This is a genomic window from Thermomonas carbonis (assembly GCF_014396975.1).
GTDB classification, from domain to species: Bacteria; Pseudomonadota; Gammaproteobacteria; order Xanthomonadales; family Xanthomonadaceae; genus Thermomonas; species Thermomonas carbonis.
On record NZ_CP060719.1, the window covers coordinates 2,888,964 to 2,945,405 of the forward strand.

Below are 56,442 nucleotides of genomic sequence, written 5' to 3' on the forward strand. Positions count from 1 at the left end.
CCCGGATGGGCGAAACGCATCTTCGGCACATGCCCGCGCACCACCGGCGGCGGATTGGCTTCGTAGGCAGCCTCGATCGCGCGGGTGACATCGGCGGTGCTGAACACCTTGGTCGCCGACGCATGTGCGCGGTGGATCGCGCGGAACAGCTCGCGCAGGCCGGAGCCATGCAGCGCGGAGATGCGCACGTTCTCCGCCCATTCCACGAAGCTCAGCTTGCGCGAGACCAAGGTCTCGGTCTGCTGGCGTTCGTAATCGGTGCGGCCGTCCCATTTATTGATGGCGATGACCAGTGCCTTGCCCGCGTCGAGCACCGCGCCGAGCACGGTAGCGTCCTGATCGGTCACGCCTTCGCTGGCATCCAGCATCAGCACCGCGACCTGGCACTGCTCGATCGCCTGCAGGGTCTTGAACACCGAGAATTTCTCGACCGCTTCCTCGACCTTGGCCCGCCGGCGCAGGCCGGCGGTATCGACCAGCCGGTACTTGCGGCCGTCGCGTTCCAGGTCCACCGCGATCGAATCGCGGGTGGTACCCGGCACTTCCGAGGCGATCATCCGTTCCTCGCCGAGGATCCGGTTCACCAGCGTGGACTTGCCCACGTTCGGACGGCCGACGAAGGCGATGCGCACGCGCGTCGGATCGGTGTCCAGGGTTTCCGTGCTGCCTTCCTGCGGCAGCCGCTCCACCACCTTCGCCAGCACTTCGTCGATCCCGGTGCGGTGCGCCGACGACGTCGGCAACGCATCGCCCAGGCCGTAGCGGGAGAATTCCGACAGCGCCGCCTGCAGGTCGATGCCGTCGGACTTGTTGACGACCAGCAGGGTCGGCTTGGACAGTTTGCGCAGCCAGCGCAGGATGTCGTCGTCCAGCGCCGAGGCGCCTTCGCGGCCATCGACGATGAACAGGATCAGGTCGGCTTCTTCCGCGGCGGCGCGCGACTGGCGGGCGGTGGCACCGGCCAGGCCTTCGTCCTCGCCGGCGATGCCGCCGGTATCGACCAGCACGAACGGGCGCCCTTCGATCAGGCGGCAGACGCCGTAGTTGCGGTCTCGGGTCACGCCCGGCTGGTCGTGCACCAGCGCATCGCGGGTGCGCGTCAAGGCATTGAACAGCGTGGACTTGCCGACATTGGGGCGCCCGACGAGGGCGACGAGGGGGAGCATGGATCAACCTTTGCGCAGGGCGCGAATTGCAGTCACGTGGAACGTGCCGTCCAAGACGTACCGCCATGGGAAAAACGCGACGGCCCCGGCAGGGTAGCCGGGGCCGCAGGTGCATGCCAGCCCGCAGGCTGGCGGAGGCGCTTATTGCAGGCCGAACGCGGCGAGCTGGCCTTCGGTGGTCTGCACTACCACGATGCCGTCGGACACCACCGGCTTGCCGGTGATCGCGCCGCCCACGCTGGAGCGCGCGGCGAATGCACCATCGCTCAGACGCAGCCAGTGAACCACGCCTTCCAGGTCGCCGACCACCGCGAAATCGCCCTGGATCGTCGGCGCGCTCACGTTGCGATAGGCCAGACCCGGTTGCTTCCACAGGCTGCCGCCGCTGTTCTTGTCCAACCCATGCACGTTGCCAGTCGGGTCGGTCACCACTACCGCGGAATTGCTCACGCCGAGGCCACGCGTGCCGCCATTGGCGCTGTCCCACATGATCTGGCCGCTGGGGCCGTCGATCGCCACGGTGTGGTTCTTGTGGCTGGTGGCGTACAGCGTGGTGTTGTCCAGCACCGCCTCGCCATCGACATCGGCCATGCGGTCCAGCTCGCTGCGGCCTTCCGGCTCGGCCACCGGCGTGCGCCATACCGGCGTGCCATCGGTCGTCGACAGCGCCACCAGGGTGCCGTTGTCGTTGCCGACGAAGAGGATGCCCGGTCCCACGGTGATGCCGCCGTTGCCGCGCACGGTCAACGCCGGGATTTCCGCGCTGTAGAACCAGCGACGCTCGCCGGTGGCGGCGTCGAGTGCAGTGACCCGGCCATCGTTGGAATGGACGAAGACCATGCCGCCAGCGACCGCGGGCGCGGCGATGACTTCATTGGAAACCTTGGACTTCCACTTCTCGGCACCGGTGGCGGCATCCAGCGCGATGACATCCCCTTCCAGGCTGCCGATCGCCACCAGGCCTTCGCCGGCGCCGGGACCGCCACTCAACGGCAGTTCCGAGGCGTAGCGCCACAGCGACTGGCCGGTGCGCAGGTCGAACGCGGACACGCCACCTTCGAGCGCCGCCGCATACACGCGGCCGTCAACGATCGCCGGATGCTGGCCGATCCCGAGCTTGTCTTCGCCCTTGCCCAGCGAGGCACTCCAGAGCTTGCTGACATTGACGCTCGGGCTGATCTGCACCAGCGGGGTCGGGTCGGCGGACTTGTCCTTGCCGCGGCCGTCGAAGACATTCTTGATGGTGGTGCAACCGGACAGCACGGCCACCGCCAGCGCGGTGGCAGCGACGAGGCGCAGGGAACGATGCGACGCGTGGATCATCAGGTCTTGTCCTCGGTGTGCGGCGGCGTGCCGCCCGCTTCGATCAACTTCAAGGTGAGCAGGCGGTGTTCCGGGTCGGCGACATCGACCAGCGCCAGTGCCTTCAGGTAATCCTTCTGCGCCAGCGCACGTTCGCCCAGCGCGAACCGCGCGTCGCCGCGTACGTCCAGCATCGACGGGTTCTTGTCGTCGTCGAGCAGCGGCAGCGCGTCTTTGGGCTTGCCGGCGTCGATCAGCAGACGCGCCAGGCGCTGGCGCACGATCGGCCGCAGGTCGGCGTCCACCTCGCGCAGATTGCGCAGGGTGGCGATGGCGTCGTCGCGCTTTCCGGACTCGGCCTGCGCCTTGGCCAGTTGCAGCGCCGCCAGCGTGCCCAGGGTCGGGTTGCTTTTGCCGAGCGCGGCAATCGTGCCGCGGCCCTTGTCCGGCGGCAAAGCGCCGGATTCGAAAGCATCGATGGCTTGGGCGTAGCGCACGCTCGCACCCATCTGCGCCTGCGTGCGCTGCCCCTGCCACCACTGCCAACCGAAGATGGCACCCAGCCCCAAGCCGACGCCTCCGATCAGGCCGATGGCATTGCTGCGGACCCAGCCGCGGACACGCTCACTCTGTTCATGCTCGTTGAGCAGGTCGTCGATCGCCATGCTTTCTCTCGCCCGCCATGCTCGGGCGGGACATTTCTACTGATTGGGAAGTGCCCGCGAAGATCGACCGGACGGTCAATCGGCTGCCACGAGCGAACCGTCGGAGGATACCGCAAAGCGTGCAACGTTCGCGCGGGCAAACGGTGCCAGGTCCACGACGCGGCCGCGGTGTTCAAGCTGCGCCGCGGAAGCGTTGCCGATGGTCAGGCGTGCGACCTGAGCGGCGGCATAACGACGCTCGCTGCCTGCGGGCACGAGGCCCTTTTCGACCGAAGCACCGTCCGGCGCAACCACTTCGAGCCAGCTTTCCGCGCTGGTACGCAGCACGATGTCGATGACAGGAACGGGCTGCACAGCCGGTGCCGCCACTGGGGCCATCGAAGCGACCACGGTGCGAGGACTGGCGGGCGTCGATGTCGCGGGCAGGCTTGCCGCTGGATCTGCCGGCGCGTCCAGCGGGGTGGTGCCTTCGCTGGCACCCGACAGATGCTGGCGGGTCGCCACCCAAGCCGGTACCGCCAGCGACAGGGTCAGGATGATGTAGACCAGTCGGCGGCCGATCTGCTCCGCCCACCACTGCGCCTTCGGCGTGTGCGTGCGGCTGACCAGCCTGGAAGGTTCGATCGGCCCCACATCCAGCGCGGCCATCATCGGTGCCGTGGTCAGGCCCAGCAGACGCGAGTAACTGCGGACCTGGCCGCGCACGAACACCGGCGCGCCCAGTCGCGACCAGTCCTCGGCCTCAAGCGACTTCACCACGCGTGCCGGCATGTGCAGGCGCGCCGCCACGTCGTCCACGCTCAAGCCAGAGGCTTCGCGCGCCAGACGCAAACGCTCGCCGCAGCCGGCAAGGGTCTGGTGGGTATCGTCGGGATGGGCGTGTTTCGAGCTCATTGCGTGCGCGGAGCCGGGCCGGAACCGGAGGGGATCGCCTGCAAACGTGAAAGATAGCGTGAAGCGGCCGCGTTGTCGCCAAGTTTCTGTTCGACCTGGATCGCCAGACTCAGGCCATCCGCATCGACAGGTGCAGCGGTAAGCCAGCGCTCGGTGAAAGCCCGCGCCTCCAAATACTGGTGGCGGGAAAACTGCAGCGCCGCCATGCCGGACAAGGCCGGCACGTTGCCCGGCTCCAGCGTTAGCGCTTGTCGCCAGTTCGCTTCGGCGCGGTCAGGTTGGCCCGCTTGGCGCGCACACTTGCCTGCATTGGCCAAGGCCATGCCACGGGTCGGATAAGCAGGATCGGCGACGGCAGCGTCGAACCAGTCCAGCGACTCCGCTGCGCGACCGTTGCTGCACAACCAAGTGCCGTAGTTGTTGGCGTAGATGCCGGTCTTCGGCGCGATCTCGGCAGCCTTGCCGTAATGCTTGCCCGCAGCCACCCCATCACCGCGGGCATCGGCAATCGCACCGAGCAGGGTATGCGCATCGCCGGAGCGCGGATCTGACTTGAGCGCGCGCTGAGCCATTCCCTGGGATTGCGCGAGGTCGCCTGCCTGGTAGAAGTGGGAAGCCGACATCAACAACTGGGTGACGTCGGTGTCACGACCGCGTGTACTCGAGCCGCTGACATCGTAGGTTGAGGCGATCTTGGTGTATTCACCGCGCGCCGCAGACGGGCGAACGATGGTGAGTCGCTCCAACTGGCTGCAGCCTGAGGCGAACACGCAGGCCGCCACCAGCATCACCTTCGCTTCACGCCGCATCGGACACTCCGGACGCAGCCAGCCGCTTGCGATGCTCGGCCGAGCGACGGGTGCGATCCAGCACCTGCCCCTTCAACTGGCCGCAGGCGGCATCGATGTCGTCGCCTCGGGTACGCCGCACCGGCGCAATCATCCCGGCATTGTTGAGCTGCTTCTGGAACGCGCGGATGGCCTCGTCCGTCGGCCGGGCGAAACGCGTGCCGGGGAACGGATTGAACGGAATCAGGTTGACCTTCGCCGCGTCCTTCATCTGCACGCGGCGGTCGAACTCGCGCAGCAGCTTGACCAGGCCGCGCGCGTGCTCGGGCTGGTCGTTGACGTCCTTCATCAGCGTGTATTCGAAGGTCACCGAGGTGCCGCGCTTGCGCAGCGCATATCGCACGCACGCATCCATCAGGTCGGCGATCGGGTATTTCTTGTTGAGCGGCACCAGCTCGGTGCGCAGGTCGTCGAACGGCGCATGCAGCGAGACCGCCAGCGACACGTCGGACACTTCGCCCAGCTTGTCGATCATCGGCACCATGCCGGCGGTCGACAGCGTCACTCGCTTGTTGGCCAAGCCGTAGCCGAGGTCGTCGCGCATGATGCTCATCGCGCGCACCACGTTGTCGAAGTTCATGAGCGGTTCGCCCATGCCCATCATCACCACGTTGGTGAGCTTGCGTTGCTGGTGGGGCACATTGCCGAGGTGGCGAGCGGCCACCCAGACCTGACCAATGATCTCGGCGGTCGAAAGGTTCCGATTGAAGCCTTGAGTGGCCGTGGAACAGAACTGGCAGTTGAGCGCGCAACCGACCTGGCTGGACACGCACAGCGTGCCCCGACCCTTGTCCGGGATGAATACGCTCTCGATGGCGTTCTTCGCATCCATGCCGAGCAGCCACTTGTGGGTGCCGTCCTCGGATGCCTTGTCCAGCACGACATGCGGCGCATGCACGACCGCCCGCTCTTCCAGCTTGGCGCGCAGCACCTTGCCGAGGTCGGTCATTTCGCCGAAGTCGGTCATGTAGCGGTGATGGATCCACTTCATCACCTGCTGCGCACGGAATTTCTTTTCGCCGAGTTCTTCCTCGAAGAAGCGCTCGAGCGAAGCCCGGTCGAAGTCGAAGATATTGGTCTTCGAAACGGCGGCGGCCGGAGCCGCCGTCGCAGGGTCGCGCACGGCGACATCGCCGATCAGGGCGATGTCGATGTCCGGAGTGCGCGTGTCGCTCATCGGTCGATCAGCGCGCGTGGACGTCGGTCGACGGGAAGAAGTAGGCGATTTCGATCGCCGCGTTCTCCAGCGAATCCGAACCATGCACGGCATTGGCGTCGATGCTGTCGGCGAAGTCGGCGCGGATCGTGCCCGGCGCGGCGTCCTTCGGGTTGGTGGCACCCATCAGGTCGCGGTGCTTGAGCACGGCGTTGTCGCCCTCGAGCGCCTGGATCATCACCGGGCCGGAGATCATGAAGTTGACCAGCGCGCTGAAGAACGGGCGCTCGCGGTGCACGGCGTAGAAACCTTCCGCTTCCTGCTTGGACAGGTGCTTCATCTTCGCGGCCACGACCTTCAGGCCGGCCTTCTCGAAGCGGGAATAGATGTCGCCGATGACGTTCTTTGCAACGGCGTCGGGCTTGATGATCGAAAGGGTGCGCTCCAGCGCCATGGGATTCTCCAGTGAGGCGGGCCGCAAACCGACAGTTCGCAAGCCCGAAGATAACAGAAAAACCCGCGTACTGGCGCGGGTTTGGCCGATATGGCTACGGCGAATTCTAGCCGATGTTGCCGTCCTCCTCCACCCTTCGACTGGCTGGCGATTGACGCCTGCACCGTTCCAGCCTTAGCATCCAAACAAGCGTTTGATTCGACGAGGCGACCGATGACCCTGCCGCATTTCTCGACCAAGGACCGGATCCTGTACGCCGCGGAGGAACTGTTCGCCCAGCAAGGCTTCGCCTCGACCTCGCTGCGGCAGGTCACCAGCCGCGCCGACGTCAACATCGCGGCGGTGAATTACCACTTCGGCAGCAAGGAAAACCTGGTCAACGAGGTGTTCCGCCGGCGCATGGACGACATGAGCCGTGAACGCCTGGCTGCCCTGCAGCGCGCGGTCGAGGCCCACCCGGGCCAACTGGAGCCGATCCTCGCCGCCTTCGTGGAACCCGCGCTGGCAATGGCCCAGGACCGTCACGGCGGCGGCGCCTTCATCCGGGTGATCGCCCGCGCATACGCCGAGAGCAACGACAGCCTGCGCAAGTTCCTCTCCGACCAGTACGGGCACGTGCCGCGCGAGTTCGCCAAGGCCCTCGTCGGCTGCGTGCCGGGCCTGGGCAAGGAAGACCTGTACTGGCGATTGGACTTCCTGTCCGGCGCCCTGACCTATGCGATGGCCGACTTCGGCCTGATCAAGCGACCGGCCGGCGTCTCCGAGGCGAACCATCGCCAGCGCGCCGCCAAGGCACTCATCCGTTTCGCTGCAGCCGGCTTTCAAGCCGACGCCAGCTGACCAATTTCATCAGCTTCATCAAGGAGATACCCCACATGTCTCAGAAATTGCTTGTCCGCCGCGCCGCCGTCCTCGGTGCCGGCGTGATGGGTGCGCAGATCGCCGCGCACCTGGTCAACGCCGGCGTGGACACCGTCCTGTTCGACCTGCCGGCCAAGGACGGCGACCCGAATGGCGTGGTCACCAAGGCGATTGCCGGTCTCGCCAAGCTCAGCCCCGCTCCGCTGGCGAGCAAGTCGCTGGCCGAGACGATCACTCCCGCCAACTATGAGACTGGCCTGGAACAACTCCGCGACTGCGACCTGGTCATCGAGGCCATCGCCGAGCGGATGGACTGGAAGCAGGATCTCTACAAGAAGATCGCCCCGTTCATTCCCGCCCATACGGTACTGGCCAGCAACACATCTGGCTTGGGAATCAACAAGTTGGCGGAAGTTCTTCCTGAAGAACTTCGACACCGTTTCTGCGGCGTGCACTTCTTCAATCCGCCGCGCTACATGCATCTGGCCGAGCTGATCCCGGCCAAGTCCACCGATCCGGAAGTGCTGGAGGGGCTGGAAACCTTCCTGACCAGCGCCCTCGGCAAGGGGGTGGTCTACGCCAAGGATACCCCGAACTTCATCGGCAACCGGATCGGGGTGTTCTCGATCCTGGCCGCGATCCACCACACCGGCACGTTCAAGCTCGGCTTCGACGAAGTCGACGCGATCAGCGGCCCGCTGGTCGGCCGGCCCAAGTCGGCGACCTACCGCACTTCGGACGTGGTCGGCCTGGACACCATGGCCCACGTCATCAAGACCATGGCCGACACCCTGCCCGACGATCCATGGCACCAGTACTTCAAGTCGCCGGCCTGGCTGCAGGCACTGATCGGCAAGGGCGCGCTGGGCCAGAAGACCGGTGCAGGGATCTTCCGCAAGGCCGGCAAAGACATCGTGGTCGTCGACCTCGACACCCAGGATTACCGCCCGGCAGACCGCGGCGCGGCACCGGAAGTCGTCGAGATCCTCAAGCTGCGCAATCCGGCGGAGAAATTCCAGAAGCTGCGCGAGAGCCAGCATCCGCAGGCGCAGTTCCTGTGGGCAACGTTCCGCGACCTGTTCCACTACAGCGCCTATCACCTGGCAGACATCGCCGAAACCGCGCGCGACGTCGACCTGGCGATCCGCTGGGGCTACGGCTGGTCGCTGGGCCCGTTCGAAACCTGGCAGGCCGCCGGCTGGAAGCAGGTGGCGCAGTGGATCGCCGACGACATCGTGGCCGGCAAGGCGATGAGCAGCGCGCCGCTGCCGGACTGGGTGTTCGATGGTCGCGAGGGCGTGCACGCCGCCGAGGGCAGCTTCAGCCCGGCCAAGAACGCCAAGCTTCCACGTTCCACCCTGCCCGTCTACCAACGCCAGCGCTTCCCCGACCCGCTGCTGGGCGAGGTGTTCGCACCCGGTGAGACGGTCTACGAAAACGACGGCATCCGCTTGTGGACGGACGGCGACGACATCGCCGTGGCCAGCTTCAAGACCAAGATGCACACCGTCTCCGACGCGGTGCTGGACGGCCTGCAGGAGGCGATCGGCATCGCCGAGCAGAAGTTCAAGGGGATGGTGATCTGGCAGCCTAAGGAGCCTTTCTCAGCCGGTGCCGACCTGTCAGGGGCACTCGCCGCGCTCCAGGCCGGCAAGATCGCCGAGTTCGAGGCGATGGTCGCCAACTTCCAGGCCACCAGCCAGCGCATCAAGTATTCGCTGGTGCCGGTGGTCGCGGCGGTGCGCGGACTCGCGCTGGGCGGCGGCTGCGAGTTCCAGATGCACAGCGCCCGCAGCGTGGCCCACCTGGAAAGCTACATCGGCCTGGTCGAAGCCGGGGTCGGCCTGCTGCCGGCCGGTGGCGGCCTCAAGGAAATCGCAGTGCGCGCCTCGCAGGCGGCGGGACCGGGCGGCGACGTCTTCGCCGAACTGAAGAAGACCTTCGAGACCGTGGCGATGGCAAAGGTCTCGGCCTCGGCTTTTGAAGCCAAGGAATTGGGCCTGATGCGCGCGGCCGACAAGGTCGTGTTCAACGCCTATGAACTGCTGCACATCGCCAGGCAGGAAGCCGCCGCATTGGCCGACACCGGCTATCGCCCGCCGCTGCCGGCGCGTCGCATCCAGGTGGGCGGCGACGTCGGCATCGCCACCTTCAAGATGATGCTGGTGAACATGCTGGAAGGCCGCTTCATCAGTCCGTACGACTACGAGATCGCCGTGCGCATCGCCACCGTGCTGTGCGGCGGCGAGATCGACCGTGGGTCGCTGGTGGACGAGGAATGGCTGCTCAAGCTCGAGCGCCAGCACTTCGTGGAACTGGCGCAGCAGGAAAAAACCCAGGCCCGCATCGCCCACATGCTGAAGACCGGCAAGCCGCTGCGCAATTGAGCGACGACAAAGGACCCAACCCCATGAGCAAGCAAGTACAAGACGCCTATATCGTCGCCGCCACTCGCACACCGGTCGGCAAGGCACCCAAAGGCGTGTTCCGCAATACCCGTCCCGACGACATGCTGGCCCACGTGCTGAAGTCGGTGGTGGCGCAGGCACCGGGCATCGACCTCAACCGCATCGACGACGCCATCATCGGCTGCGCCATGCCCGAGGGCGAGCAAGGCATGAACGTGGCGCGCATCGGCCTGCTGCTTGCCGGCCTCCCGAATACCATCGCCGCGCAGACCATCAACCGCTTCTGTTCGTCCGGCCTGCAGGCCGTGGCAATGGCCGCGGACCAGATCCGCCTGGGCAACGCCGACCTGATGCTGGCCGGCGGCACCGAATCGATGTCGATGGTGCCGATGATGGGCAACAAGATCGCGATGGCACCCAGCGTGTTCGACAACGACCACGTGGCGATCGCCTACGGCATGGGCATCACCGCCGAAAAGGTCGCCGAGGAATGGAAGATCTCGCGCGAAGACCAGGACGCGTTCGCGGTGGCCTCGCACCAGAAAGCGCTGGCCGCGCAGGCCGCTGGCGAGTTCCGCGAGGAGATCAGCGCCTACGAAGTGATCTCGCGCCAGCCGGACCTGGCCGGCGACACGGTGCGCCTGAAGAAACTGCTGGTCGAACACGACGAAGGCCCGCGTGCGGATACATCGCTGGAAGGCTTGGCCAGGCTGCGCACGGTATTCCGCAATCAGCAGTTTGGTGGCACCGTGACCGCAGGTACCGCCTCGCAGATGAGCGATGGCGCCGCAGGCGTGCTGCTGGCGTCGGAGCAGGCGATCAAGGACTACGGCCTGACCCCGCTCGCCCGCTTCGTCAGCTTCTCGGTCGCCGGCGTGCGCCCGGAAGTGATGGGCATCGGCCCGATCGCGGCGATCCCGAAGGCGCTCAAGCAGGCCGGCCTGACCAAGGATCAACTGGACTGGATCGAACTCAACGAAGCATTCGCCGCGCAAGCGCTGGCGGTCATCCGCGACAGCGACCTCGATGCATCGAAGATCAATCCGCTGGGCGGTGCGATCGCATTGGGCCACCCGCTGGGCGCGACCGGCGCGATCCGCACCGCGACCATCGTCCACGGCATGCGCCGCCACCAGAAGAAGTACGGCATGGTGACCATGTGCATCGGCACCGGCATGGGCGCGGCCGGGATTTTCGAAGCGCTCTGAGCGAGTGATCGATGGATGCGAAAACGGCGCCTTGCGGCGCCGTTTTCGTAGCTGCGGACGGAGCCCGGATCAGGTCTCGACCACGCCCATTTCGTCGAGCGCGTTCTTCATCAGGTCGCGCGCGGCGTCGCTCAGCTTCTCGTGATCCAGCGCATAGCGGATGGTCGCTTCGATCAGGCCGATGTGGGTGCCGCAATCGAAACGCGTGCCCTGGAAGCGGTAGGCCTGTACCGGTTTTTCCGCGAGCAAGGCGGCGATGGCGTCGGTCAGCTGGATCTCGCCGCCAGCGCCAGGCGCGGTCTGTTCAAGCAGGTCGAAGATGCGCCCGTCGAGCACGTAGCGCCCGACCACGGCCAGCGTGCTCGGCGACGCCTCGGGATTGGGTTTCTCGACGATCGCATTGATCCGTCCCGACCGACCCTCGAACGACTCGGTGGCGACGATGCCGTAACTGCCGGTCTGCGCGCGCGGCACGTCCTGCACCGCAATCACGCTGCCACCGGAGGCTTCGGCCAGGTCGGCCATCTGCTTCAACGCGCCGGGGCCACGGTTCCAGATCAGGTCATCCGGCAACAGCACCGCGAACGGCTGGTCGCCGATGATCGGCTTGGCACACAACACGGCGTGACCCAGGCCCAACGCTTCGGACTGGGTGACGAAGACCGCACGTACATGCGATGGCAGCACGTTGCGGACCAGTTCCAGCTGTTCGAGTTTGCCGCTGCGTTCCAGCTTCTGCTCGAGCTCGTAGGCCTTGTCGAAATAGTCCGCGACCGCGTGCTTGTAGCGGTTGGTGACGAACACCAGGGTGTCGCAGCCGGCCTCGATCGCCTCGTCGACCGCGTATTGGATCAGCGGCTTGTCGATGATCGGCAGCATCTCCTTCGGCACGGTCTTGGTGGCCGGCAAGAACCGGGTACCGAGACCGGCGACCGGGAAGACCGCGACGCGGATGCGGGGATTCGTATTGGTTTTCATCATCATTGGGGTTGTCGGGCCCGGCGCGCCGGGAACGCCACGATCGTGGCGACATGCGCTACCTCGGTGTCGTCGCTCGGATTGAACTCGGGCACGGCATCACGCAAGGCATCCGCCAGGCGTTCCAGGTCATAGTCGCGCACTGCGGCGCGCAGCACCTCGAGCGCATGCTCGACGCGTTCCGGCACCACGCTGCGGGCGGCGGCCTGCAGGATGTTCGGGTAGGTCGTGGCGCTGTAGCGCTCGTCCGCGTGGAACAGCGTTTCGTGCAGTTTCTCGCCGGGGCGCAGGCCGGTGTATTCGATCGCGATATCGCGCTCCGGCTGTTTGCCCGCAAGCCGTATCATCTGTTCGGCCAGCATGGAGATCGACACCGGTTCGCCCATGTCGAGCGTGTACACGGCTTGCTGCGCACCGATCGAGGACGCCTGCAGGATCAGCTGGCAGGCCTCGGGAATGGTCATGAAAAAACGGGTCACGTCGCGGTCGGTGACGGTAACCGGGCCGCCGCGGCGGATCTGCTCGCGAAACAGCGGCACCACGCTGCCCGCCGAGTCCAGCACATTGCCGAAGCGGACCGTGACCATGCGGGTCGAACGCGGATCGACCAAGGCCTGGCAGACCATTTCGGCCAGCCGTTTGGTGGCACCCAGCACGTTGACCGGATCCACCGCCTTGTCGGTCGAGATCAGCACGAAGGTGGCGACCCGCGCATCGCGGCAGGCGCGCGCCACCACGTCGGTCGCCAGCACGTTGTTGCGCACGGCTTCGCGCAATTGCCCCTGCAGCAGCGGCACCTGTTTGTAGGCGGCGGCGTGGAAGACGGCTTCCGGCTCGGCCTTGCGCAAGGTGTATGCGATCACGGCCGGATCGCCACAATCGCCGAGCACGAGGATGCATTCGATGCCTGGAAAATCGCGCTTTAGCTCGGTTTCCGCGGTCAGCAGGGCGAGCTCGTCGATGTCGAGCAGGGTGATCCGGTGTGCGCCATGCCGCGCGCATTGCCGGCACAGTTCCAGGCCGATCGAGCCACCGGCGCCGGTCACCAGGACCGAACGCGCGCCCAACCAGCCACGGATCGCCTTCCAGTCCGGGGTGTGCGGTTGCCGGCCCAAGAGGTCTTCGATGGCGACTTCCTTGAGTTGGCCCGGCAAGGAGCGGCCTTCGAGGATGTCGGCCAGGCGTGGCACCGTGCGGAACGGCAAGCCACTCTGCTCGCACAGGCCGATGACCCGGCGCATCGCCGTGGCCGACACTGACGGCATTGCGATCACCAGCAACTGCGCCCCGGTTTCGCGGGCGATCCGTGGCAGATCCTCGACCTTGCCGAGCACCGGCAGGCCCTGCAGGCGCGTCCCGCGCAGGCCGACCGAATCATCCAGGAATCCGATCGGGTCGTAACGACCGGTGCGGCGCAAGTCGCGCACCAGTGCCTCGCCCGCCTGTCCAGCGCCCAGGATCAGCACGCGCTCGGCGCCATCGGCAGTCTGCAGCAGGCGGTGATCCTTCCAGGCACGGAAGATCAATCGTGGCGCACCCAGCAGGATCGTCAATGCGAACGGATACAGCAGCAGCGCCGCCCGCGAAACCAGATCCAGCCGGCTGTAGAAGAAGAGGCCCACGACCACCGCAAGCAGGCCGACCAGGCTGGCCTTGAAGATGTTCATCAGGTCGGGGACGCTGGCAAAGCGCCACAAGCCCCGGTACAGGCCGACGCGCCAGGACACCAATCCCTGCGCGACCAATACGATCAACACCGTGCTGGAGAACGGTGCCAGCGACAGCTGGCTGGGCTGCAGTGCATAGCGCATGTAGTGCAGGCCCTGCCAGCAGACCCAGACCATGAACAGGTCATGCAGGATCACCGCGAGGCGCGGCAAGCGATGCTTGAGACGATCCTTCCATGTGCTCATCTGCCGAATCCTTCGGTCGTGGTCGCGCTGCGCCGGTGCATCCAAGCCCAGGCCAGCAGCCAGATTGTCGCCATCATGGCGACCACCGGCGCAGCGGGCATCCGCGTGTCATGCGCACGAAGCATGATCCCAATGGCCACGCACGTCCATAGGGCATATGCCGTGGACACCTGCAGGTGTCCCCAGCGCCGGCTGCAGCGCTGGTAGAGGTGTTGGACATGCGCTTGCCACCAGCGCTGGCCGGTGGCGATGCGCCAGCCGAGGGTCAGCCCGCTGTCGCCAAGCATCGCCATCGGCGGCAAGGCCAGCAACAGCCAGCTCGAAGACGGCAACGTGGCCACGCCGCCGGCGAGCAATGCCGCGATCGCGTAACCCAATGCCCCACTGCCTACGTCGCCCAGGAAGATTCGCGCTGGCGGCCGGTTGAACGGCAGGAAGCCCAGGCAGGCAGCCGTCAGTGCGATCCCTGCGACCTGCCAGCCCACATCGAGCAGACAGGCCAGCCCTACTCCGCAAAGCAAGGCCTGACTGGCCGCCAGCCCATCGATGCCGTCCATGAAGTTCCAGGCATTGACCAGCACTGGCACCAGCACCAGGGCGGCCAGCAGCGCCGGTACGCCCGCGTCCTGCAGATGCAAGCCCCATGCCAACGCAAGGCCGGCAATGGCATGTACGCCCAGGCGCAGCGCACTTGGCAGCGGGTAATGATCATCGCCCCATCCGATCCCGGCGACGAGCAACAGGCCGGCTGCCACCGGCCACCAGCCGGCATCGACACCCCAGCCCAGCAGGATCATCGCCAGCAGCAAGACCAGGACGATGCCGACACCGCCACCACGTGGCGTCGCCGTTGCATGGCTGCGGCGCTCGCCCGGTTGGTCGAGCATTCCGCGACGGCGTGCGTACGTGATCGCCCACGCCGTGCCCGCCATCGAAATCACCAGCGCAGCAATGGCGCTGGCGGCCAGCAGGGCCGGTTCAGACCACGGCATAGTTCAGCAAAGGCTTCACCGTGCCCCATTCCTTGCAGCTCGGGCATTGCCAGTGGTGGCTGCGCGCACCGAAGCCGCAACGGGTGCAGCGATAACTGGGGTTGCGTACCAGCAACTGGTCGGTGATGTGCTTGAGGTCGTGCAAGGTCGCCCGCGCATCTGCCTGCTCCAGTTCTGGATGTTCGGCGATGGTCAGGTCGATCAACGCCGCCTCGCCACGCACCGACGGGCGATCCTTCAATTGCTGGCCCAGGTAGCGCCGCGCCGCACTGACGCCCTCCTCCGCCTCGATCATCCTGGTCAACGCAAGCACCGGCGAGATACCGCGATAGTGCTCGCTCATCTCGGCGAGGAAGGCGCGCGCACCGGTGCGCTCGCCGAGCTTCGCATAACTGTCCAGCAGCGCCGGCAGGATCACCGGCAGGTAGTCCGGATCGTGGCGGGCAGCGCGCTCGAAAGCACGCACCGCACCCGTGTGGTTGCCGGTCTCGGCCTCGATCCGGCCTTCGCTGATGCCGGCACGCACCGAGGTCGAATCGGCGGCGTAGGCCCGCTTGATCGCGGCACGCGCGGCGTCGATGTCACCCGCGGAGCGCTGGCGGTCGGCCAGTTCGCATTCGAACTGCGCCACCAGCTTGCCCATCGACTCGCCGGTGGCGGCCTCGAAGCGCTGCGCGTTCTCGATCGCCTTTTCCCAGTCGCGCTCGGCCTGGTAGATGCCGATCAAGTGCCGCAACGCCTGCGGCGCACGCTGGTCCAGCTGGGCGAGGTCGCTGAACACGGTTTCCGCCCGGTCCAGCAGGCCGGAGCGCATGTAGTCCTCGCCCAGCGCCGACAACGCCTGCACCTTCTGCGCATCGGTGAGGTCGCTGCGCTGGGCCAGCGCCTGGTGCAGGCGGATGGCGCGATCCACCTCGCCGCGCCGCCGGAACAGATGGCCCAGCGCGACCTGGGTCTCGAACGTGTCCTTGTCCAGCTCGGCGATGTGCAGGAACAGCTCGATCGCCTTGTCCGGCTGTTCGTTCAACAGATAGTTGAGGCCGCGAAAATAGGTGGTCGACAGCTTGCTCACCTGGCTGTCGCTGTGCCGTTCGCCGCCGCGGCGTCCGATCACCCAGCCTGCCAACGCCGCCAATGGCAGCAGGACGACGAACCAGAACCATTGGTCGAGGAATTCCATGCGTATCAGTCCTGGTGGCGCGGCAGGCGCGCAGCGGCTTCGGCGCGGCGAAGGCGGCGGCGTATCGGTGCGACAACGCCTACGGCGAGGATGGTGCCACCGACCAGCACGCCGAGCAGCAGAGCCAGCAGGATGCCGAGCCCGAGACTGGTAGGAAGTGTGATCAGCCCGAGGTCGAGCACAACACGCTGGGTATTGAGTGCGCCGACGATGGCACCGAGGACGATGCAGGCGAACGCGGCGATGAGGCGGAGCAGGCGCATCGGGAACTCCGGGATCGCTTGCTAGCTTAACGGACTGCGGCGCTTCAGTCGTCCTGGGGCAGCGGCACGACGGGGGTCACCCGTTCGCGCAGTTCCTTGCCGGGCTTGAAATGCGGCACGTGCTTGCCCGGCAACGCGACGGCATCGCCGGTCTTCGGATTGCGGCCGGTGCGCGGCGGCCGATAGTGCAGGGAAAAACTGCCGAACCCCCTCACCTCGATACGCTCGCCCACGGCAAGCGCACTGCCCATCATCTGCAGCAGCGACTTGACCGACAAGTCGACATCGTCTGTCTTGAGATGGGGCTGGCGTCGCGCCAGCAATTCGATGAGTTCGGACTTGGTCATGAAACCACAGGGTGTGCTGCCAAGAAAATGGCGGCCCGGCCTGGGCCGGACCGCCATGATCGTCAGGCCGTCAGGATCACTCGGACTTGCTGTTCAGCTGCTCGCGCAGCAGTGCGCCCAGCTTGGTGGTGCCGCTGGAGGCGTCGGACGAGGACTTGTTGTACTCGGCCATCGCTTCGGCGGTCTCGGCATCGTCCTTGCCCTTGATCGAAAGCTGCAGGCTGCGGCCCTTGCGGTCCATGCCCACGAACTTGGCTTCGACTTCCTGGCCGACCTTCAAGTACTGGCTGGCGTCCTCGACGCGCTCGTCGGCAACGTCGCGTGCCATCACGTAGCCTTCGACGCCATCGCCCAGGTCGATGGTCGCGCCCTTGGCGTCGACTTCCTTGACGGTGCCGGTGACCTTGGTGCCCTTCGCATTGGTCGCCATGAACTGGCCCAGCGGATCCTGTTCCATCTGCTTGACGCCAAGGCTGATGCGCTCGCGCTCCGGATCGACGGCCAGCACCACTGCCTCGAGCGTGTCGCCCTTCTTGTAGTTGCGGGCGATGTCTTCGCCGGTGGAGTTCCAGCTGATGTCGGACAGGTGGATCAGGCCGTCGATGCCGCCGTCCAGGCCGATGAAGATGCCGAAGTCGGTGATCGACTTGATCTGGCCGGACACCTTGTCGTTCTTCTTGTGGATCGCGGCGAAGGTTTCCCACGGATTGCTGGTGACCTGCTTGATGCCCAGCGAGATGCGGCGACGCTCTTCATCCACGTCCAGCACCATGACCTCGACCTCGTCGCCGACCTGCACGACCTTGGCCGGGTTGACGTTCTTGTTGGTCCAATCCATTTCGGACACGTGGACCAGGCCTTCCACGCCAGGCTCGATCTCGACGAACGCGCCGTAGTCGGTGACGTTGCTGACCTTGCCGAACACGCGGCTGTTGGACGGGTAGCGGCGGGCGATGTTGTCCCACGGATCCTCGCCCAGCTGCTTGAGCCCCAGCGAAACGCGGTTGCGCTCCTTGTCGTACTTGAGCACGCGCACGTCGAGCTCGGCGCCCACTTCAACGACTTCGGACGGATGGCGCACGCGCTTCCAGGCCATGTCGGTGATGTGCAGCAGGCCGTCGATGCCGCCGAGGTCCACGAACGCGCCGTAATCGGTCAGGTTCTTGACGACGCCCTTCAGCACCGCGCCCTCGACCAGCTTCTCGAGCAGCTGCTCGCGCTCTTCCGAATGCTCACTCTCGACCACCGCACGGCGGGAGACGACCACGTTGTTGCGCTTGCGGTCCAGCTTGATGAGCTTGAATTCCAGCTCCTTGCCTTCCAGGTACACCGGGTCGCGCACGGGGCGCACATCGACCAGCGAACCCGGCAGGAACGCGCGGACATCCTTGATGTCGACGGTGAAACCGCCCTTCACCTTGCCGCTGATGCGGCCGACGATGGTGGCGTTGGCTTCCAGCGCCTCTTCCAGTTCGTCCCACACCATGGCGCGCTTGGCCTTCTCGCGCGACAGCACGGTTTCGCCAAAGCCATTCTCGAGCGAATCGAGGGCAACCTTGACTTCATCGCCGATGCCGACGTCGATCTCGCCGGCGTCATTGCGGAACTGTTCGATCGGGACGATGCCCTCGGACTTCAGGCCGGCGTTGATCACGACCACATCGTTGCGGACGTCGACCACGATGCCCTTGACGATGGCACCGGGCTTGATCTTGGCCCAATTGGTCTGGCTCTGTTCGAACAGTTCGGCGAAGGATTCGGTAGCTACGGAATTCATGAAAAATCTCGGGTGGATACACAGGTCGCCCGCACGTACGGGGCGACCCACCTTGGGTCTGGCATCGCGCAGGACGCGCTCCGCCATGTGTGTTGGTGGGTTGGACGCCACGCACGCGGGATGCGGGCGTGGAAGGGTTCTGCCGTGCGGGCGCTCAGTTCGCGCGGGGGCCGGACACCACGTCCAGCACCAGTGCGACAACGCCATCGATGCCAAGCCCGGTGGTATCGATGCGGACGGCGTCGTCGGCCGGTCGCAACGGCGCCACCGCGCGACTGGCATCGCGGGCATCGCGGGCGAGAATCTCGCGCAGCAGACCATCAAGTGTGACGGAAACCCCTTTGTCTTTCAACTGCTTATAGCGTCTCTCGGCGCGCTCGTCGGCGCTCGCGGTCAGGAAGACCTTGTGGCCGGCGTCGGGAAAGATCACCGTGCCCATGTCGCGACCGTCGGCCACCAGCCCCGGCAATTGCCGGAACGCTCGCTGGCGGTCCTTCAGCGCGGCCCGTACTTCCGGGATCGCCGCGATAGCCGAGGCGGCCGCACCCGCGGTTTCGGTGCGCAACTCATCGGTGGCGTCGTGGCCGTTGACCAGCACCCGCAGATCGCCGGACTCGCCTTCGCGGAAACCGACAACGGTATCGAAGGTGCAGCGCACCAATGCCCCGGCATCGTCCAGATCCAGGTCGGCCCAGCCCGCCGCCACGCCCACAGCGCGGTAGAGTGCGCCGGAATCGAGGTAACGCCAGCCCAGGCGCTGGGCGACAATGCGACTGATCGTGCCCTTGCCGGAGCCGGAAGGGCCATCGATGGTGAGCACGGGGGCGGTGGGATCCATGCCGTGATTATGCCGGCCGGACCCTAGCTGCGGCCAATTCCGACCGATCCGGCAGGAAAACGCTTCAAGCTGTTGATCTGGAAACACAAACCCCGTTAGAATGCGCGGCTTCGTGTTGCGGCAGTCGGCTCAGGCTTTCGGCAACGCTTTCCTCCAACCGCTCCATCCATCATTTTTGCCGAGGTTCTGTCATGAAGGTCCTGTCCTCCCTCAAGTCGGCGAAGAACCGTCACCGCGACTGCAAGGTGGTTCGCCGTCGTGGCAAGGTCTTCGTGATCTGCAAGTCCAACCCGCGTTTCAAGGCGCGCCAGCGCTGAGTTGACTGCATGGGTTGCACTTTCGAAGGCCGCCGCAAGGCGGCCTTCTGCTATCCACGGTTTGCGCAGCCGTGCCATCGCAGTCCGTTCACGATTCGGGCATAGAATCCGTCGTCCCTACCCTGCAACCGGGAGCGTCGCCATGAACCGCCTCTGCCGCAGCATCCTCGCTGTCATCACCGCAACGCTCGTTGCCGCGCCGGGCATAGCCCTTGCCCGACAAGCACAAGTACAGGGCGATGTCCTGCTGATCGAACGCGTGCATGAAGAACCCGCGAACCTGCCCGGCCGCGGCATGAGCATGTCCCAGGTCGAGGCGCGTTTCGGCGCACCCACCGATCGCCTCGACCCGCGCGGCGGGCAGAAGCGTGACTGGCCGACGATCAATCGCTGGACCTATCCGGCCTTCACCGTGTATTTCGAGCGCAACAAGGTCATCGACGTGGTGATGACCAAGGCCGATCCGAACGAGATCGGGCCCAAGCCGCCAACCACTTAAGAGCCCGCATGCAAGACAACGTGCGTTTCCCCGCCGAGTGGGAACCCCAGGCGGCGATCCTGATCGCGTGGCCGAACGCCGACACCGATTGGGCCGAGCGCCTGGCCGGCGTCGAGGAGACCTACATCGCGCTGGTCGCGGCGATCACTCGCTTCCAGCGCGTGGTGATCTGCGTGGCCGACGACGATGTCGAGACTTACGCGGAGATGCGCCTGCGCAGCAACCGGGTGGACATGGATCGCGTGCGTTTCGTCACCGTGCCCTACGACGACACCTGGCTGCGCGATTCCGGCCCGATCACGTTGATTGAAAGCGGGTTGCGCGATGGCGACGACTTCCGCCTGCTTGATTTCCGCTTCACCGGCTGGGGCGGCAAATTCGACGCGAGCGATGACGACCAACTGGTACAGCGCCTGACCGACTCGCAGGTGTTCAGCACACAGGCGCGCGATACCATCGATTTCGCGCTGGAAGGCGGTGCCATCGACACCGATGGCGACGGCACCCTGCTGACCACCTGGCAGTGCCTGCACGAGCGCCATCCGGATGCGTCGCGCGAAGAACTGACCGGGAAGCTCGCCGGCTGGCTGCATCAGGATCGCGTGCTGTGGCTCGACCATGGCGCGCTCGAGGGCGACGACACCGACGCGCACATCGATACCCTCGCCCGCTTCGCCGCCCGTGATGCCATCGTGTTCCAGGCCTGCGACGATCCTGCGGATTCGCATTACGCCGACCTCAAGGCGATGGCCGACGAGATCGCTGCCCTGCGGACGAAGCAAGGCCAGCCCTATCGATTGTTCCCGTTGCCGTGGGCGAAGCCGGTCCTCGATGTGGCAGCGGACGGCAGCGAACGCCGACTCGCCGCCAGCTATGCCAATTTCCTGATCGTCAACGGTGCGGTGTTGATGCCGGCCTACGGCGACGAGGCGGATGATGTTGCCGCCGCGGTGTTGGCGGATGCGTTCCCGCATCGCGAAATCGTGCAGGTGCCCTGCCGCCCGCTGATCTGGCAGAACGGCAGCCTGCACTGCATCACCATGCAACTGCCCGAGGGTCTGGTTTGATGGCCAAGTACAACAAGCTTCCCGTCGCCCTGGTGCAGGAGAAGAACCACGGCGATGCCGAGGCCAACCTCACCATCATCGAACAGCGCGTGGCCGAGGCAGCCGCGTCGGGTGCCAAGCTCGTGCTGCTGCAGGAACTGCACAACGGCGCCTACTTCTGCCAGCACGAATCGGTGGACGAATTCGACTTGGCGGAAACCATCCCCGGCCCGTCGACCGAACGGCTCGGCAAACTCGCCAAGCAACACGGCGTGGTGCTGGTGACTTCGCTGTTCGAGAAGCGTGCGACCGGGCTGTACCACAACAGCGCAGTGGTCTTCGACACGGACGGCAGCACCGCCGGCAAGTACCGCAAGATGCACATCCCGGACGATCCGGGTTTCTACGAGAAGTTCTACTTCACCCCCGGCGACATCGGCTTCACTCCGATCGACACCAGCGTCGGCCGCCTCGGCGTGCTGGTGTGCTGGGACCAGTGGTATCCGGAAGGCGCGCGCCTGATGGCCTTGGCCGGCGCGGAACTGCTGCTGTATCCGACCGCCATTGGCTGGGATCCGTCCGACGAGCAGGCCGAGAAAACCCGCCAGCGCGATGCCTGGGTACTGAGCCATCGCGGCCATGCAGTCGCCAACGGGCTGCCGGTACTGAGCTGCAACCGGGTCGGCCACGAGCCGTCACCGATGGGGGCATCCGGCATCGACTTCTGGGGCAACAGCCATGTACTGGGGCCGCAAGGCGAGTTCATCGCCGAGGCCGGCACCGAGCCGACCCTGCTGCTGGCCGAAGTCGACATGCAGCGCAGCGAGCACGTGCGCCGCATCTGGCCGTTCCTGCGCGACCGCCGCATCGACGCCTACGGCGACCTGACCAAGCGCTACCGGGACTGATTCCCGCGCTTGCTCCTTGCCGACAAACGGTCGAATAAATCCGAACGGTCGTGCTAATTTGCCGACCGTGAACCCGTTGACCGCCACCAGCAAGGGCGCCGCCACCCGCGATGCCATCATCGACAAGGCCTACGAGATCGCCCGTTTCGCGGGCATCGAAGGCCTCTCGATCGGACCGCTGGCACAGGCGGTGGGCATGTCCAAGAGCGGCGTGTTCGCCCATTTCGGCTCGCGCGAAGACCTGCAGCTTGCGGTGCTGGAATCGGCGGGCATGCGCTTCGGCGAGTTCGTGCTGGGCGCGGCGTTGTCGCAACCACGCGGCCTGCCGCGCCTGCGCGCGCTCATGCACAACTGGTTCGAATGGGGCCGACTGGAAAGCGGAGGCTGCGTGCTGGTGGCCTCGGTCAGCGAGTTCGATCACCGTCCCGGCCCCTTGCGCGACCAGGTCTTCCGCAACGAGCGCCGCTGGCGGCAGGAACTGCAGCGCGCCGCCCAGCTGGCGATCGAATGCGGCCATCTGCGCGATGGCGACACCGACCAGTACGCCTTCGAACTGTATGCAATCCCGCTGGCCATGCTCCACGAGTCCGGCCTGTTCGGTTACGAACAGGCACGCAAACACGGCGACAGCGCGCTCGAACGCTGGTGCGCTGCCCACGCTCCTTCCCCCTGATCGACCACGAGGTGCCGTGATGTTCAAGCGTCTGTCCACAATTAGCACGACCGTTCGCGATAGTCTGAAGTTGCCGCTGGTGCGCCTGACCTTTTTCATGGGCGGCCATATCGCGCCGGAGGCCATCGCCGCCAAGGCCGCTCGGCTGTTCACCACGCCGTTCGCCTCCAGTCGCACGCGAGCACGCGCCATGCCCACGCTCGGCGCACGCGAGGAAGACCTCGGCATCAACGGCATTGCCATCCATACCTACGCGTGGGGCGATCCGGCCACCCAGCCCTATGTCCTGTTCGCGCATGGCTGGTCCAGCCACGGCACCCGCGTCGCACGCTGGGTCCAACCGCTGCGCGATGCGGGCTATGCGGTAGTGACCTTCGACCAGGCCGCGCATGGCCGCAGTGGCGGCACCCACACCACCCTGCCCGACTTCACCTGCCACCTGATGGCGGTCGCGAAGCACTATGGGCCGGCTGCGGCGGTGATTGGCCACTCGCTGGGCGGTGCGGCGACCGCGCTGGCCCTGGCGCGCGGCATGCAGGCAAATAGCGCCGTGCTGATCGCACCGGCCGCGGACCCGTTGGCGGCAGTCGAACGCTTCTCCAGTCTGTTGTGGCTGGCGAGCCACCTGGGCCGGCGCATGTTCGCCCGCTTCGAGGGCGCTATGCGCTTTTCCGCGAATGAATTGCAGGCGCAAAACAATGCGCCCCGCATCGGCCGTCCGGCATTGATCGTGCACGACATCGAGGATCGTGAAGTGCCGTGGTCGGAGGGCGAACGCTGGGCGCGCTACTGGCCGCAATCGCGGCTGCTGAGCACGCGCGGGCTGGGCCATAACCGGATCGCCGACGACGACAGCGTGATCGCCTCGGCCCTGCGTTTCCTGCGTGGAGAAGCAGTGGGCGAACGCGTGGTCTCCACCGCCGACCTGCCCTACGGGCTGGCCTGAAAGCACACGCTGCGCCAGCGCGAAACCGACTATCCTGCGCGGCCGCCATGCAGATGGCGGCTTTCCAGAGATGCGCAGGCCCGATGAGCACCGAATCCAGCACCGCCACTGACGCCTTCGCCGGGCAACCCATCGTCGAACTCGAACGCGATGGCGTGCGCTACACGTTGCTGGGCACCGCGCATGTCTCCAAGACCAGCATCGACGCGGTGATGGCGGCAATCGACAGCGGCCGCTTCGATGCCGTCGCGGTCGAACTGGACGAGCAGCGGCACAAGGCGCTGACCCACCCGGATGCGCTGGCGCAACTCGACCTTGTCAAGGTCATCCGCGAACGCAAGATCGCCCCATTCGCGGCGAATCTCGCATTGGCCGCCTACCAGCGCCGGCTGGCCGAACAACTCGGCATCGAGCCCGGCGCGGAGCTGAAGGCGGCCGCGGTCGAAGCCGCTGCGCGCGGTTTGCCGCTGCAGCTGATCGATCGCGATGTCGGCATCACCTTCCGCCGCATCCTGCATGGCCTGCGCTGGTGGGACCGCATGAAGCTGGTCGGCGGACTCGCCGGCGGCCTGTTCGCAAGCGACGAAGTCTCCGAGGACGACATCGAGCGGCTCAAGGAAGGCGACATGCTCGAATCGAGCTTCGGCGAATTCGCGCGCGATACGCCGTCGCTGTACGCCACTCTGATCGACGAGCGCGACCAGTACATGGCGGCGAAGCTGCGCGAGCGTGTAGACGGCGCAACGCATGTGCTTGCGGTGGTCGGTGCCGGCCACCTGAAGGGCATGGCGCGCTACTTGGCCGAAGACCAGCGGGAACCGGCCGAACTGACCGCGCAACTCGCGCACGTGGTGAAGAAACGCAACATCCCGTGGATCACCATCATCTTGATGCTGCTGATCTGCGGCGGCATCGCCTGGGGCTATTTCAATGGCGGTGGCGAGCTGGGACGCGAGCTGTTGCTGCAATGGGTCGTGTGGACCGGAGGCTTGGCCGGACTGGGCGCGCTGCTCGCACGCGGCCATCTGCTGAGCATCCTTGCCGCGGCGATTTCCGCGCCGCTTAAGCCGTTCCGCCCCGGCTTGCCGCCCGGCATGTTCAGTGCGCTGGTCGAAGTGCACCTGCGCAAGCCGGCCTATCCGGATTTCCTCGCCCTGCGCGACGACGCACAGACGCTGGGCGGCTGGTATCGCAACCGCGTGTGCCGGGTGGTGCTGGTGTTCCTGCTCACCAACATCGGCAGCATGATCGGCGTGTGGGTCTCAGGCGCGGCGATCCTCCGCAAGCTGGTGGGCTGAGCCCCGCGATCAGGCGTCTCGCGGTTTGCGGGCCCCGAATAACAGCAGCCAGAAACACGCACCGATCTCGCCGATCGATGCCGGCAGCATCGCGACGCTCGCGATCATCGAATCGGCATACGCGGGCGCAAGCAACCCGCCGAACACGTCGACCAGATACCCAAGGCAACCGAGCACCAGCATGATGCCGAGAGCTTTGGGCATGCGCTCTGACTTGAGCACCAGCCAGCCGAACGGCAGCAGCCACAGGCCCCAGAAAAGGCGCGTCGCGACCAGCGCATTGCCGTAGGCATCCAGCGCCTGCACCGCCATCGCCTGCAACTGCGCGGGTGCGATGGTGTTGGCCAGCACTGGATCGGTCAGCAGCGACAGCGCATCCAGCTTGTGGCCCAGTGCGACCAGTGCCAGCGGCACGCTGATCACCGCGAACGCCACCATCGCGATGGCGGCGATGCGGTCGGCATCGCCCAGCACGCGATACAGCAGAAGCGGCAGCAACAGGAACGCGACCTGCTTGATCAGGAACGCGGCGATGCCCCAACGGAACAGCGATTCATGGGCGACGATATTGCCCATTGTCGCCGGCCAGTCCTGCGCGGCATTGATCTGCGAGGGGACGTAGCCCAGGCTGAAAATCCCGGTGGCGACGACGATCAGGTACAGCAGGCCGGCGAACCGGGCCTGCCCCTTCAATCCGCCGGAATCGCCCGCGCCCGCGTTCATGCCACCGGTGCCGGGGACTTCCTCTTCCAGCTCCAGCCGCGACGTTGGGCCGCGCGGCGGATGATTCGCCCGCTGCCCGCGCTGAGGTCGTCGAGCATCGCGTAGATCGTCGGCAGGAACAGCAGACTGACGACAGTGGAGAAGGCGAGGCCGCCGGCGATCGCACGCGCCATCGGGTAATACGCCGGGCCCTCGCCGGCCACCTGGGTATCGGACAGCGCGATCGGCACCATCGCCAGGATCGCCGTGCCCATCGTCATCATGATCGGGCGCAGGCGTTCGCGGCTGCCCTCGATCAGTGCTTCGGTGCGCGCCATGCCGCGTCGGCGCAGGTTGTTGATGTGCTCGATCATGACGATGCCGTTGTTCACCACCACGCCCATCAGCACCAGGATGCCGATGAAGGCCATGATGTTGAACTCGGTGCCGGTGAGCCAGAACAGCCAGTAAACGCCGAAGATCGAGAACACCACGCCGCTCATGATCGCCAGCGGGAACAGCAGCGACTCGAACACCGCCGCCATCACGATGAACATCAGCAGCAGGGCGATGCCGATGTTGCCGACCATCTGCTGCTGCGCGTCCATGTTGAAGCCGAAGCCGCCGCCTTCGAAGGTGTGCGCGTAGCCGGGCGGCATCTGCATGCCCTTCAACGTGTCTTCGATTTCCTTCTGCGCTTCTTCCATCGTGGAACCGGGCGCGAGGCCGGCTTCGATCTTCAGCATGGTCTGTCGGTTCATGCGCTGGATCCCCCGCGCCGAGGGCAGCACGCCGACATCGACCATCGCCAGCAACGGGATGTCGCGGCCATCGGCGGAACGCACGGTGAAGGACTCGAGATCGGCCGGGCCGTAGTCCTGGGCACCTGCAAAACGCACGTTGACCGGGATCTCCACATCGCCGCGCTGGAACTCGCGCAACGACGAGCCACGCAGGGCCATCCCGATGAACTGGGCCACCTGTTGCGCGCTGAATCCGTACGCAGCCGCGCGCTCGCGGTTCACCCGCACCGACAGTTCGGTATTGGCATCGCCGGTGTCCACGCGTACGTCGCGCAGGTGCTTGCCGCGCGCAAGGATCGGCACGATGTCCTCGGACAGCTCGCGCAGGGTCTCGCTGGAATCGCCGATCAGGCTGAATTGGATGCTCTTGTCGTCGCCCCCCATGCCGCCTTGGCGGCCGATGCCGATGTTCGCGCGGGCCGATGCCGGCATGCCCTTGCGCAGTTCTTCCTCGATTTCCTTGGTCCGCCTGGAATCCTTCGCCGACACGTCGACCTCGGTCACCGCCCAACCCTGTTCGCTGTAGCGCGAGTACACCCGCTCCACGTCGAAGCGCTTGCGGTTCGCGTTGACGTAGGCCTCGACCATGTTCACGACCTTGCCCATCTCCTCCTTGGAGTAGGAGCCCTGCCACTGGTAGAAGATCGCGATCTCGCCGGGGTCGTCGTCGCCACCCTCGTCGCCCTTGCTCATGTTGATCGGGATCACGCTCAACGCGGCGATCAGGACAATGCCCAGCGCGCTCCAGCCACGATGTTCCAGGGTCCAGCGCAGCAACCGGGCGTAGCGCACCTGCAGGTTGTTGATGAAGGGCGACTTCACCGCCGGCGGCGTCTTCATCCGTGCCGACAGCATCGGGATCAGGCTCACCGCGACCAGCCACGAGGCCAGCAACGACACCGAAATCGTCGCCGCCAGCTGGGTCAGGAAGATGGTCAGCATGTTCTTCTCGCCGAACATCATCGGCAGGAACACGATGCAGTGGCACAAGGTACCGGCGGACAGCGCGATGGCGACATGGCGGGTGCCGATCACCGACGCCAGGCGCGGCTGGCCGGGGTATTTCTCGCGCTCCTGGTAGATGCTCTCGACCACCACTACGGCGTTGTCGACCAGCATGCCCACGGCGAGCAGCAGGCCCATCATCGACAGGATGTTGAGGGTGATCCCGGCGAAGTACATGAAGCCCAGGGTCATGATGAAACAGATCGGGATCGCCGTGCTCACCATCAGCACCGAGGGCCAGTGGCGCAGGAAGAACCACAGCACGATCACCGACAGCAGCAGGCCGATCAGGCCGGCCTCGGCCAGCGCCACCAGCGAGCTCACCACCTGGTCGCCCTGGTCGTCGGTGACGTCGATGGCGATGCCCTTCATCGCCGGGTCGGCCTTGAGCACGACTAGTTCGGCCTTGACCGAGCGCGACAGCTCGACCAGGTTGGCCGCGCGTTCCTTGTAGATGTCCACGCCCACGCTGGGACGGCCGTCGATCTGGCGCACGTAGTTCATGCGCTGCGCCTGCAGCTGCACGTCGGCGATGTCGCCCAGGCGTACGCCGCGCGCGTTCACCGGCATGTCGCGCAATTGCTGCAGGTCGCTCAACTCGCCTTTCGGCTGGATGCGCAGGCGCTGCGTGCCGTCGGTGATCTGTCCGGCCGAGATCGAGAAGTTCGCCGATTGCAGGCGCGATACCAGCTCGTTCAAGCCCACGCCATTCGCAGTCAGGCGATCGGGATCGATCGCCACCTGCACTTCCTGCACCGGCACGCCTTCCACTTCCACGCGAGCCACGCCAGGCAAGCGCTCGAGTCGCCGCTTGAGGCTGCGGTCGATCAGCTCGCCGCGTGCGGTGAGGTCGTCGGCGCTGGTCAGGCGCAGGCTGATCGCTTCCTGGTCGCCGGTGCTCCAGCGGCGCACGAAATAGCGCTGGAAATCGTCCGGCAACTGGTCGCGGATGGCGTCGATGCGCTCGCGCGCATCCGATGCAGCGATCGCGATGTCGCGGCTCCAGTCGCTGAACTGCACGAACACGCCGCCGCCATCGGCACCGGCATTCGCGTTCATCGACTTGATGCCGGACATGGTCGCGATGGCTTCTTCCACCGGCCGCACCAGGTTGCGTTCCACTTCCTCCGGCGTGGAGCCGGCGTACGGCAGTTGCACGAAGAAGAACGGCGCGGTGGCCTCCGGCTGCGATTCCAGCGGCAACCGGAACGCGGCGATCAGGCCGATCGCCACCATCGACACGAACAACATGATCGTGGTGACGGGGCGGCGGATGGAAAGCTCGGTGATGTTCATCGAGACCTCAGGCCTTGGTGCCGTCGAGGTTGTCGTGCTCGTGCGACAGCACCTGCGCCACCGCTTCGGCATCCTTGCGCGCGCGGCGACCGCGTTCGGCGTAGAACTCGTCCGGCTTGCGGTCCAGCAGGTCGTACACCACCGGGATCACCAGCAGGGTCAGCAGGGTCGACACCAGCAGGCCGCCGATCACCGTGATCGCCATCGGCGAGCGCACTTCGGCACCTTCGCCGAAGGCCAGCGCCAGAGGCAGGAAGCCGAATACCGCGCACAGCGTGGTCATCATGATCGGCCGCAGGCGCGAACGCGCGCCCTCGACCAGTGCGGTGCGCTTGGCCACGCCTTCCTCGCGCAACTGGTTGACCTTGTCGATCAGGATGATCGCGTTCTTCACCACCAGTCCGACCAGCAGGATCACCCCGATGAACACCACCACCGAGGCCGGCGATCGCGTCACCAGCAAGGCGGCCACCGCACCGACCAGCGCCAGCGGGATGGTGAACAGGATGACGAACGGGTGCAGCAGCGATTCGAACTGCGAGGCCATCACCAGGTAGACCAGGAAGATCGCCAGGGCGAACGCGAACAGCAGCGAGCGGATCGACTCGTCCAACTCCTGGCCCTGCCCACCGATGCGCATGGCGATATCGGTGCCCAGCGGCGTTTTCGCGACCATCGCTTCGACCTCGCGGATCGCGGTGCCCAGGTCGACGTCGCGCAGGTTGGCAGAAATGATCGCCACGCGGCGCTGGTCGGCACGATGGATCTCGCTGGGACCGGTGGTGGCCACGACCTCGGCCACCGACGCCAGCTCCACCGGCGCGCCACTGCCCGGATTGACGATCAATCGGCGGATATCCTCCACCGACGCACGATCGCTTTCCTGCGCACGCACCAGCACGTCGATCTTGCGGTCGCGGAAGCTGTAGCGGGTGGCCACTTCGCCACGCACCTTCTTGACCACCGCGTCGGCGATCTGGCGCGTGGTCAGGCCCAGTGCGGCCGCGCGGTCCTGGTCGAACAGGATCTGGATCTCGGGGAAGCCCTGCTCCACCGTCGATTTCACGTCGGCGTAGTGCGGGTTGGCGCGCAGCATCGCGGCCAGCTTGCCGCCTGCTTCGCGGATCCCGTCCAGGTCCTGGCCCTCGACCTCGATTTCCAGCGGCGGCGACAGGCTGAACAGTTCGGGGCGACTGAAATCCACCTGCGCCGACGGCTGCGATTGCATGCTCTTGCGCAGCGCCTCGGTCAGCGGCCCCTCGGCATCGTTGGTTTCCATCACCACGCTGAGCTTGCCGATGTTCTCGCCGCTCTCGGTCGGGCTGGCGTCCAGCCGGGTGCCGGTGCCGGACACGCCGTAGAGCACGCGCACGCCATCGTCCTTCGCGTGCTCGGCCTGGATCTTGCGGACCAGTGCGTCGGTCTGCGCCAGCGGCGTGCCGGGCGGCAGCTTCGCGGTCATCTCGAAACGATCCTGCGCGAGTTGCGGGATCAGGTCGGTGCCCAACATCGGGATGGCCGCCAAGGTCAATGCGAACGCGATACCGGCCACGGCCAGGATCGGCACCGGACGCGCCAGCGCCGAGGGCAGCATCTTCAGGTAACCACGTTCGGCGCGCGCATACGGCGCCATCGCGATGTCGCTGGCCTTGCGCATCACCGGCCCGACCACCGCAGCGATGCCGCGCCACACCCGCACCACCAGCCAGGCAATGCCGAAGAACGTCCAGCGGAACACGCCGCCGATGCCCTTGCCGGCATACGACGCCGGCTTCTGCCAGGTCTTCGTCGGCTGCCACTTCGCCTGCGCGGCTTCTTCCGGGAAGCCCATCGGCGGGCGGCCCTTCAATGCGCTCAGCATCGGGATCAGGGTCATCGCCACCACCAGCGACACCGCGATGGCGATCGCCACGGTCAGCGCCTGGTCGCGGAACAACTGGCCGGCGATGCCCTGCACGAACACCAGCGGCAGGAACACCGCGATCGTGGTCAGGGTGGACGCGATCACCGCCATACTCACCTCGCGGGTGCCGGCGATGGCCGCTTCTAGGATCCCCAACCCGCGTTCGCGCGCCTTGGCGATGCTTTCGAGCACCACGATCGAATCGTCCACCACCAGGCCGGTGGCCAACGCCAGTCCGCCCAGCGACATCACGTTGAGGCTCAAGCCCAACTGATCCATGAAGAAGAAGGTGGCGATGATCGAGACCGGCAGCGACAGGCTGATCACGAACGTGCTCCACGCGTCGCGCAGGAACAGGAAGATGATCAGGATCGACAGCAGGCCGCCGATCACGGCGTCGAACTTGACGTCGCTGATCGCGTTGCGGATGAAGGTCGACTGGTCCTCGATCACGGTCAGCTCGATGTCGGCCGGCAGCTGCTCGCGGATCTGGGTGAGTTTCGCTTCCAGCGCATCGGCAGTGGAGACGGTGTTGGCGTCGCCTTCCTTGTAGATCGCCAGTTCGACCGCCTCGCGACCGTCGAGGCGGATGATCGCCTCGCGTTCCTTGTAGCCCTGGCGCACGTCGGCCACGTCGCGCAGCCGCAGCGCCTGGGTACCGCCCGCGGCGCTGCCACCGCCCTGCGAGAGCGCCGCCATGACGCTGGCATTGCCGCTGGCCGCTGCGACCCGCATCGCCTGCTGGGTCGCGCTGTTGTCGGCACCGGCGGTGCGCGTGGTCAGCAACATGTTGCCGATCTCGTCCACGCTGGCGAACTGGTTGACCGTGCGCACCAGATAGCGCTGCGAGCCCTCCTCCAGCCGACCGCCGGAGACGTTCACGTTCTCCTGCTGCAGACGGCTGATCACCTGGTCCAGCGACAGCCCGAACTGGGCCAGCCGACGCTGGTCCACGTCGACCTGCACTTCGTCCTCCAGGCCGCCGCCGACCTTGACCGCGGCCACGCCGTCCACCGTCTCCAGCTTGCGCTTGAGGTCGTCGTCGGCAAACCGGCGCAACTCCATCAACTGGCGGATTTCCTCGACGCCTGTGCCTGCCTTCTTCGGCGACAACGCCAGGCGGATGATCGGCTGGGTCGAGGGATTGAAGCGCAGCAACACCGGCGGCTCGGCATCCAGCGGGAACTGCAGCGACTCCATCTTGTCGCGCACGTCCAGGCTGGCCTGGTCCATGTCGGTGCCCCAGGTGAACTCCAGCACCACGTCGCTTTGCCCGGTGCGCGATATCGACTTCAGCTTGCGCAGGCCCTTTACCACGCCAAGCGCTTCTTCTGCGGGTTGCGAGATCAGGGTCTCGATCTCGGCTGGCGCAGCGCCTGTGTAATCGGTGCGCACGGTCAGCGTGGGATAGCTCAGGTCGGGCAGCAGGTTGACCTTCAGGCTGCTGAGTCCGATCAGGCCGAACAGCACCAGGGTCAGGGTCATCATCGCCACGGTGACGCGGCGGCGGGTGGAGAACTCGACCAGGCTGAACCCGGCGGGCGCGGCCAGCGGATCGGGCGCGTCGTGGTGGCCGTTGTTCGAACTCATTTCGCGGCCTGCCCCGCAGTTGCGTCGGACTTCGCCGCGGGCGCAGCCGCGTCCAGAACCTTCACCGCACTGCCTTCGCGCAGCGCCGACTTGCCGGCCACGACCACCGCGTCGCCTTCCTTCAGGCCCTGGCGCACTTCGACCCACTGGCCCTCGCTGTAGCCCAGCTTGAGCACGCTGCGCACCGCCTTGTCATCCATGATGGTGTAGACCGTGGGTTCATTGCCGTCCTCGAGCAATGCATTGCGCGGGATCACCAGCGCATTGGCGCGCTGGTCATAGCTGATGCGCACACGGCCGAACATGCCGGGTTGCAGCATGCCACCGCCGTCGAAGGTGGAGATGACCCGGAACGTGCCGCTGCCGGAATCGACCACCGGCGAGACCCGGTCGATGCGGCCCTCGAAGGTCTTGCCGGGCAGCGCATCCGCGCTCAGCTGCACGGCCTGGCCGGCCTTCAGGGTTTCGAACTCGCGCTCCGGCACGTTGAGGGTGGCTTCCAGCCGCGAGGTGTCGACGATGCTGAAGATCGGCGTGTTGATCTGCACGAAGTTGCCCGGCTTGATCTCGCGGGTGGCGATCACCCCGGAAATCGGCGCGGTCACCGTGCCGTAGCCCAGTTCCAGTTTGGCCAGGCGCAGGCTGGCGCGCGCGTTCTCCAGGTCGAAGCGCAACTGGTCGACATCGTTGGCGCTGACCATCTTCTGCTCGGCCAGCTGCATGGCGCGGCGATAGTTCGCTTCCAGCTTGCGCACCTGCGCATCCGCCTGCGCGACCTGCAAGGTGGCGCGGTCGCGGTCGATGCGCACCAGCACCTGGCCAGCGCGGACCTGCTGGCCGACATCGACCAGCACCTGAAGGGCAATGCCCGAGGTCTTGGCGACCACCTGGGCCTCGCCACGCGCTTCCAGCGCCGCGGTGCCGTTGTAGCTGGCGGCGATCGGCCGCCGCGCCGCGCGGGCGACTTCGACCGGCACTGCTTCCGGTGGCTTGTTGGCATCGGCCTCGCCGTTGCCGTCCTTGCCGGGGCCACCTTCGCCCTTGCAGGCCGCCAGGGCAAGGACCAGCGCCAAGGTGGCGAGACGGGCGATCGGAAGTGAGCGGCCGTGGCGGGAGGCGGGGGCCGGGGCGATGTCGTGCATGTGGGGAGGCAACCAGTCTGGTGTTGTAGTCAAGTATCTCACCTGCCACGGGTGCGCCGACATCCGCCGAAGGTCATGGTCGAGCATCGTCGTGTGCAGCGTGGTCCACACGCGTGTACAGCCATTATCAAGCCTTGGATTCAATCGTTATACTTGCGCGATGCATGCCGCTCGCACGGCATCCAACCCGCTCAACGAATCCGGAACCGCCACATGATGCGACCGTTGTCGATCGCCGCCAGCCTTGCCTTGGTGCTCGTCGCCTCTGCCGTCACCGCGCAGAACGCCGCCGCCCCGCCCGCCAGCGATCCCGCCGCCACACCTGCCGCAACGGTGCCAATCGCCGCTCCGGCCGCTGCTCCAACCGCCTTGAGCGGCGACGCCACCCGCGGCAAGGGCCTGACCTATACGTGCCGCGGCTGCCATGGCGTGGAGGGTTACAAGAACGCGTACCCGAGCTACCACGTGCCGAAGCTGGGTGGCCAGTCCGAGGTCTATCTGCGCAACGCGCTGCTGGAATACCGCGGTGCCAAGCGCAAGCACCCGACCATGCAGGCGCAGGCGGAGAGCTTCTCCGAGCAGGACATCGCCGACATCGCCGCCTACCTGTCCAGCATCAAGTGACCCGCGCCATGACCAAGACTTCCATGACTCTGCTCGCCATTGCCTGTGCTCTGGCTCTGTCCGCCTGTGGATCGGAGGCACCCGCCGAAGGCGAGCACGCCGCCGAGGCGCACTCCTCCTCGTCCGCGGGCATCCCGGCCGGCAACATCGATGCCGGCAAGGCGCTGGCCTCGAAGAAGGGTGCTGCGTCCGGCCAGGCCTGCGTGGACTGCCACGGTGCCGATGGCAACAACCCGATCGATGCGACATACCCGAAGCTCGGCGGCCAGTACGCGGATTACATCGAGCACTCGCTGATGGCGTACCGCTCGGGCGACCGCGGCGGCAGCACGACCACCGACCTGATGGCCAGCCAGGCCAAGGAACTGACCGACCAGCAGATCGCCGACCTCGCGGCTTACTACGGCAGCGTCACCGGCCAATTGCGCGACCTGCACAACGCCGAATAAGCCGTCACCGGCAACGCGTCGAATCGAAGGGGCCGCAAGGCCCCTTTCGTTTGCGCGATGCAGTGGCCACGAACAGAAAGACCCGGTCTCGCGGGCTTCGCGCCTGGAGGGGACCGGGTCCGGGATGCCGAAGCGATTCTCCGGGGAGCCTTGCGCAATCCGAAGTTTTTCTTCGACGACCGCAGGCTACGCCTGCGAATGTTAGTAATCGGCTAAGCAATCCCCGTTCAGGGAGCCGTTCGTCGGAACGGCCACCAACCGCGCCCGCACTGCGCATAGCGGTCGGCCGCGCGCTCGAAACGGTTGCGCACGCTCACCCCGCCGAACACCAGATACAACGGCAGGAACAGCGGCCCCAGCACCATGTACTGGTACACATGCGCACGTTCGTGATCGCCGATGCGGATCGGTGCTTCATCGCCCAAACCGGCGTGATGCGCATAGGTCAGGCACGGTGAATCCAGGGTGTCGCCGGTATGCAGGATCACGTTGCCCAAGGTCAACGCGCCGCCCTTGCCCCAGGGCACGCGATGGAACACCAGCGCCAGATCCTGGCCACGCCAATGCCAGTGCGCACCGCCGGCGAGCGCCGCACTGCCGGCAACCAGGCCGAGCAACGTGTTAGGCGATGTCCACACCGCCCCCAGTACCTGCAGGCAACGCAGCAGCCAGCGCGGCGGTGCGTCCACGTGGTTCAACGCGAGCGCTTGGCCAACCACTCGTGGATGGTCTGCGGCACTTCCTTCTGCGCGCGGCCGGAGACGTAGATGCCGATATGGCCGCCCTTGAACGAGAGTTCGGTGTAGTCGCGCGTCCCGGCCAGGTCCTTGAGGGCGCGCGAGGCATCCGGCGGCACGAGGTGGTCCTGCTCGGCGAAGATGTTGAGGATCGGCATTTCCACCAGACCCAAATGCACTTCGCGGCCGCCGACTTCGGCACCGCCCTTGACGAAGCGATTGCCCTGGAAAAACTGGGTGTTGAATTCGCGGAAGGCTTCGCCGGCCTGGTCAGGCGAATCGAAGATCCACTTCTCCATGCGCAGGAAATCCTCCATCGCTTTCCTGTCGTCGAGGATGTCGACCATGCCCACGTACTTCTGCGCGAACAGCCGCCACGGCTTGAGCATCAGGTAGGTCAGATTCATCATGTCCGCCGGGATATTGCCCAGCGTGTCGACCAGCAGGTCGACGTCGATTTCGCGGTTCCAGTTCGACAGCATGTTGTCCGCGGTGTGGAAATCCACCGGCGTGACCATCGTGATCAGGTTCCTGACCTTGCGCGGGTTCAGCGCCGAATAGCACAGCGAGAACACGCCGCCCTGGCAGATGCCGAGCAGGTTGACCGATGGCAACCCATGCGCCTTGCGCACGTAGTCGACGGCACCGCCGAGGAAGCGCTCGATGTAGTCCTCCATCGTCAGGTACTTGTCGCTGCGATCCGGGTAACCCCAGTCGATGATGTAGACGTCCTCACCGCGCTCCAGCAGGCCCTTCACCAACGAACGGTCGGCCTGCAGGTCGACCATGTACGGCCGGTTCACCAGCGCGTAGCAGACCAGCATCGGAATCTTCGCGCTGGGCGCGCGTTCGCCGCGATAGCGATACAGCACCACCTTGCCGTCGCGCCAGACTTCCTCGCGCGCGGTGGCGCCGAAATGCACATCGCCCATCTCGCGCAATGTGCCCAAGCCTGCTCCCAGCTTGCGCTGGAATTGATCGGCTTCCTGCGCCAGCGATTCCGCAGTGATGTTCAAGGGACCGGTCATGTCAGCGCTTCCTGCGATTGGCGGGTGCAGACTTGCGAGCGGGCTTCACCGGACTTGCCGCCTTCTTTGCCGCCGGCTTCGCGGTTTTCTTCGCGACTGGCTTGGCGGCTTTCCTCAAGGCGGGTTTCGGCTTTGCAACCGGCTTCGCCGCAGCCTTGCGCACCGGTGGTGGCGATGGAGCGTCATCGTCCGCTTCGGCCTTGCGCTGGATGCGCCGAACGAGGCGTTCGAGTTCGGCGATCTTGCGATGCGCGCTGTCCAGTTCCGCGCGACCCGGCAGGCCGGCCATGCTGGCGTTCTGTTCGATGATCGACTGCATGGCGCTGCGCAGGCGCATCTGCGTGTTGACCAGCGTGCCGTAGGCATGCCGGTACTCGACCGACAGCGCGGTCTCGGCATATGCCTCTTCCGCCGCATCCACCCACAGGTCGAACAGCGCACGCACGCTGCCGATCTGCCGGCCCGGTTCCTCGCGATCGATCAGTTTCGATTCGAAGCGCGCGAACGCATCCTGCGAGACCTTGCCCAACAAGGCGTGGTAGGCGCCGAGCGCCTGCTGCCAGTCGAGTTGCGCGCGCGCCACGCCCTGCAGGCGTTCCTGATGCTCACGGGCGAAACCGAACGTGGGCATGCCGAGGGTGGTCGCGGCTTCCTTGTGCATCGACTGCAACCACGGTGCCGCGGTGTCGCTCCACTGCTGCAGCTGTTGCATGCCGGGACCCTGCATGCCGTCGAACAGGGTCTGGAACAGTTCGCTGCCATTGCCGCCGATCAGCTTGCGCCAGGCCTCGGCGACATCGCGCGCGCTGTGGTTCTGGCCGGCGAACTGCGCCGCGACCTGCTGCATCTGTCCGTACCAATGCTGGCTCTGGCGATTGAAATGGCCCAGCACGTCATTCACGCCGCTGCTGCCGCCACCACCGACGCTGCGCGTCCAGCCATCCATCGCATCGCGGAACCCTTGCAGGCCGCCCATCGAACCCATCGCGCCGAAGCCGCCCGTGTTCGGCGTTGCCGTGCGCGCAGCGTCGCCCCACATGTCCCAGTATCGGCGCGCTAGCGCTTCGAAATCATTGCTGTCGTGTGCCATGTCAACTCATCCGTGGCGGTTGCCTGCATGCTAGCAACGCACCGCTGACATCGCCATCGCGCGACTCAAGGCTTGGGAATGCGGATGGTCTTGCTGATCATCAGCGAACCCGACAGCGCGAATACCAGCACCAGCGGATGCAACTGCCACGGACCGAGCTGCAGCATGCCGAACGGCAGCGCGGCACCGATGCGATCGCTCCACGCCAGCCACGCCAGCAGGCCGACGATGGCCACGCTGGTCGGGATCGGCGTGCCCTCGAAATACGTCACCTTGTCGCCGCCGTCGGCGAGCGTCTCCGCGGTGACGTTGTAGCGCGCCAGTCGGCTCACCCCACAGCCGACGAAATAGCTCAGCACGATCCAATCCCAGCCGCCCTGCAATCCGCAGGCGTAGGCCAAAGCGGCCGGTGCCACTCCGAAGCTGATGACGTCGGCCAAGGAATCCAGTTCACGCCCGAGGGTGGAAGACACCTTGCGCCAGCGCGCAATGCGCCCGTCCAGCGCATCGAACACGAAGGCCAGCGGGATCAGCGCCATGCCGATCAGCAGATATCGGACGTTGCCGTCCTGCAGGAAGCGCATCGCCGAGAACACTGCACCGGTGCCGCAGAAGGCATTGGCCAAGGTGAACCAGTCGGCGAGATGGAAATCCCGCAACATCGAAAAATGACGCTGTTTCATCGGCCGCTCCCGCGCGTGGATGCGACCAGCCTGCCAAAGCCGGCGTGAAGCCTGCAAGCACGGCTCAGCGAGGAAGCGCCAAGTTCTCGCTCGAGAGCGGCTTGCCCGCACGCGGCACGGTGGCGATCACCGCATCGACCGGCAACGCGCCCTTGCCGTCGAGATGCGCATCGACGCGATCCAGCGCCTCATACACATACGGCAACAACGGCAGGTAGACCGCCTCGTACTGCGGGAACGCGAGGAACGCATCGAAGTGCTGCGCGTTGCGTACCTGCCAGTAGCGCACGTCGCGGCCTGCGGCCTGCGCCATCGCCACATACGGTGCGCTGGAGAACGCCTGCGGCACCAGGCCATCGTCGGTGCCGTGCAGCACGATCACCGGCAACCCGGCGCGAGGCAACCCGGCGCGTGTTTCGGCAATGCCCTTGCGCACGCGAAGCGCATCGGCGCTGTCGCCGATCCACAGGCCGCGCAGGCATTGCAATCCTTTCAAACCGAGATCGATGGCCGGGTCGGGATCGACGATGCCGACGCCCGCACCGGGCGGGATACCACTGGCATCGGCCCACCATGACGCTCGTTCGACATCGGTGGCGGTGCGCGGTGACAGGTCGGCCCCCAGCGCCGAATAGCGATAGCCGCAGGGATGTGCATCGGCAACATAACGGCCATAGGCAGATGCATAGCCCACCCCGATTGCACGCCACAGATCGAAACCGACGCTGATCGAACCCGCGCGCAAGGCCGCATTGGTCCAGCCGCTCGCATGCAGCTTCGCCAGGGCGTCCTGCTGCTGTGCCTTCAAGTCTGAACCGGACAACAGACCTTGCGCCGCCAGCGCAGCGCACTTTGTGTCCGCACCCGGTGCTGCGGGAAGTCCCAGCGCAGGCAAGGCGCAGGGCATCAGCAACGCGGCCTCGGTGGTGTAGTCGTAGAGGTTGCGCGCACCGTGGCCTTCGACCAGCACGTTCGGTTCGCCGGCGACGACGGCATCCAGCCAATCGCCTTCCAGTTCCGCCGCACGCAATACCGCGCCGCCACCATTGGAAATACCGACCGCGATCACCCGCGTGTTGGCGAAGGTGAAGCGCGCCTGCCCCGGCAGTTGTTCGTTGAGCGTGGCCAGCGCGAATTCGGCTGCCTGCTTCACATGACGGCCCCAGTCGGCCTCCGGGTTGTCCTGCGAATGCGCGTGCTTGTAGGCGATGCCGCTGGCAGCCGCCAAAGGCTTGAACGCCAATGCAGCATCCGCGCCCGCGACCTGTCCGGCGGCGTCGATGCCCTGCCCGGCATCGGCATCGAAGTAATCCGTCCCCGCGCTCTTGTCGGTATAGACCACCGCGCAGCCACGCGGCAGCCCCCATGCACCGGCCACCGCGATCGCGCCATAGATCCCCCGCGAACCGGACGAGGCCGCGACCACCACGCAGCGCTTCGCCGTGTCGAAATCGTCCGGCAACTGCAGCAACACGCGATGCGTTTGGCTCGCGCCTGGCAACGTCGCGAACGCGCTGAACTCGCGGCCGGGCACGCTGGCCACGCTGCCGTACAACTCACCATAGCCGCCGCCGAGCGCGATGTCGGCGATGCCGCGCCAGTTCGCCCACAGCGCGCGACGGCGCAGTTCCTCTGGGGCCGGATGCGCGGCATCGACAAAGGCCGGCGGCATCATCGCGCGCAAACCGGCCAGGCCCAGCCCCGCGGTGAGCAGGTCGTCCTGACCGCGGTGGTCGCTGTTGCGTGGCTGGCTGAACATGCGGCTTCCAGATGTCGACGTGGTGCTGGCGCAGGCACCGAGCAGGAGGATCGTGGCGATGCAGGCACAGGACTGGAATCTGTTCATGCCGCGACCTTAGCGATTGCGCGCCGCCGCCGCATCGTACCTTCGTACCACGGTCGCCACGTCCCGCCACCCGGCACAGCCTGTTAGCGTATGCAGCTGACGCAATGCAGCAAGGACGACATGCCATGACCGATCGCTTCCTCGAAGGCCGCAACGCACTGGTGACCGGCAGCACCTCCGGCATCGGCTTGGCCATCGCCCAGGCCCTCGCCACGGCCGGCGCGAAGGTCGCGATCAATGGCCTTGGCAGCGCCGAGCAGATTGAATCCGCGATTGCCGATGTCGATGCCGCCGGCATCGGGGGCACGAAACATTTCGGTGCAGACCTGCGCCATCCCGACGCCATCGAAACGATGATGACCGAACTGGCCACATGGTCCGGCGGCGGGATCGACATCCTGGTCAACAACGCCGGCATCCAGCACGCGGTGCCGCTGCACCAGATGCCGGTTGCGAAGTGGAACGACATCATCGCGATCAACCTGTCGTCGGCTTTCCACACGATGCGCGCAGCGATGCCGGCGATGGCCGAACGCGGCTACGGCCGGGTGATCAATGTCGCCTCGGTGCACGGACTGGTGGCCTCGAAGGACAAGGCGCCGTACGTGGCCAGCAAGTTCGGCATCGTCGGACTGAGCAAGGTCGCCGCGCTGGAATACGCCGCGCAGGGTTCGCGCGATTCCGGCGGCATCACCGTCAATTGCATCTGCCCGGGCTGGGTGGAAACCCCGTTGATCGAGCCGCAGATCGAATCACGCATCGGCGGTGGCACGCGCGACGATGGCGTGCGTGCCCTGCTCTCCGAGAAACAGCCCAGCCTGCGCATGACCCTGCCCGCCGAGATCGGCGCACTGGCCGTCTTCCTGTGCCGCCGCGAAGCACACAACATCACCGGCGCGGCGATGCCGGTGGACGGCGGCTGGACCGCGCAGTAAGCAAACCGCCATGCCCTCGCCGCCATGCCCCTGATCCTCGTCGCCGACGACCATCCGCTGTTCCGCGCTGCGTTGCGGCAGGCCGCGCGCGATGCATTGGGCGACGTGGAATTGCTGGAAGCCGGCGACCTCGACGGCGTGCTGGGCACGCTGGATGCGCAGCCGCAAGTCGACCTGGTCCTGCTGGACCTGCACATGCCCGGCAACCACGGCTTGGCCGGGCTTGCCGCGGTGCGCGCGCAGCATCCGGGCGTCGCCGTGATCGTGGTCTCCGCCAACGACGATCCGCGGGTGGTGCGGCGTGCGCTCGACCACGGCGCCGCCGGTTACCTGCCGAAGAGTGCCGGTCTCGATGAACTGCGCGATGCGATCCGCACGGTGCTGGCCTGCGAGACCTGGCTGCCGGCGATGCTGCGCGCCAGCGTGTCGCGCGCCGCGTCGTCGCCGCAAGATGCCGACCTGGCCGCGCGCCTGGCGAGCCTGTCGCCGCAGCAGTTCCGGGTGCTCACGCTGGTCGCCGAAGGCCTGCTCAACAAGCAGATCGCCGACCGCCTGGACGTGCAGGAACGCACGGTGAAAGCGCACCTGACCGCGATCTTCGAACGCCTCGGTGTGCGCAACCGCACCCAGGCCGGTGTGGTGCTGCGCGAACTGGAACTGTCGGATCCGGCGCGCCAGCTGGAAAGCTGACGCGCCGCAGCGGCATCACATCGTCGCGGCGTCGATCACGAAGCGGTACTTCACGTCGCTCTTGAGCATGCGCTCGTAGCTCGCCTCGATGTCGTCCGCGGCGATCATCTCGATCTCCGCCACGATGGCGTGCTCGGCACAGAAATCCAGCATCTCCTGGGTCTCTGCGATGCCGCCGATCAGCGAACCGGCGAGCGACTTGCGGCCGAAGATCAGCCCCATCACGTTCGGGCTGGGGTGCGGCGAAGCCGGCGCGCCGACCAGGCACAGGGTGCCGTCGCGCTTGAGCAGTGCGATGAAGGCATCGAGCACGTGCGGCGCAGCCACCGTGTTGAGGATGAAGTCGAAGCTCCCGGCGTGCGCGTTCATCTGCGCCGCATCTTTCGAGATCACCACTTCGTCGGCACCGAGATCCAGCGCTTCCTGTCGCTTGCCTTCGCTGGTGGTGAACGCAACCACGTGCGCGCCCATCGCATGCGCGATCTTCAGGCCCATGTGGCCAAGCCCGCCGATGCCGACGATGCCGACCTTCTTGCCCGGGCCGGTGTTCCAGTGACGCAGCGGCGAATAGGTGGTGATGCCGGCGCACAGCAGCGGCGCAACCGCAGCGAGTTGGTCGGCGGGGTGGCGGATGTGCAGGACGAACTTTTCGTCGACCACGATCCGCTGCGAATAGCCGCCCAGCGTGTGGCCGGGTGCATCCGGCGTCGGCCCGTTGTAGGTGAGGACCATGCCCTTCTCGCAGTACTGCTCCAAGCCGTCGTTGCAAGCCGGGCACTGCTGGCAGCTGCTCACCAGGCAGCCGACGCCGACCGTGTCGCCGACCTTGAAGCCGCCGACATCGCTGCCGACCGCACTGACGTGGCCGACAATCTCGTGTCCCGGCACGCAGGGATAAAGGGTGCCCGGCCATTCCGAACGCACCGTGTGGAGATCCGAGTGGCAGACGCCGCAATAGGCGATGTCGACCTGCACGTCGGTCGCGCCGGGCGCGCGGCGCTCGATGGCCAGCGCTTCGACGGGCTTGTCCGCGGCATGTGCGCCGTAGGCTTTGGTGGTCATGACGGAACTCCGGGAAAGTGTCCCCGAAGTATGCGCCATCGATTATCGCCGCGCGGCCTTGTGGAAGAGCGCAGCCGACGTGAACCACAGTGCTGCGAAGGCTCCGCTGAGCATGCCGCCTTCCATCGAGCCAAGCGCAAGCGCATACCCGCCTGCGAGCAACTGGGCGATGCCCGTGGCCACCATCGCGCGCGCCATGCCAGCGGCCCGCAACTGCCCGAGCAAGGCACCGGTCGCACCCACCAGCAGCACGCCGGCGAACACCGCGTTGGCCATGTTGTCCTCATCGCCGATGATGCCGACCGCCAGGTTGATCCAGACCAGCAGGAAGCCGAGCACGATGGCGATCGCGAAACCCAGCCGATACGCGCTGCTGCCCGACATCCGCACCGCCACTTCGTAGGCGAGGCAGCAGGATCCCAGCAAGACGCCCATCACGATGAAGTCGAATGCCGTCCAGAGCACGCCTTCGACGCCCAGCTGCATGGCGATCGCCGGCAGCAGGAGCAGGCCTGCCGCCGTGCCCCACACCGCCAATCGCCACGGGTTGCCCTTGCCTGCGTTGTCTTGCTGCATCTGCGCCGCCATCGTCATGTCCCCGCGTGAATGTGACGCCAGCATCCGCCCGCACGGCGAAGATCCGGCGAGCATTGCGTGAAGCGGGCAAGAAGTCCGCCTCGCGTCAGAAGCCCAACTTGCTGCCCGCGCCCAGCAGGATCAACACGCCGAACAGCGCGAACAACGCCGCGGCAATGGAACGCACCATGCCCATCGGCACCTTGTGCAACAACCGGTCGCCGATGAAGACCGCTGGCACGTTCGCCAGCATCATCCCCAGCGTGCTGCCGGCGACGATGGCGAGCAGCGAGGCTTCGGTCGCGGCCATCGCCGCGGTGGCGATCTGGGTCTTGTCGCCCATTTCGGCGATGAAGAACGCGATCACCGTGGTGCCGAAGATGCCGAAGCGGGTGGCCTTGGGCATGTCGGCTTCATCGAACTTGTCGGGCACCAGGGTCCAGGCGGCCATCGCCAGGAACAGCACGCCCAGGATCCAGCGCAACACGCCGGGGCCCGCCATCGACATGACCCAGGCACCCGCAGCTCCGGCCAAAGCATGGTTGGCGAGCGTTGCGACCAGTATGCCGAGGATGATCGGCAGCGGCTTGCGGAAACGCGCGGCGAGGATGAAAGACAGCAGTTGCGTCTTGTCGCCGATCTCGGCGATGGCGACGGCACCGGTTGCGGTGAGGAAAGCGGACATTGGAATGACCTGGCCGGGATGGACACATGACCACGACGCTCCCCCGGCCTTCAGGAGGGATCGTGGTCGATGGTCTTGCCAGATGCGGGATCGCACGCGCCATGGCCGATTGAGGCCAAGCATGTTGACGCGGGCCTCGCCGGGGCGGCGAGAGGCTACTCCCCAAAGACGCTCGCAGTTTAAGCCACGCAGTTGCGCGGCTTCAAGCAAAGGAGCAGCGACGCGTCCGTCAGTGCAGACCGGTCAGCGTTGCATGCAGGTGCGCACCTTCCAGTGCGCGGCGCAGGCGATGTTCGACTTCAGGCAGGTTCGCAAGGCTCTGCGACGCATACAGCGTGTAGATCGGCCTGTCGCGCCACGTGCCCTCGGGGTTCTTGCGGCCGACGCTGACATTGCCGCTACCGCTGGCGTTGACCCACATGGCGCGCAATGCGTCGGGACTGATGCTCTCGGTACTGCCCAAGGTGAAGGTGAACAGCGCGATATGGTGTTGCGACATGCAGAAACTCCACTAGGCGTTCGAGTATGCGCCATTGGCGATTCGCGACATGAAGACCGGTGCGCGCGTTCGCCCGAGTCCGCTGACTTCATTCTTCCCGACGAGCGATCCAGTCAATCGGGATTGGTGTCATGGATAGCGCTCGCCGCCAGCATGCGGTCGAGCACGGACTTCAGCGCCAGCGGTCGCAATGGCTTCATCAGCAGCGGCAGCCCGGCTTCCTGCGCCGCGCTGCGAACCGTGCCGGTCTGGTCGGCGCTGAGGATCAGACAAGGCGTGTTGCCGAAATCGGTCGCGAGACGCTGCTGCAATGACACACCGTCATCCTCGTGATCGAGGTGGTAATCGAACACCCAGAGATCCGCAGGCTCGCGTGAGAGTGCCGCGCGTGCGGCATCGCCATCGGCCACCGCGCGCACCTCGCAGGCCCAGCCACGCAGTACGCTGGCCAACGCATCGAGCGCCTGCGGTTCGTTGTCGACCAGCAATACGCGCAGCCCCGCAAGCCCGCGCTTCGCGTGGCGATGCGGTTGCATCGCCGCCACGCGCGGAACGTCGATGCTGAAGCGGCTGCCACGCGCAGTCGTGCTGTGCAGGCCGACATCGGAGCCGAGCAATACCGCGATGCGCTGGGCGATGGCCAGACCCAGGCCGAGCCCCTGCCCCGGCGCATCCTCGCCACGGCGGAACTCCTCGAAAATCGCCTCGAAACGCGCGGGATCGATGCCCGGGCCGGTGTCGTGGACCTCGATGCGCAGTGCATCGCCACTGCGACGCACACCCAGCAGCACGCTGCCGCTCGCGGTGTAGCGCACCGCATTGGCCAGGAAGTTCTGCAGCACCCGGCGCAGCAGTTGCGGATCGCTGCGCACCCACGCGCGCGTCGGCACGTGGCGCAGGCGCAGGCCGCGTTCGCTGGCGAGCACGCCGAACTGCGCGACCAGCGGATCCAGCACCTCGGCCAGCGGGAAATCGCGCGGTTCCGGCATCAGGCCGCCTGCCTCCAGCCGCGACATGTCGAGCAGCGTACCGAGCAGGTCGGTGGTCGAATCCAGCGCGCCGCCGATCTGCCGCGCGAGTTCGCGCTGCTCGGCGTCGCCGCGCTGTTGCAACGCATCCGCAAACAGGTGTGCGGCATGCAAGGGCTGCAGCAGATCGTGACCGATCGCGGCGAGGAAACGGCTCTTGGCGTCGTTGGCCCGCTCGGCCTCGCCCTTGGCGGTCTCGAGCATCGCGGTGCGCTCGCCGACGCGTTGCTCCAGCGTTTCGTTGATGCGCTTCAAGCCGGTCTCGGCCTGGCGGAAGGCGGTGACGTCGGTGAAGGTGGCGACGAAGCCGCCGCCGGGCATCGGATTGCCGCGGATTTCGACAATGATGTCTTCGACGATGCTGCCACCGGGGAACACGCGCTCAGACAGGTGCGCAGTACCGGCACGCATATGCGCGAGCCGTCGTTGCAATGCCGCATCGTCCTCGTCCACATCGCCGAGCGCGCGCAGCGCCCATTGCGATGCTTCGGCGATCGGCATGCCGACCCGCAGCATCCCCGATGGATAGCCGAACAATTCCGCATAGCGGCGGTTCCATGCGACCAGTCGCAGGTCGGCATCGACCACGCTGATGCCCTGGCTCATGTTTTCCAGCGCGGCTTCCAGCACGCGCTGGTTGAAACGCAGGTCCTGGCTGGCCTCGCCGACGATGGCAGCGACCGTATCCAGATCCGCACCGGGTCGACTTGCATCGGTGGCATCGCGCCGCGCCGCGTCCAGCAATACGCGCGCCGACGCCGAACCGAGCACCGACGACAACGCGCGTTCGATCTCGGCTTCGGCATCGCGGCCGCGTGCGAGCAATTGCTCGACCTGCGTCGCCGGCAAGAAGCGCCGGGCGACGTTGTCGAGGCTGCGCGCATCCAGGCGACGCCGACCCATCCGCGCGACCGGGCGATGCCACGCCGACAGTGCGAGCGTGACCAAGGTGCCGACGAACAGGCTGGCCGCAACCGCGCGACCCAGCGGGCTCCAACCCGTCAGACCGAAGAAGCTCTCCGGTGCGAGCCAGGCGATGCCGAGCGGACCTTCGTGCAGCCAGACCTGCGCACCATCGCGCAACAGCAGCGGCACCGGCAGGCACCAGGCCCAGGTCAGGAATGCGGCGAACATGCCGATCAGTGCGGCACGTGGCGGCGTCTGCGTGCGCCACACCGCGAAGCCCAGTGCCGGCGCGAGCGTGGCCAAGGCCGAGAACGACAACGCACCGACATCGGCCAGCGCCGCGTTGCCGGCGATCGAACGGCTGTAGGCCCAGGCCAGCAGCATGATCGCGGCGATGCCCATCCGGCGCAGCAGCAGCACGTTGCCGCGCAAATCGCCGGCATCGCCACGCGCCCAAGCGCCGCGCAACAGGCCGGGTGCCAGCCAATGGTTGCCGATCATCAGGCTCAGCGTGAGCGTGCTCACCACGACCATGCCCGTGGCGGCGCTGAGCCCACCGAGGAATGCGAACAGTGCCAGCCCGGTCTGCGATTGCGACAACGGCAACGCCAGCACATAGAGGTCCGATGGCACGCCCTGCCCGGCCAGCAGCGCATCACCGGCGCGCGCCAGCGGCAACACCGGCAATGCGATAAGGACGAGGTACAGCGGGAACAACCAGCGCGCAGTCAGCACGTGGCGTTCGTCGCGGCACTCCACCACGCCGACGTGGAACTGGTGCGGCAGGGTGAACATCGCCAGCACGCCGAGCAGCACCAACGGGATGAAGCCGCCGTTGTCGGTAGATACCGATGCCGCCGCCTCCGGCAGCGAGGGCGATGACGGCAATCCGAGGCCAAGCCAAACGAACAGGCCCAGTGCCAGCATCGCCACCAGCTTGAACAGCGACTCGAATGCCATCGCCAGCACCAGTCCGCGGTTGTGCTCGGCGGCGCTGGCACGGCGGGTGCCGAACAGCATCGCGAACAGGCCCATCACCAGCGCCACGTACAACGAGCTGTCGCGCCACGGTGGCTGGTCGGCACCGGCCTGGGAGTCGGTCAGCAGGGCGAAACTCATCGACACCGCTTTCAGTTGCAGGGCGACATACGGAATCAGGCCGAGCACCGCGATCAAGGTGACGCCGGCCGCGAGCCATGCATCCTTGCCCAGCCGGGTGGCGATCAGGTCGGCGATCGAGGTGGCATTGCTGGCCCGCGCCAGCTTCACCAGTTGCAGCATCAGCCCTGCGCCGAGCGCATACAGCAGCAAGGTCCCGACGAAGGTGGGCGGCAACGGCCAGTCGTAACGCGCGGCCTGGGTGACGGTGCCGAAGAACGTCCAGCTGGTGCAATAGACCGCCAGTGACAACGCATACACATGGTGCCAATGGCTGGCCAGGACGCCCGGACGACGCTCGGCATACAGCGCGGTGCCGAACAGCAATCCCAGCCACAGCACCGCTGCCGCGACGACGATCGAAACGCTCAGCATCGCGCCGCCGTCAGGCATGGGAATCGCGGCGAACGGTCATGGGCAGGCATGCGCGGCGAGGATAGCGCGACGGCGGGCCAAGGCCCGCCGTCGTGGTTGCAACGCCTGGCACCCATCGATCAGAAGTCGTACTTCACGGTCAGGCTGTACTGACGCGGCGGGCCGTAGAAGCCGGTGTGCACGCCGAGTGCCGAGTACAGGTTGTAACCGGTGGTGCGATAGGCCTTGTCGGCCAGGTTGCTGCCCTGCAGGGACACCGTCCACGCATCGTTCGCCTTCCAGATGATGCCGGCACCGACCAGTCCATAGCCGTCCTGGGTGATCGGCTCCACCGTGGCCAGGGTCACCGGGTCCTTGACCACTTCGGTCGTGGCCACCACGCGACTCTGGTAGGTGTAACCGACGCGCGCGGAGAGGCTGCCACCACCGCCCAGGTCGACGCGGTATTCGGCGTTCAGCGCACCCGAGAAATCCGGTGCGTTGGTGAATTCCTGCTGGTCGGCGATGTTGACGTTCTTGAACATGTACGTGTCGAACTTCGCATCCAGCCAGGCCAGGTTGCCGGAAATGTTGAAGTTGTCGGTGGCCAGCCATTGGTACTCGACTTCCAGGCCATTGACCGTGCCTTCGCCGGCATTGGTGAAGTCGCCGAAGAACGCCTTGGTGTTCTGCGGGGTGGTGTACTCGGTGAAGATCGAGAGCTGGATGTCCTTGTAGGTGTTGTGGAACGCGGACAGGTTCAGGAACAGGCGCTGGTCCAGCAGGCCCATCTTGGTGCCCACCTCGTAGCTGTCGACCTGCTCGTCCTGGAACGGCTCGGCCGAGCGCGGCACCGCGGTGGCCTGCGCGCGGATGTTGTAGCCGCCCGACTTGAAGCCGCGCGATGCGAGGCCGTAGACCATGATGTCCGGGGTGACCTGGTAATCCAGCGAGATCTTCGGCGACAGGTTCTTGAAGTTGATGGTCTTGTCGAAGCCCGCAGCAACCACGCCGCTGGGCTTGGTGAAGGTACCATCGGTGTAGCCGATGTTCCTGACCACCGCGTTCTTGTCTTCGCTGGTCCAGCGCAGGCCGGCATCGATGCTGAACTTGTCGCTGACGTCGAAGGTCCAGTCCGCGTACGCCGCAATGCTGTTGGTGTAGACCGTACCCTGGGTGTCGCCGAAGCTGAGGTTGAAGAAGTTGTTGAGCACCTGGCCGCCGGCCTCGCCGTCGAACTTGTAGATGCCGATCACGCCGCGCGAGCGGCCGCCGGCATCGTAATTGGCCTGGAACTCGTGGGTGACCTGTTCGTCGCTGTAGTACGCCTTCACGTCGGCGATCTTGTCGGGCGTGGTGTCGAAGTCGATGTTGGTTTCCGTATCGGACTCGCGCTTGGCCAGTACGTACTTGAACGTCCAGTCATCGTTCATGCGGAAATTGGCGGTGACGGACGCGCCGCCGAGGGTGGTGTCGTTGACGTTGGGCATGCCGTTGCGCACGTCGTAGCGGCTGTCCAGCGGCAGGAACGGCCCCGTGGTCGGGGTCAGCAAGGCATCGAACGGATTGGCCCGGAACATCTGCGCGCCGCGCACGCCGGAGCTGTCATCGACATGGTCGAATGAAAACTGCAGGTCGAAGCTGTCGGTGACATAGGCGCCCAGGTTGGCGCGGATGGCGCGGATCTTCTTGTCGCTGACCTGTGCGCCGGTGACCAGGTTCTCGCCGAAGCCGTCACGATGCAGGTCGGCCACGGATATGCGGCCGCGCAGGTATTCGCTGCCGCCGAAGCCACCGCCGACCGCCGCCTTGATGTCACGCTGACCATAGTTGCCGAGAGTGACCGAGCCGTAGCCGTTGAAGTCGGAACGCAGGCCCTTGGAGATGTACTTGATCGCACCGCCGATGGTGTTCTTGCCGTACAGCGTGCCCTGCGGGCCGCGCAGCACTTCGATGCGGTCGACGTCGAACACGTCGAGCAACGCGCCTTGCGGACGGGCGATGTAGACATCGTCCATGTAGATGCCCACACCCGGATCCACGCCCCACAACGGATCGGACTGGCCAACGCCGCGGATGTACGCGGTCAGCGTGCTGCTGGAGCCGCGCGCCGCGTAAATGGTCAGGTTCGGCACCTGTCCGTCGAGGTCGGCCAGATCCTTGACGTTGAGCTTGTCGAGCGAGTCCGCGGTGAACGCGGTGACCGCGACCGGCACTTCCTGCAAGGTCTCCTCGCGCTTGCGCGCGGTGACCTTGATGCCCTCGAGGGTCGTGGTCTTCTGTCCGTCCTGCGCGGGCGTCGCCCCGTCCTGTGCCATCGCGGTTCCCGCGCCGGCCAGCATCGACATGGCCAACACGCCATGGATCGCCCGACTCAAATTCTTGCGCTTCATCTGTCCCCTCCAGGGTAGGTGCACACGGGCGGGCCTGTGCCGCCGACGTGGGCAAGGTAGTTGTTAAGGATGAATGACGGCATTGGACGTTCGGACAATGGGCCGTCATCCCCACTGCGCGGAGACTCGCACCCCTGATCGATGCCCACGGGGGCGCAATGGCATTCCCAGCTTTTGAATTCCTGGTCGTGCTGGCCGCGTTGTGTTTCCTGATGTTCGTGGCGTATCGCGGCTACAGCGTGATCCTGTTCGCGCCGGTCGCGGCACTGGGCGCGGTGCTGCTGACCGACCCGCAGCTGGTGGCGCCGATGTTCACCGGCCTGTTCATGGACAAGATGGTCGGCTTCCTCAAGCTGTACTTCCCGGTGTTCCTGCTCGGCGCGCTGTTCGGCAAGGTGATCGAGCTGTCGGGGTTCTCGAAGTCGATCGTGGCCGCGACCATCCGCGTGGTCGGCGCGCAACGGGCGATGCTCGCCATCGTCGCGGTATGCGCGTTGCTGACCTATGGCGGGGTGTCGCTGTTCGTGGTGGTGTTCGCGGTGTATCCGTTCGCCGCCGAGCTGTTCCGCCAGGGCGACATCCCCAAGCGGCTTATCCCGGGCACCATTGCGCTGGGCGCCTTCACGTTCACGATGGACGCACTGCCGGGCACGCCGCAGATCCAGAACATCATCCCGACCACGTTCTTCGGCACCGACACTTGGGCTGCACCGATCCTCGGCACCCTGGGCGGCGTGTTCATCCTGATCGTCGGCATGGTTTACCTGGACTGGCGCCGCCGTGTCGCCCTGAAAGCCGGCGAAGGTTATGGCGATCCCGCCACCCTGCTCAACGAGCCCGCTCCGTTCGCCGGCGGCAAGCTCGCCAATCCGATGATCGCGATCCTGCCGCTGCTGGTGGTCGGCCTCGTCAACAAACTGCTGACCTTGTGGATCCCGCAGGTCTACGGCGAAAGCCACAGCTTCGACCCGGCGGTGATCGGCAGCGCTGCGCCGGTAGTGCAGGAAGTCTCCAAGCTCGCGGCGATCTGGGCGGTCGAAGGCGCCCTGCTGGCCGGCATCGCCTGCGTATTGCTGTTCGCGTGGAAACCGGTCACCACGGCGTTCGCGGAAGGCAGCAAGTCGGCGATCGGCGGCGCATTGCTGGCCGGCATGAACACCGCATCGGAATACGGCTTCGGCGCGGTGATCGCGGCCCTGCCCGGCTTCCTCGTCGTCGCGAATGCGCTGGGCTCGATCCCGGATCCTTTGGTCAACGAAGCGGTGACCGTGACCGCGCTGGCCGGCATCACCGGCAGCGCCTCCGGCGGCATGAGCATCGCGCTGGCGGCGATGGCGGAAACCTTCATCGCCAATGCGAATGCGGCCGGCATCCCGATGGAAGTGCTGCACCGCGTCGCCGCGATGGCCTCCGGCGGCATGGACACGCTGCCGCACAACGGCGCGGTGATCACCTTGCTGGCGGTGACCGGCCTGAACCATCGTCAGGCGTACAAGGACATCTTCGCCATTACCGTGATCAAGACCATGGCCGTGTTCGTGGTGATCGGGCTGTTCTACGCCTTCGGTGTCGTCTGACCTGCTTGCCATACCGGCAGCCGGCCCGCACCATCGCGGGCCATGAATGAACCCACGAATGTCGATCCACGCCTGGCCCGCGTGGCCCCCACCTGGGAAGTCGAGCTGCTGATCTCCGGCGTGGCGATCTTCGCCATGCTGCAGCTGCCGGGCTGGCTGGACGACGGGATGTTCGCACTGGAGCCGCGGCTGGGCCGCGACTGGCGAATGATCGCGGTACTGGCCTACTTCTACTCGAAGAGCGCGGCGATCGTGCTGGCCTGCACCTTTGCCCTGCACCTGTTGCTGCGCGCGCAGTGGATCGCCCTGATGGGCGTGCATTCGGTATTCCCGCGGGGTATCCACTTCGACGATGCACGCATGGGTCCGATCCAGCGCGAGATCGAAACCAAGCAAACAGGCAACACGGAAGATGCGATCGAACGTGCCGACAATCGCGCGAGCGTGGTGTTCGCGATCGGCGTCAGCGTCGCCCTCATCATCGCCATGGTCTGCATCGTGTTCTGCAGCACGCTGCTGGTCGCCACCCTGCTGACCAACCTGATTGGCCTTCAGGTGGAAACCTTCGTGGTGGTCGGTGGCCTCTTCATGCTGCTGATGCTGCCGTATCTGCTCGCGATCGGGGTCGACCAGCACCTCAAGGAACGCATTCGTCCAGGCACTCCCGCGCACCGGCTGATCGCGAAGGTCATCGGGCTGTACACACGCTTCGGCATGGGACGACGCAGCAACCACATCCTCGCGACCCTGCTCAGCAACCAGGGCGAGAAGCGCACCATGATGTTGGTCTTCGGCATCATGCTGCTGGCCATCTCCAGCGTTTCGTTCACTTACGTCGCGATGCAGTCGAGCAACCCCATCGGCAGCTACGGCCTGTTCCCGAGCGCGCGTGCGCTCGCAATCGACGCCGCCCACTACGATGACCAGCGCGATGCAACGCGCGACCAGGCGGTTCCCTACATCGACAGCATGGTCGTGGAGGGACCTTACCTGCACTTGACCGTGCCATATGAGCCCCGCCGCGATGGCCCGGCGTTGCGCTCCTGCAAGCAGCCAGCCCAGGGAAAGGCCGTCGAGCAGGCGCAGGCCCTGCTGGCCTGCCTGCAGTCCACGCGAACCGTGCTGCTGGATGGCAAGCCCGTTGAAGACTTGCGCTACGAGATCGCCAGCGACCCGCGCACCGACCGACCCGCCTTGCTTGCCATGATGGATGTGCGCGCGCTTGCGCCGGGGCGCCACGAGTTGCTGGTCGGCAGGCCGCTGGTGCAGGACAGCCGACGCGACGGCAAGGACCCCACGTATCGCCACTACCGCATCGTGTTCTGGCGCTGATCGTGCGACGCGCGCGGCATAAAATCGTGGCGTGAGCGACGCCCCGCAGCGCAAGATCATCCACGTCGACATGGACGCTTTCTATGCGTCGGTGGAACAGCGCGATGACACGTCCCTGCGCGGCAAGCCGGTCGTGGTCGCCTGGCGCGGCGCGCGCTCCGTGGTCTGCGCGGCGAGTTACGAAGCACGCGTGTTCGGGGTGCGCTCGGCGATGCCGGCGGTGCGCGCCGAGCGGCTGTGTCCCGATGCGGTATTCGTGCCGCCGGATTTCGTCCGCTACAAGGCGGTGTCGAAGCAGGTGCGCGGCATCTTCGAGCGGCATACCGACCTGATCGAACCGCTGTCGCTGGACGAGGCCTATCTCGACGTCACCGTGCCCAAGCAGGACATGGGCAGCGCCACCGCAATCGCCGTGTCCGTCCGCGACGCGATCCGCGAGGAGACGCAACTCACCGCATCGGCCGGCATCGCGCCCAACAAGTTCCTGGCCAAGATCGCCAGCGACTGGAACAAGCCGGACGGGCAATTCGTGCTCAAGCCGGCAATGGTCGATGCCTTCCTCGCGCCGCTCGGGGTCGGCAAACTGCCCGGCGTGGGCAAGGTGATGGAAGCGAAACTGGCGAAGCTCGGCATCGCCACCTGCAACGATTTGCGGCTGCATGGTGCCGAAGCGCTTGAACAGCGATTCGGCCGCTGGGGCCGCCGCCTGCACGAACTCTCGCTGGGCATCGATGAACGCGCGGTGCAAGCCGAACGGCTGACCCTGCAGGTGTCGGCCGAGGACACGTTTCCCGAAGACCTGCCGCTGGAGGCGCTCGACGAACACATCCGTCGCCTGGCCGCCAAGGCCTGGGCAGGCTACCTGCGCGAACGCGAACGCCATCCCGAACGCATCGCCCGTACCGTGGTGCTGAAGCTGAAGACCAGCGACTTCCGCACCCTGACCCGCAGCCTCACCGCGTCAGGGCCGCCCACCAGCGAAGCCACGGTCGCCGACCACGCCTGCGATCTGCGCGGCCGTGTCGGCTTGCCCGCGGGAACGTTGTACAGACTGGTCGGCGTGGGCCTGTCCGGCTTCAGCGAGCCGGACGGCAACCGGGTGATGGACGATCTGTTCGCGAGCTAAGGCGAAACGCTGGCGGGTGCGGCAGCCTCATCCGCTCGGCCAGACGTGCGATCGAAACAATGCCGGCCGGCGGGATGCATCCAGTGCTTCTCGTGCCAACTGATCCGGTCGGTGCCGGGACCTCGATCCGATGTACTGGTAGCGAAGCTGGCGCACAAGCGATAGATCCGCTCGGACACGGCCGCGTATTCGTAGGGCGTGCCCGTCACCGGGTCGACGATCGCGAGCGAAGCACCGGGCTGTTTCGAGAGTTCCGCCAGCGATGCAGGCAAGCGCTTGTGCTCGCGTGTCCATGCGTCGACGGCATCGGCGATGGCATCCAGCTGTTGGGTGCGCCGCTCGTCGATGCGTCGGTCACGCTGCTTCGCAGGCGACTCCATCACCCACAGGGCGGTGGCCAACGTACCGACCACGATCACCGTGGCGGCCAGCAGCAGGCTTCGGCCCACGCCTTGTCGGTTCATGCCTCCACCTCTTCGCGGCGCAGGTCGTGCATGTAGTAATAGAAGATCCCGCCTGCGATCACCGCTACCACCGCGACCTTGCACAGGAAGCGCAGCGTGGCCTCGCCGCCCAGCAGGTTGTAGACCAGCGTGGTCATGTCGCCGATCAGGATGCTGGCCGCCACGAACAGGGTCAGGTAGGTCAGCCAGCGCCGCACCGGCGACAGCCGCTTGATCGGATGCCGGGCCACATCGATGCCGAGCCGATGCGACATCCATGCGAACACGGGAAACGCGATGACCAGCGCAGCCACCGAGAAGCGCATCGAATCGCCGAACAGCGAGCGCGACTGCGCCGCCGGATCCGGAAATGCATGGTTGATCAGGTCGAACAGCAGGCTGCCGAGGTGATAGGCGCTGAAATACAGGGTGGCGAACAGCACCAGATACTGGAATGCCTCTTTCGCGGAGAGCGAGGCACGCGGCTTCGGCACCGGCACCGGGAAATCAACGTCGGCATAACCGTCGAGGACGCCGCGAGTCTGCTCCTCGCTCCATCCGGCGGACGCCAGCGCCTGACGGATGGCAATACGCGATTGGCCAAGCGCGAGTGCCTCGCGAACGAACGTTTCAAGCTCTGGACTGGTGGATGCCATGCATGCGTACCGTTGCGGGTTTCCTCACTGTAATGGAAACCCAGCGCCCGATCGGCCACCGGGCCTCGGGATTGAACATTCACTCCACCTACGCGCGCTAGGCTCGGCGAATGCGTTCGTCCCTGCGCCCTGACCTGCCCCGCGATCGCCGATGGTCGATGGCAACGACCTGCGCGGGGCCAACCGGCTGCTGGTGGATGCCGTGACCGGCACCACCGACCTGGTCGAAGCCGTGCATGCCAGCATCCTCGGCTGGCCGCGGCGCGTGATCGGACTGGCGCCGAAACCCGATACCGGCGGCATACCCGGCCTGGCTTACAACGGTGTGCGCGGCATCGCGCGGCTGGCGGGCAGCGGCATCGACCGGTTGCTGCGCAGGATGCCGAACACTCGCGGCGAGATGGACAGACATCCGCAACGCGAGGCACTGATTGCGGCGCTCAATGGCGTGCTCGGCGATCACCTGGTCGCCACCGACAATCCGTTGGCTCTGACCGCCACGTTGCGGATGTCCGGTCGCCCGCTGGTGCTGGATCGCGATGCCTTGGCGATCAGCCACCCGGATGCCGGAGCGCACCTGCTGGTGATGGTCCACGGCCTGTGCATGAACGACCTGCAATGGCAGCAGGGCCAGCATCACCACGGCGACACACTCGCCGACGAACTCGGGTTCCAGGTGATCCACCTGTACTACAACAGCGGCCTGTCGATCGCCGACAACGGCCGCATCTTCTCGGCCCTGCTGCAGCAACTGGTCGATGCGTGGCCGGTGCTGGTAGAGCGCATCGCGATACTCGCGCACAGCATGGGTGGGCTGGTGTCGCGCGCGGCCATCGCGGCCGCGCAGGCCGATGACAGCCGCTGGCTGCGCACGCTCGACACGCTGGTGTCGCTGGGCACGCCGCACCTCGGTGCGCCATTGGAACGTGCCGGCGACCTGCTGCAAACCGTCCTCGGGATCAGCGCACACAGCGCGCCGTTCACGGCCTTGGGCGGCCTGCGCAGTGCCGGCATCCAGGACCTGCGCCACGGCAGCCTGCTCGTGCGCCATCCACCGCTGCCTGCGCACGTGCGTGCGTATGCAGTTGCGGCCTCGACCCAGCCGCCGCGCAGCGACGGGACTGCACACGGTTCGCATGGGGACGGCTTGGTCCCGGTCGCCAGTGCCTTCGGCGATCACGAGGATC

Annotated in this window: 50 protein-coding genes and 1 riboswitch (2 of these 51 running past the window's edge); of the genes, 18 read left to right on the forward strand and 32 right to left on the reverse strand. The window is 66.1% G+C overall.

The window, feature by feature from the left end; genetic code table 11:
• The 7 genes from der to ndk form a co-directional block, all read right to left on the reverse strand.
• On the reverse strand, positions 1-1,166 hold the 5' portion of the coding sequence (gene der, locus H9L16_RS13440; protein ID WP_187552168.1) for a ribosome biogenesis GTPase Der. 235 nt of this gene lie to the left of the window's left edge; 1,166 of the gene's 1,401 nt are visible here — the first part of the coding sequence; its start codon is at positions 1,164-1,166; its stop codon lies off the left edge, out of view.
• A 141-nt stretch (positions 1,167-1,307) separates the two neighbouring features.
• Positions 1,308-2,489, reverse strand: a complete 1,182-nt coding sequence (bamB, locus tag H9L16_RS13445) for an outer membrane protein assembly factor BamB (protein ID WP_187552169.1) — start codon at positions 2,487-2,489, stop codon at positions 1,308-1,310.
• Positions 2,489-3,133 (reverse strand): YfgM family protein, encoded by a 645-nt coding sequence (locus H9L16_RS13450; protein WP_187552170.1) that lies wholly within the window; start codon positions 3,131-3,133, stop codon positions 2,489-2,491. The genes bamB and H9L16_RS13450 overlap by 1 nt, the downstream gene beginning before the upstream one ends.
• A 75-nt stretch (positions 3,134-3,208) precedes the next feature.
• Positions 3,209-4,027 carry a RodZ domain-containing protein gene (locus H9L16_RS13455; RefSeq protein WP_187552171.1) on the reverse strand — a complete coding sequence of 273 codons (819 nt, stop codon included), beginning with the start codon at positions 4,025-4,027 and terminating at the stop codon, positions 3,209-3,211.
• Complete coding sequence (locus tag H9L16_RS13460; RefSeq protein WP_187552172.1) at positions 4,024-4,836, reverse strand: tetratricopeptide repeat protein; 813 nt, start codon at positions 4,834-4,836, stop codon at positions 4,024-4,026. Before H9L16_RS13460 ends, H9L16_RS13455 begins: the two co-directional genes overlap by 4 nt.
• Complete coding sequence (gene rlmN / locus H9L16_RS13465) at positions 4,826-6,052, reverse strand: dual-specificity RNA methyltransferase RlmN (protein WP_187552173.1); 1,227 nt, start codon at positions 6,050-6,052, stop codon at positions 4,826-4,828. Before rlmN ends, H9L16_RS13460 begins: the two co-directional genes overlap by 11 nt.
• Before the next feature lie 7 nt (positions 6,053-6,059).
• A complete protein-coding gene (ndk, locus tag H9L16_RS13470) occupies positions 6,060-6,485 on the reverse strand; it encodes a nucleoside-diphosphate kinase (protein ID WP_187552174.1) in 426 nt (141 codons plus the stop codon).
• 213 nt (positions 6,486-6,698) lie between these two features.
• Between ndk and H9L16_RS13475 the strand changes: the two genes are divergently transcribed.
• Genes H9L16_RS13475 through H9L16_RS13485 form a run of 3 tightly spaced genes read left to right on the forward strand, consistent with a single transcriptional unit; the run spans position 6,699 to position 10,962 of the window.
• On the forward strand, positions 6,699-7,325 hold the full coding sequence (locus H9L16_RS13475) for a TetR/AcrR family transcriptional regulator (RefSeq protein ID WP_187552175.1): 627 nt from the start codon (positions 6,699-6,701) through the stop codon (positions 7,323-7,325).
• Positions 7,326-7,360: 35 nt separating this feature from the next.
• Complete coding sequence (locus H9L16_RS13480; protein WP_187552176.1) at positions 7,361-9,733, forward strand: 3-hydroxyacyl-CoA dehydrogenase/enoyl-CoA hydratase family protein; 2,373 nt, start codon at positions 7,361-7,363, stop codon at positions 9,731-9,733.
• Positions 9,734-9,756: 23 nt separating this feature from the next.
• Positions 9,757-10,962: an acetyl-CoA C-acyltransferase gene (locus H9L16_RS13485; RefSeq protein WP_187552177.1), complete on the forward strand. Its 1,206-nt coding sequence runs from the start codon at positions 9,757-9,759 to the stop codon at positions 10,960-10,962.
• A gap of 69 nt (positions 10,963-11,031) precedes the next feature.
• Here H9L16_RS13485 and galU read toward each other — a convergent pair whose 3' ends face one another.
• The 8 genes from galU to cmk all read right to left on the reverse strand — a co-directional run bounded on the left by galU (position 11,032) and on the right by cmk (position 19,250).
• A complete protein-coding gene (galU, locus tag H9L16_RS13490) occupies positions 11,032-11,940 on the reverse strand; it encodes a UTP--glucose-1-phosphate uridylyltransferase GalU (RefSeq protein WP_425507203.1) in 909 nt (302 codons plus the stop codon).
• Between the two features lie 2 nt (positions 11,941-11,942).
• Positions 11,943-13,853, reverse strand: a complete 1,911-nt coding sequence (locus H9L16_RS13495; RefSeq protein WP_187552178.1) for a polysaccharide biosynthesis protein — start codon at positions 13,851-13,853, stop codon at positions 11,943-11,945.
• Complete coding sequence (locus tag H9L16_RS13500; protein ID WP_187552179.1) at positions 13,850-14,845, reverse strand: MraY family glycosyltransferase; 996 nt, start codon at positions 14,843-14,845, stop codon at positions 13,850-13,852. Before H9L16_RS13500 ends, H9L16_RS13495 begins: the two co-directional genes overlap by 4 nt.
• Entirely contained in the window at positions 14,832-16,025 is a 1,194-nt protein-coding gene (gene lapB, locus H9L16_RS13505; protein ID WP_187552180.1) for a lipopolysaccharide assembly protein LapB, read from the reverse strand. Before lapB ends, H9L16_RS13500 begins: the two co-directional genes overlap by 14 nt.
• Before the next feature lie 5 nt (positions 16,026-16,030).
• Entirely contained in the window at positions 16,031-16,288 is a 258-nt protein-coding gene (locus H9L16_RS13510) for a lipopolysaccharide assembly protein LapA domain-containing protein (protein WP_187552181.1), read from the reverse strand.
• A 44-nt stretch (positions 16,289-16,332) separates the two neighbouring features.
• Positions 16,333-16,635, reverse strand: coding sequence for an integration host factor subunit beta (locus H9L16_RS13515; RefSeq protein WP_187552182.1), 303 nt, complete (start codon positions 16,633-16,635; stop codon positions 16,333-16,335).
• A gap of 76 nt (positions 16,636-16,711) precedes the next feature.
• Positions 16,712-18,412 carry a 30S ribosomal protein S1 gene (gene rpsA / locus H9L16_RS13520; protein ID WP_187552183.1) on the reverse strand — a complete coding sequence of 567 codons (1,701 nt, stop codon included), beginning with the start codon at positions 18,410-18,412 and terminating at the stop codon, positions 16,712-16,714.
• A 154-nt stretch (positions 18,413-18,566) separates the two neighbouring features.
• Positions 18,567-19,250, reverse strand: coding sequence for a (d)CMP kinase (gene cmk, locus H9L16_RS13525; RefSeq protein ID WP_187552184.1), 684 nt, complete (start codon positions 19,248-19,250; stop codon positions 18,567-18,569).
• Positions 19,251-19,441: 191 nt separating this feature from the next.
• Here cmk and ykgO point away from each other — a divergent pair, with 191 nt between their 5' ends.
• The 7 genes from ykgO (at position 19,442) to H9L16_RS13560 (ending at position 24,937) form a co-directional block, all read left to right on the forward strand.
• Positions 19,442-19,567, forward strand: coding sequence for a type B 50S ribosomal protein L36 (ykgO, locus tag H9L16_RS13530; RefSeq protein ID WP_036206164.1), 126 nt, complete (start codon positions 19,442-19,444; stop codon positions 19,565-19,567).
• Positions 19,568-19,709: 142 nt separating this feature from the next.
• The gene (locus tag H9L16_RS13535; RefSeq protein WP_187552185.1) at positions 19,710-20,066 is read left to right on the forward strand and encodes a hypothetical protein; all 357 of its coding nucleotides are present in this window, start codon (positions 19,710-19,712) and stop codon (positions 20,064-20,066) included.
• Positions 20,067-20,074: 8 nt separating this feature from the next.
• Positions 20,075-21,133, forward strand: coding sequence for an agmatine deiminase family protein (locus H9L16_RS13540; protein ID WP_187552186.1), 1,059 nt, complete (start codon positions 20,075-20,077; stop codon positions 21,131-21,133).
• Positions 21,133-22,020, forward strand: a complete 888-nt coding sequence (locus H9L16_RS13545) for a carbon-nitrogen hydrolase (protein ID WP_187552187.1) — start codon at positions 21,133-21,135, stop codon at positions 22,018-22,020. Before H9L16_RS13540 ends, H9L16_RS13545 begins: the two co-directional genes overlap by 1 nt.
• Before the next feature lie 67 nt (positions 22,021-22,087).
• Positions 22,088-22,693: a TetR/AcrR family transcriptional regulator gene (locus tag H9L16_RS13550; RefSeq protein ID WP_187552188.1), complete on the forward strand. Its 606-nt coding sequence runs from the start codon at positions 22,088-22,090 to the stop codon at positions 22,691-22,693.
• A gap of 19 nt (positions 22,694-22,712) precedes the next feature.
• Complete coding sequence (locus H9L16_RS13555) at positions 22,713-23,639, forward strand: alpha/beta hydrolase (RefSeq protein WP_187552189.1); 927 nt, start codon at positions 22,713-22,715, stop codon at positions 23,637-23,639.
• An 83-nt stretch (positions 23,640-23,722) separates the two neighbouring features.
• Positions 23,723-24,937: a TraB/GumN family protein gene (locus H9L16_RS13560; RefSeq protein ID WP_187552190.1), complete on the forward strand. Its 1,215-nt coding sequence runs from the start codon at positions 23,723-23,725 to the stop codon at positions 24,935-24,937.
• A 9-nt stretch (positions 24,938-24,946) separates the two neighbouring features.
• Here the strand turns inward: H9L16_RS13560 and H9L16_RS13565 are convergent, their stop codons facing one another.
• The 4 genes from H9L16_RS13565 to H9L16_RS13580 are packed head-to-tail and all read right to left on the reverse strand — an operon-like array spanning position 24,947 to position 33,378.
• Entirely contained in the window at positions 24,947-25,660 is a 714-nt protein-coding gene (locus H9L16_RS13565) for a DUF4386 domain-containing protein (RefSeq protein WP_187552191.1), read from the reverse strand.
• Positions 25,657-28,743 carry an efflux RND transporter permease subunit gene (locus tag H9L16_RS13570; RefSeq protein WP_187552192.1) on the reverse strand — a complete coding sequence of 1,029 codons (3,087 nt, stop codon included), beginning with the start codon at positions 28,741-28,743 and terminating at the stop codon, positions 25,657-25,659. The genes H9L16_RS13565 and H9L16_RS13570 overlap by 4 nt, the downstream gene beginning before the upstream one ends.
• Before the next feature lie 7 nt (positions 28,744-28,750).
• Positions 28,751-32,236: an efflux RND transporter permease subunit gene (locus H9L16_RS13575; RefSeq protein ID WP_187552193.1), complete on the reverse strand. Its 3,486-nt coding sequence runs from the start codon at positions 32,234-32,236 to the stop codon at positions 28,751-28,753.
• Positions 32,233-33,378, reverse strand: a complete 1,146-nt coding sequence (locus H9L16_RS13580) for an efflux RND transporter periplasmic adaptor subunit (RefSeq protein WP_187552194.1) — start codon at positions 33,376-33,378, stop codon at positions 32,233-32,235. The genes H9L16_RS13575 and H9L16_RS13580 overlap by 4 nt, the downstream gene beginning before the upstream one ends.
• Positions 33,379-33,594: 216 nt before the next feature.
• Here H9L16_RS13580 and H9L16_RS13585 point away from each other — a divergent pair, with 216 nt between their 5' ends.
• Both H9L16_RS13585 and H9L16_RS13590 read left to right on the forward strand, forming a co-directional pair.
• Positions 33,595-34,002 carry a c-type cytochrome gene (locus H9L16_RS13585; protein WP_187554196.1) on the forward strand — a complete coding sequence of 136 codons (408 nt, stop codon included), beginning with the start codon at positions 33,595-33,597 and terminating at the stop codon, positions 34,000-34,002.
• Between the two features lie 8 nt (positions 34,003-34,010).
• Positions 34,011-34,451, forward strand: coding sequence for a c-type cytochrome (locus H9L16_RS13590; RefSeq protein ID WP_187552195.1), 441 nt, complete (start codon positions 34,011-34,013; stop codon positions 34,449-34,451).
• Between the two features lie 227 nt (positions 34,452-34,678).
• Here the strand turns inward: H9L16_RS13590 and H9L16_RS13595 are convergent, their stop codons facing one another.
• The 5 genes from H9L16_RS13595 to H9L16_RS13615 all read right to left on the reverse strand — a co-directional run bounded on the left by H9L16_RS13595 (position 34,679) and on the right by H9L16_RS13615 (position 39,835).
• Positions 34,679-35,140, reverse strand: coding sequence for a hypothetical protein (locus H9L16_RS13595; RefSeq protein ID WP_425507273.1), 462 nt, complete (start codon positions 35,138-35,140; stop codon positions 34,679-34,681).
• 5 nt (positions 35,141-35,145) lie between these two features.
• Positions 35,146-36,216, reverse strand: a complete 1,071-nt coding sequence (locus H9L16_RS13600; protein WP_187552196.1) for a class III poly(R)-hydroxyalkanoic acid synthase subunit PhaC — start codon at positions 36,214-36,216, stop codon at positions 35,146-35,148.
• Between the two features lies 1 nt (position 36,217).
• Positions 36,218-37,306 carry a class III poly(R)-hydroxyalkanoic acid synthase subunit PhaE gene (gene phaE, locus H9L16_RS13605; RefSeq protein WP_187552197.1) on the reverse strand — a complete coding sequence of 363 codons (1,089 nt, stop codon included), beginning with the start codon at positions 37,304-37,306 and terminating at the stop codon, positions 36,218-36,220.
• Positions 37,307-37,371: 65 nt separating this feature from the next.
• Entirely contained in the window at positions 37,372-37,989 is a 618-nt protein-coding gene (locus H9L16_RS13610) for a CDP-alcohol phosphatidyltransferase family protein (protein WP_187552198.1), read from the reverse strand.
• A gap of 64 nt (positions 37,990-38,053) precedes the next feature.
• Positions 38,054-39,835 (reverse strand): 3-hydroxybutyrate oligomer hydrolase family protein, encoded by a 1,782-nt coding sequence (locus H9L16_RS13615; protein WP_187552199.1) that lies wholly within the window; start codon positions 39,833-39,835, stop codon positions 38,054-38,056.
• 125 nt (positions 39,836-39,960) lie between these two features.
• Here H9L16_RS13615 and H9L16_RS13620 point away from each other — a divergent pair, with 125 nt between their 5' ends.
• Both H9L16_RS13620 and H9L16_RS13625 read left to right on the forward strand, forming a co-directional pair.
• The gene (locus H9L16_RS13620; protein WP_187552200.1) at positions 39,961-40,770 is read left to right on the forward strand and encodes a 3-hydroxybutyrate dehydrogenase; all 810 of its coding nucleotides are present in this window, start codon (positions 39,961-39,963) and stop codon (positions 40,768-40,770) included.
• A 24-nt stretch (positions 40,771-40,794) separates the two neighbouring features.
• Positions 40,795-41,460 (forward strand): response regulator transcription factor, encoded by a 666-nt coding sequence (locus H9L16_RS13625; protein WP_187552201.1) that lies wholly within the window; start codon positions 40,795-40,797, stop codon positions 41,458-41,460.
• A 15-nt stretch (positions 41,461-41,475) separates the two neighbouring features.
• Here H9L16_RS13625 and H9L16_RS13630 read toward each other — a convergent pair whose 3' ends face one another.
• From H9L16_RS13630 to H9L16_RS13655, 6 genes are all read right to left on the reverse strand, one after another.
• On the reverse strand, positions 41,476-42,522 hold the full coding sequence (locus H9L16_RS13630) for an NAD(P)-dependent alcohol dehydrogenase (RefSeq protein ID WP_187552202.1): 1,047 nt from the start codon (positions 42,520-42,522) through the stop codon (positions 41,476-41,478).
• Positions 42,523-42,564: 42 nt separating this feature from the next.
• A complete protein-coding gene (locus H9L16_RS13635) occupies positions 42,565-43,098 on the reverse strand; it encodes a hypothetical protein (protein ID WP_187552203.1) in 534 nt (177 codons plus the stop codon).
• Positions 43,099-43,204: 106 nt separating this feature from the next.
• On the reverse strand, positions 43,205-43,783 hold the full coding sequence (locus H9L16_RS13640) for a TMEM165/GDT1 family protein (RefSeq protein WP_187552204.1): 579 nt from the start codon (positions 43,781-43,783) through the stop codon (positions 43,205-43,207).
• Between the two features lie 2 nt (positions 43,784-43,785).
• Positions 43,786-43,962: riboswitch (yybP-ykoY riboswitch) on the reverse strand.
• 50 nt (positions 43,963-44,012) lie between these two features.
• Positions 44,013-44,282 (reverse strand): hypothetical protein, encoded by a 270-nt coding sequence (locus H9L16_RS13645; RefSeq protein ID WP_187552205.1) that lies wholly within the window; start codon positions 44,280-44,282, stop codon positions 44,013-44,015.
• A 113-nt stretch (positions 44,283-44,395) separates the two neighbouring features.
• Entirely contained in the window at positions 44,396-47,749 is a 3,354-nt protein-coding gene (locus tag H9L16_RS13650; RefSeq protein ID WP_187554198.1) for a hybrid sensor histidine kinase/response regulator, read from the reverse strand.
• A gap of 119 nt (positions 47,750-47,868) precedes the next feature.
• Entirely contained in the window at positions 47,869-50,121 is a 2,253-nt protein-coding gene (locus tag H9L16_RS13655; RefSeq protein ID WP_187552206.1) for a TonB-dependent receptor, read from the reverse strand.
• 158 nt (positions 50,122-50,279) lie between these two features.
• Between H9L16_RS13655 and H9L16_RS13660 the strand changes: the two genes are divergently transcribed.
• The 3 genes from H9L16_RS13660 (at position 50,280) to dinB (ending at position 54,156) form a co-directional block, all read left to right on the forward strand.
• Positions 50,280-51,698: a GntP family permease gene (locus tag H9L16_RS13660; RefSeq protein ID WP_187552207.1), complete on the forward strand. Its 1,419-nt coding sequence runs from the start codon at positions 50,280-50,282 to the stop codon at positions 51,696-51,698.
• 42 nt (positions 51,699-51,740) lie between these two features.
• Positions 51,741-53,030, forward strand: a complete 1,290-nt coding sequence (locus tag H9L16_RS13665; RefSeq protein ID WP_187552208.1) for a FoF1 ATP synthase subunit a — start codon at positions 51,741-51,743, stop codon at positions 53,028-53,030.
• 70 nt (positions 53,031-53,100) lie between these two features.
• Complete coding sequence (dinB, locus tag H9L16_RS13670; RefSeq protein ID WP_187554199.1) at positions 53,101-54,156, forward strand: DNA polymerase IV; 1,056 nt, start codon at positions 53,101-53,103, stop codon at positions 54,154-54,156.
• Here the strand turns inward: dinB and H9L16_RS13675 are convergent.
• Both H9L16_RS13675 and H9L16_RS13680 read right to left on the reverse strand, forming a co-directional pair.
• A complete protein-coding gene (locus H9L16_RS13675) occupies positions 54,153-54,620 on the reverse strand; it encodes a hypothetical protein (protein WP_187552209.1) in 468 nt (155 codons plus the stop codon). The genes dinB and H9L16_RS13675 overlap by 4 nt on opposite strands.
• Positions 54,617-55,255 carry a DUF5671 domain-containing protein gene (locus H9L16_RS13680; protein ID WP_187552210.1) on the reverse strand — a complete coding sequence of 213 codons (639 nt, stop codon included), beginning with the start codon at positions 55,253-55,255 and terminating at the stop codon, positions 54,617-54,619. The genes H9L16_RS13675 and H9L16_RS13680 overlap by 4 nt, the downstream gene beginning before the upstream one ends.
• A gap of 151 nt (positions 55,256-55,406) precedes the next feature.
• Between H9L16_RS13680 and H9L16_RS13685 the strand changes: the two genes are divergently transcribed.
• On the forward strand, positions 55,407-56,442 hold the 5' portion of the coding sequence (locus tag H9L16_RS13685) for an esterase/lipase family protein (RefSeq protein ID WP_187552211.1). It continues 116 nt past the right edge of the window; only the first 1,036 of its 1,152 coding nucleotides appear in the window; its start codon is at positions 55,407-55,409; its stop codon lies beyond the right edge, outside the window.

Excerpts from the sequence above, each read along its gene's own strand:
- H9L16_RS13585 (WP_187554196.1), top strand. The coding sequence starts at position 33,595 with ATGCGACCGTTGTCGATCGCCGCCAGCCTTGCCTTGGTGCTCGTCGCC.
- H9L16_RS13475 (WP_187552175.1), top strand. The coding sequence starts at position 6,699 with ATGACCCTGCCGCATTTCTCGACCAAGGACCGGATCCTGTACGCCGCG.
- H9L16_RS13495 (WP_187552178.1), bottom strand. The coding sequence starts at position 13,853 with ATGAGCACATGGAAGGATCGTCTCAAGCATCGCTTGCCGCGCCTCGCG.
- H9L16_RS13570 (WP_187552192.1), bottom strand. The coding sequence starts at position 28,743 with ATGAACATCACCGAGCTTTCCATCCGCCGCCCCGTCACCACGATCATG.
- H9L16_RS13645 (WP_187552205.1), bottom strand. The coding sequence starts at position 44,282 with ATGTCGCAACACCATATCGCGCTGTTCACCTTCACCTTGGGCAGTACC.
- H9L16_RS13665 (WP_187552208.1), top strand. The coding sequence starts at position 51,741 with ATGAATGAACCCACGAATGTCGATCCACGCCTGGCCCGCGTGGCCCCC.
- H9L16_RS13450 (WP_187552170.1), bottom strand. The coding sequence starts at position 3,133 with ATGGCGATCGACGACCTGCTCAACGAGCATGAACAGAGTGAGCGTGTC.
- H9L16_RS13630 (WP_187552202.1), bottom strand. The coding sequence starts at position 42,522 with ATGACCACCAAAGCCTACGGCGCACATGCCGCGGACAAGCCCGTCGAA.
- rpsA (WP_187552183.1), bottom strand. The coding sequence starts at position 18,412 with ATGAATTCCGTAGCTACCGAATCCTTCGCCGAACTGTTCGAACAGAGC.
- H9L16_RS13575 (WP_187552193.1), bottom strand. The coding sequence starts at position 32,236 with ATGAGTTCGAACAACGGCCACCACGACGCGCCCGATCCGCTGGCCGCG.
- H9L16_RS13555 (WP_187552189.1), top strand. The coding sequence starts at position 22,713 with ATGTTCAAGCGTCTGTCCACAATTAGCACGACCGTTCGCGATAGTCTG.
- H9L16_RS13615 (WP_187552199.1), bottom strand. The coding sequence starts at position 39,835 with ATGAACAGATTCCAGTCCTGTGCCTGCATCGCCACGATCCTCCTGCTC.
- H9L16_RS13535 (WP_187552185.1), top strand. The coding sequence starts at position 19,710 with ATGAACCGCCTCTGCCGCAGCATCCTCGCTGTCATCACCGCAACGCTC.
- H9L16_RS13565 (WP_187552191.1), bottom strand. The coding sequence starts at position 25,660 with ATGAACGCGGGCGCGGGCGATTCCGGCGGATTGAAGGGGCAGGCCCGG.
- H9L16_RS13510 (WP_187552181.1), bottom strand. The coding sequence starts at position 16,288 with ATGCGCCTGCTCCGCCTCATCGCCGCGTTCGCCTGCATCGTCCTCGGT.
- H9L16_RS13625 (WP_187552201.1), top strand. The coding sequence starts at position 40,795 with ATGCCCCTGATCCTCGTCGCCGACGACCATCCGCTGTTCCGCGCTGCG.
- H9L16_RS13675 (WP_187552209.1), bottom strand. The coding sequence starts at position 54,620 with ATGAACCGACAAGGCGTGGGCCGAAGCCTGCTGCTGGCCGCCACGGTG.
- lapB (WP_187552180.1), bottom strand. The coding sequence starts at position 16,025 with ATGGAATTCCTCGACCAATGGTTCTGGTTCGTCGTCCTGCTGCCATTG.
- H9L16_RS13620 (WP_187552200.1), top strand. The coding sequence starts at position 39,961 with ATGACCGATCGCTTCCTCGAAGGCCGCAACGCACTGGTGACCGGCAGC.
- H9L16_RS13560 (WP_187552190.1), top strand. The coding sequence starts at position 23,723 with ATGAGCACCGAATCCAGCACCGCCACTGACGCCTTCGCCGGGCAACCC.
- H9L16_RS13635 (WP_187552203.1), bottom strand. The coding sequence starts at position 43,098 with ATGCAGCAAGACAACGCAGGCAAGGGCAACCCGTGGCGATTGGCGGTG.
- H9L16_RS13580 (WP_187552194.1), bottom strand. The coding sequence starts at position 33,378 with ATGCACGACATCGCCCCGGCCCCCGCCTCCCGCCACGGCCGCTCACTT.
- phaE (WP_187552197.1), bottom strand. The coding sequence starts at position 37,306 with ATGGCACACGACAGCAATGATTTCGAAGCGCTAGCGCGCCGATACTGG.
- rlmN (WP_187552173.1), bottom strand. The coding sequence starts at position 6,052 with ATGAGCGACACGCGCACTCCGGACATCGACATCGCCCTGATCGGCGAT.
- bamB (WP_187552169.1), bottom strand. The coding sequence starts at position 2,489 with ATGATCCACGCGTCGCATCGTTCCCTGCGCCTCGTCGCTGCCACCGCG.
- ykgO (WP_036206164.1), top strand. The coding sequence starts at position 19,442 with ATGAAGGTCCTGTCCTCCCTCAAGTCGGCGAAGAACCGTCACCGCGAC.
- galU (WP_425507203.1), bottom strand. The coding sequence starts at position 11,940 with ATGAAAACCAATACGAATCCCCGCATCCGCGTCGCGGTCTTCCCGGTC.
- cmk (WP_187552184.1), bottom strand. The coding sequence starts at position 19,250 with ATGGATCCCACCGCCCCCGTGCTCACCATCGATGGCCCTTCCGGCTCC.
- H9L16_RS13640 (WP_187552204.1), bottom strand. The coding sequence starts at position 43,783 with ATGTCCGCTTTCCTCACCGCAACCGGTGCCGTCGCCATCGCCGAGATC.
- H9L16_RS13515 (WP_187552182.1), bottom strand. The coding sequence starts at position 16,635 with ATGACCAAGTCCGAACTCATCGAATTGCTGGCGCGACGCCAGCCCCAT.
- H9L16_RS13500 (WP_187552179.1), bottom strand. The coding sequence starts at position 14,845 with ATGCCGTGGTCTGAACCGGCCCTGCTGGCCGCCAGCGCCATTGCTGCG.
- H9L16_RS13545 (WP_187552187.1), top strand. The coding sequence starts at position 21,133 with ATGGCCAAGTACAACAAGCTTCCCGTCGCCCTGGTGCAGGAGAAGAAC.
- H9L16_RS13660 (WP_187552207.1), top strand. The coding sequence starts at position 50,280 with ATGGCATTCCCAGCTTTTGAATTCCTGGTCGTGCTGGCCGCGTTGTGT.
- H9L16_RS13460 (WP_187552172.1), bottom strand. The coding sequence starts at position 4,836 with ATGCGGCGTGAAGCGAAGGTGATGCTGGTGGCGGCCTGCGTGTTCGCC.
- ndk (WP_187552174.1), bottom strand. The coding sequence starts at position 6,485 with ATGGCGCTGGAGCGCACCCTTTCGATCATCAAGCCCGACGCCGTTGCA.
- H9L16_RS13540 (WP_187552186.1), top strand. The coding sequence starts at position 20,075 with ATGCAAGACAACGTGCGTTTCCCCGCCGAGTGGGAACCCCAGGCGGCG.
- H9L16_RS13455 (WP_187552171.1), bottom strand. The coding sequence starts at position 4,027 with ATGAGCTCGAAACACGCCCATCCCGACGATACCCACCAGACCCTTGCC.
- H9L16_RS13600 (WP_187552196.1), bottom strand. The coding sequence starts at position 36,216 with ATGACCGGTCCCTTGAACATCACTGCGGAATCGCTGGCGCAGGAAGCC.
- H9L16_RS13655 (WP_187552206.1), bottom strand. The coding sequence starts at position 50,121 with ATGAAGCGCAAGAATTTGAGTCGGGCGATCCATGGCGTGTTGGCCATG.
- H9L16_RS13680 (WP_187552210.1), bottom strand. The coding sequence starts at position 55,255 with ATGGCATCCACCAGTCCAGAGCTTGAAACGTTCGTTCGCGAGGCACTC.
- H9L16_RS13610 (WP_187552198.1), bottom strand. The coding sequence starts at position 37,989 with ATGAAACAGCGTCATTTTTCGATGTTGCGGGATTTCCATCTCGCCGAC.
- H9L16_RS13650 (WP_187554198.1), bottom strand. The coding sequence starts at position 47,749 with ATGCTGAGCGTTTCGATCGTCGTCGCGGCAGCGGTGCTGTGGCTGGGA.
- H9L16_RS13480 (WP_187552176.1), top strand. The coding sequence starts at position 7,361 with ATGTCTCAGAAATTGCTTGTCCGCCGCGCCGCCGTCCTCGGTGCCGGC.
- H9L16_RS13590 (WP_187552195.1), top strand. The coding sequence starts at position 34,011 with ATGACCAAGACTTCCATGACTCTGCTCGCCATTGCCTGTGCTCTGGCT.
- H9L16_RS13485 (WP_187552177.1), top strand. The coding sequence starts at position 9,757 with ATGAGCAAGCAAGTACAAGACGCCTATATCGTCGCCGCCACTCGCACA.
- dinB (WP_187554199.1), top strand. The coding sequence starts at position 53,101 with ATGGACGCTTTCTATGCGTCGGTGGAACAGCGCGATGACACGTCCCTG.